54 protein-coding genes (1 of these 54 only partly in view) are annotated in these 55,268 nt (G+C 73.4%); 23 read left to right on the plus strand and 31 right to left on the minus strand.

Translation table 11 applies throughout. The features are described 5' to 3' along the window. Positions 1–198 carry the 3' portion of a YchJ family protein gene (locus ABT026_RS05955; protein ID WP_351112600.1) on the plus strand. The gene continues 189 nt to the left of window position 1, outside the view, so the window shows 198 of its 387 coding nt (coding positions 190–387); its start codon lies beyond the left edge, outside the window; the stop codon is at positions 196–198. A 42-nt stretch (positions 199–240) separates the two neighbouring features. On the opposite strand, the gene ABT026_RS05960 is transcribed toward ABT026_RS05955, so the two are convergent. The 4 genes from ABT026_RS05960 to ABT026_RS05975 all read right to left on the minus strand — a co-directional run bounded on the left by ABT026_RS05960 (position 241) and on the right by ABT026_RS05975 (position 3,664). Beyond that, complete coding sequence (locus ABT026_RS05960; RefSeq protein WP_351112602.1) at positions 241–801, minus strand: NUDIX hydrolase; 561 nt, start codon at positions 799–801, stop codon at positions 241–243. A gap of 45 nt (positions 802–846) precedes the next feature. Then, positions 847–1,422, minus strand: a complete 576-nt coding sequence (locus ABT026_RS05965) for an NADPH-dependent F420 reductase (RefSeq protein WP_351112604.1) — start codon at positions 1,420–1,422, stop codon at positions 847–849. A 216-nt stretch (positions 1,423–1,638) separates the two neighbouring features. Beyond that, positions 1,639–3,039, minus strand: coding sequence for a GntP family permease (locus tag ABT026_RS05970; protein ID WP_351112607.1), 1,401 nt, complete (start codon positions 3,037–3,039; stop codon positions 1,639–1,641). 100 nt (positions 3,040–3,139) lie between these two features. After that, entirely contained in the window at positions 3,140–3,664 is a 525-nt protein-coding gene (locus tag ABT026_RS05975) for a gluconokinase (RefSeq protein ID WP_351112609.1), read from the minus strand. A gap of 130 nt (positions 3,665–3,794) precedes the next feature. Between ABT026_RS05975 and ABT026_RS05980 the strand changes: the two genes are divergently transcribed. The 3 genes from ABT026_RS05980 to ABT026_RS05990 all read left to right on the plus strand — a co-directional run bounded on the left by ABT026_RS05980 (position 3,795) and on the right by ABT026_RS05990 (position 6,888). Further along, positions 3,795–4,496: a FadR/GntR family transcriptional regulator gene (locus tag ABT026_RS05980; protein ID WP_351112610.1), complete on the plus strand. Its 702-nt coding sequence runs from the start codon at positions 3,795–3,797 to the stop codon at positions 4,494–4,496. Between the two features lie 149 nt (positions 4,497–4,645). Next, positions 4,646–5,671, plus strand: coding sequence for a phosphotransferase family protein (locus ABT026_RS05985; RefSeq protein ID WP_351112613.1), 1,026 nt, complete (start codon positions 4,646–4,648; stop codon positions 5,669–5,671). 2 nt (positions 5,672–5,673) lie between these two features. Continuing rightward, positions 5,674–6,888, plus strand: coding sequence for an acyl-CoA dehydrogenase family protein (locus tag ABT026_RS05990; RefSeq protein ID WP_351112615.1), 1,215 nt, complete (start codon positions 5,674–5,676; stop codon positions 6,886–6,888). A 66-nt stretch (positions 6,889–6,954) separates the two neighbouring features. On the opposite strand, the gene ABT026_RS05995 is transcribed toward ABT026_RS05990, so the two are convergent. The 3 genes from ABT026_RS05995 to ABT026_RS06005 are packed head-to-tail and all read right to left on the minus strand — an operon-like array spanning position 6,955 to position 10,021. After that, on the minus strand, positions 6,955–7,548 hold the full coding sequence (locus ABT026_RS05995; RefSeq protein ID WP_351112617.1) for a TetR/AcrR family transcriptional regulator: 594 nt from the start codon (positions 7,546–7,548) through the stop codon (positions 6,955–6,957). 50 nt (positions 7,549–7,598) lie between these two features. Next, complete coding sequence (locus ABT026_RS06000; RefSeq protein ID WP_351112619.1) at positions 7,599–9,257, minus strand: AMP-binding protein; 1,659 nt, start codon at positions 9,255–9,257, stop codon at positions 7,599–7,601. Beyond that, on the minus strand, positions 9,254–10,021 hold the full coding sequence (locus ABT026_RS06005) for an SDR family oxidoreductase (RefSeq protein ID WP_351112621.1): 768 nt from the start codon (positions 10,019–10,021) through the stop codon (positions 9,254–9,256). The genes ABT026_RS06000 and ABT026_RS06005 overlap by 4 nt, the downstream gene beginning before the upstream one ends. A gap of 250 nt (positions 10,022–10,271) precedes the next feature. Here ABT026_RS06005 and ABT026_RS06010 point away from each other — a divergent pair, with 250 nt between their 5' ends. Both ABT026_RS06010 and ABT026_RS06015 read left to right on the plus strand, forming a co-directional pair. Beyond that, positions 10,272–11,546, plus strand: a complete 1,275-nt coding sequence (locus tag ABT026_RS06010) for an exo-beta-N-acetylmuramidase NamZ family protein (protein ID WP_351112623.1) — start codon at positions 10,272–10,274, stop codon at positions 11,544–11,546. Positions 11,547–11,792: 246 nt separating this feature from the next. After that, complete coding sequence (locus ABT026_RS06015; protein WP_351112625.1) at positions 11,793–12,398, plus strand: hypothetical protein; 606 nt, start codon at positions 11,793–11,795, stop codon at positions 12,396–12,398. A 124-nt stretch (positions 12,399–12,522) separates the two neighbouring features. On the opposite strand, the gene ABT026_RS06020 is transcribed toward ABT026_RS06015, so the two are convergent. Both ABT026_RS06020 and soxR read right to left on the minus strand, forming a co-directional pair. Further along, positions 12,523–13,104, minus strand: coding sequence for a TM2 domain-containing protein (locus ABT026_RS06020; protein WP_351112627.1), 582 nt, complete (start codon positions 13,102–13,104; stop codon positions 12,523–12,525). A 145-nt stretch (positions 13,105–13,249) separates the two neighbouring features. Then, a complete protein-coding gene (gene soxR, locus ABT026_RS06025; RefSeq protein ID WP_351112629.1) occupies positions 13,250–13,714 on the minus strand; it encodes a redox-sensitive transcriptional activator SoxR in 465 nt (154 codons plus the stop codon). Between the two features lie 133 nt (positions 13,715–13,847). On the opposite strand from soxR, the gene ABT026_RS06030 reads away from it, so the two are divergent. Beyond that, the gene (locus ABT026_RS06030) at positions 13,848–14,309 is read left to right on the plus strand and encodes a MaoC family dehydratase (RefSeq protein WP_351112631.1); all 462 of its coding nucleotides are present in this window, start codon (positions 13,848–13,850) and stop codon (positions 14,307–14,309) included. Positions 14,310–14,360: 51 nt separating this feature from the next. Here the strand turns inward: ABT026_RS06030 and ABT026_RS06035 are convergent, their stop codons facing one another. From ABT026_RS06035 to ABT026_RS06045, 3 genes are all read right to left on the minus strand, one after another. After that, positions 14,361–14,990, minus strand: a complete 630-nt coding sequence (locus tag ABT026_RS06035) for a TetR/AcrR family transcriptional regulator (RefSeq protein ID WP_351112633.1) — start codon at positions 14,988–14,990, stop codon at positions 14,361–14,363. A 165-nt stretch (positions 14,991–15,155) separates the two neighbouring features. Next, positions 15,156–15,443: a YiaA/YiaB family inner membrane protein gene (locus tag ABT026_RS06040; protein WP_351112635.1), complete on the minus strand. Its 288-nt coding sequence runs from the start codon at positions 15,441–15,443 to the stop codon at positions 15,156–15,158. An 83-nt stretch (positions 15,444–15,526) separates the two neighbouring features. Continuing rightward, positions 15,527–16,678, minus strand: coding sequence for an acyl-CoA dehydrogenase family protein (locus ABT026_RS06045; protein ID WP_351112637.1), 1,152 nt, complete (start codon positions 16,676–16,678; stop codon positions 15,527–15,529). Between the two features lie 90 nt (positions 16,679–16,768). Between ABT026_RS06045 and ABT026_RS06050 the strand changes: the two genes are divergently transcribed. Further along, a complete protein-coding gene (locus ABT026_RS06050; protein ID WP_351112639.1) occupies positions 16,769–17,410 on the plus strand; it encodes a TetR/AcrR family transcriptional regulator in 642 nt (213 codons plus the stop codon). Between the two features lie 70 nt (positions 17,411–17,480). Here ABT026_RS06050 and ABT026_RS06055 read toward each other — a convergent pair whose 3' ends face one another. From ABT026_RS06055 to ABT026_RS06065, 3 genes are all read right to left on the minus strand, one after another. After that, on the minus strand, positions 17,481–18,563 hold the full coding sequence (locus ABT026_RS06055; RefSeq protein WP_351112641.1) for a zinc-binding dehydrogenase: 1,083 nt from the start codon (positions 18,561–18,563) through the stop codon (positions 17,481–17,483). 104 nt (positions 18,564–18,667) lie between these two features. After that, positions 18,668–20,056 (minus strand): aldehyde dehydrogenase family protein, encoded by a 1,389-nt coding sequence (locus ABT026_RS06060; RefSeq protein ID WP_351112643.1) that lies wholly within the window; start codon positions 20,054–20,056, stop codon positions 18,668–18,670. Between the two features lie 305 nt (positions 20,057–20,361). Then, positions 20,362–20,628, minus strand: coding sequence for a hypothetical protein (locus ABT026_RS06065; protein ID WP_351112646.1), 267 nt, complete (start codon positions 20,626–20,628; stop codon positions 20,362–20,364). A gap of 363 nt (positions 20,629–20,991) precedes the next feature. Between ABT026_RS06065 and ABT026_RS06070 the strand changes: the two genes are divergently transcribed. Further along, a complete protein-coding gene (locus ABT026_RS06070; RefSeq protein ID WP_351112648.1) occupies positions 20,992–22,602 on the plus strand; it encodes a serine/threonine-protein kinase in 1,611 nt (536 codons plus the stop codon). 84 nt (positions 22,603–22,686) lie between these two features. Here ABT026_RS06070 and ABT026_RS06075 read toward each other — a convergent pair whose 3' ends face one another. Beyond that, positions 22,687–23,478: an SGNH/GDSL hydrolase family protein gene (locus ABT026_RS06075; RefSeq protein WP_351112650.1), complete on the minus strand. Its 792-nt coding sequence runs from the start codon at positions 23,476–23,478 to the stop codon at positions 22,687–22,689. Positions 23,479–23,736: 258 nt separating this feature from the next. Beyond that, positions 23,737–24,540, minus strand: a complete 804-nt coding sequence (locus ABT026_RS06080; RefSeq protein WP_351112652.1) for an SGNH/GDSL hydrolase family protein — start codon at positions 24,538–24,540, stop codon at positions 23,737–23,739. Positions 24,541–25,142: 602 nt separating this feature from the next. Between ABT026_RS06080 and ABT026_RS06085 the strand changes: the two genes are divergently transcribed. The 5 genes from ABT026_RS06085 to ABT026_RS06105 all read left to right on the plus strand — a co-directional run bounded on the left by ABT026_RS06085 (position 25,143) and on the right by ABT026_RS06105 (position 29,817). Beyond that, positions 25,143–25,967, plus strand: coding sequence for a glycosyltransferase family 2 protein (locus ABT026_RS06085; RefSeq protein ID WP_351112654.1), 825 nt, complete (start codon positions 25,143–25,145; stop codon positions 25,965–25,967). A gap of 65 nt (positions 25,968–26,032) precedes the next feature. Continuing rightward, on the plus strand, positions 26,033–27,013 hold the full coding sequence (locus ABT026_RS06090) for a glycosyltransferase family 2 protein (protein WP_351112779.1): 981 nt from the start codon (positions 26,033–26,035) through the stop codon (positions 27,011–27,013). Continuing rightward, positions 27,006–27,812, plus strand: coding sequence for a polysaccharide deacetylase family protein (locus ABT026_RS06095; protein WP_351112656.1), 807 nt, complete (start codon positions 27,006–27,008; stop codon positions 27,810–27,812). Before ABT026_RS06090 ends, ABT026_RS06095 begins: the two co-directional genes overlap by 8 nt. Before the next feature lie 130 nt (positions 27,813–27,942). Beyond that, a complete protein-coding gene (locus ABT026_RS06100) occupies positions 27,943–29,049 on the plus strand; it encodes a DUF5925 domain-containing protein (protein WP_351112658.1) in 1,107 nt (368 codons plus the stop codon). 15 nt (positions 29,050–29,064) lie between these two features. Continuing rightward, a complete protein-coding gene (locus ABT026_RS06105) occupies positions 29,065–29,817 on the plus strand; it encodes a DUF72 domain-containing protein (protein ID WP_351112660.1) in 753 nt (250 codons plus the stop codon). 13 nt (positions 29,818–29,830) lie between these two features. Here the strand turns inward: ABT026_RS06105 and ABT026_RS06110 are convergent, their stop codons facing one another. Beyond that, positions 29,831–30,220, minus strand: coding sequence for a GntR family transcriptional regulator (locus tag ABT026_RS06110; protein ID WP_351112662.1), 390 nt, complete (start codon positions 30,218–30,220; stop codon positions 29,831–29,833). A 76-nt stretch (positions 30,221–30,296) separates the two neighbouring features. On the opposite strand from ABT026_RS06110, the gene ABT026_RS06115 reads away from it, so the two are divergent. Together ABT026_RS06115 and ABT026_RS06120 are read left to right on the plus strand one after the other, a co-directional pair. Beyond that, positions 30,297–31,226 carry a GNAT family N-acetyltransferase gene (locus ABT026_RS06115; protein ID WP_351112665.1) on the plus strand — a complete coding sequence of 310 codons (930 nt, stop codon included), beginning with the start codon at positions 30,297–30,299 and terminating at the stop codon, positions 31,224–31,226. Beyond that, the gene (locus ABT026_RS06120) at positions 31,207–31,737 is read left to right on the plus strand and encodes a ribonuclease FAU-1 family protein (RefSeq protein ID WP_351112667.1); all 531 of its coding nucleotides are present in this window, start codon (positions 31,207–31,209) and stop codon (positions 31,735–31,737) included. The genes ABT026_RS06115 and ABT026_RS06120 overlap by 20 nt, the downstream gene beginning before the upstream one ends. Here ABT026_RS06120 and ABT026_RS06125 read toward each other — a convergent pair. From ABT026_RS06125 to ABT026_RS06135, 3 genes are all read right to left on the minus strand, one after another. Further along, a complete protein-coding gene (locus ABT026_RS06125; RefSeq protein WP_351112669.1) occupies positions 31,730–32,386 on the minus strand; it encodes a Tat pathway signal sequence domain protein in 657 nt (218 codons plus the stop codon). The genes ABT026_RS06120 and ABT026_RS06125 overlap by 8 nt on opposite strands. Before the next feature lie 155 nt (positions 32,387–32,541). After that, positions 32,542–33,192 carry a Tat pathway signal sequence domain protein gene (locus ABT026_RS06130; RefSeq protein WP_351112671.1) on the minus strand — a complete coding sequence of 217 codons (651 nt, stop codon included), beginning with the start codon at positions 33,190–33,192 and terminating at the stop codon, positions 32,542–32,544. Between the two features lie 399 nt (positions 33,193–33,591). Continuing rightward, a complete protein-coding gene (locus ABT026_RS06135) occupies positions 33,592–34,494 on the minus strand; it encodes a hypothetical protein (RefSeq protein WP_351112673.1) in 903 nt (300 codons plus the stop codon). 527 nt (positions 34,495–35,021) lie between these two features. Here ABT026_RS06135 and ABT026_RS06140 point away from each other — a divergent pair. Continuing rightward, complete coding sequence (locus ABT026_RS06140) at positions 35,022–35,642, plus strand: DUF6230 family protein (protein WP_351112676.1); 621 nt, start codon at positions 35,022–35,024, stop codon at positions 35,640–35,642. Between the two features lie 86 nt (positions 35,643–35,728). Then, positions 35,729–36,265, plus strand: coding sequence for a DUF6114 domain-containing protein (locus tag ABT026_RS06145; RefSeq protein ID WP_351112678.1), 537 nt, complete (start codon positions 35,729–35,731; stop codon positions 36,263–36,265). A 76-nt stretch (positions 36,266–36,341) separates the two neighbouring features. On the opposite strand, the gene ABT026_RS06150 is transcribed toward ABT026_RS06145, so the two are convergent. The 7 genes from ABT026_RS06150 to ABT026_RS06180 form a co-directional block, all read right to left on the minus strand. Next, positions 36,342–39,848, minus strand: coding sequence for a DNA polymerase III subunit alpha (locus tag ABT026_RS06150; RefSeq protein ID WP_351112680.1), 3,507 nt, complete (start codon positions 39,846–39,848; stop codon positions 36,342–36,344). A 199-nt stretch (positions 39,849–40,047) separates the two neighbouring features. Then, positions 40,048–40,953: a S1 family peptidase gene (locus ABT026_RS06155; RefSeq protein ID WP_351112682.1), complete on the minus strand. Its 906-nt coding sequence runs from the start codon at positions 40,951–40,953 to the stop codon at positions 40,048–40,050. A 457-nt stretch (positions 40,954–41,410) separates the two neighbouring features. Beyond that, complete coding sequence (locus ABT026_RS06160; protein WP_351112684.1) at positions 41,411–42,007, minus strand: GTP-binding protein; 597 nt, start codon at positions 42,005–42,007, stop codon at positions 41,411–41,413. Then, positions 41,991–42,317 carry a DUF742 domain-containing protein gene (locus tag ABT026_RS06165; RefSeq protein WP_351112686.1) on the minus strand — a complete coding sequence of 109 codons (327 nt, stop codon included), beginning with the start codon at positions 42,315–42,317 and terminating at the stop codon, positions 41,991–41,993. The genes ABT026_RS06160 and ABT026_RS06165 overlap by 17 nt, the downstream gene beginning before the upstream one ends. A gap of 11 nt (positions 42,318–42,328) precedes the next feature. Then, the gene (locus ABT026_RS06170) at positions 42,329–42,775 is read right to left on the minus strand and encodes a roadblock/LC7 domain-containing protein (protein WP_351112688.1); all 447 of its coding nucleotides are present in this window, start codon (positions 42,773–42,775) and stop codon (positions 42,329–42,331) included. Next, positions 42,772–45,339, minus strand: a complete 2,568-nt coding sequence (locus ABT026_RS06175; protein ID WP_351112690.1) for a sensor histidine kinase — start codon at positions 45,337–45,339, stop codon at positions 42,772–42,774. Before ABT026_RS06175 ends, ABT026_RS06170 begins: the two co-directional genes overlap by 4 nt. A gap of 222 nt (positions 45,340–45,561) precedes the next feature. Then, entirely contained in the window at positions 45,562–46,875 is a 1,314-nt protein-coding gene (locus tag ABT026_RS06180) for a DUF5685 family protein (RefSeq protein WP_351112692.1), read from the minus strand. Positions 46,876–47,209: 334 nt separating this feature from the next. On the opposite strand from ABT026_RS06180, the gene ABT026_RS06185 reads away from it, so the two are divergent. Next, a complete protein-coding gene (locus tag ABT026_RS06185) occupies positions 47,210–47,650 on the plus strand; it encodes a cell division protein SepF (RefSeq protein ID WP_351112694.1) in 441 nt (146 codons plus the stop codon). Between the two features lie 81 nt (positions 47,651–47,731). On the opposite strand, the gene ABT026_RS06190 is transcribed toward ABT026_RS06185, so the two are convergent. Then, positions 47,732–49,456 (minus strand): MFS transporter, encoded by a 1,725-nt coding sequence (locus ABT026_RS06190; protein ID WP_351112696.1) that lies wholly within the window; start codon positions 49,454–49,456, stop codon positions 47,732–47,734. Positions 49,457–49,676: 220 nt separating this feature from the next. Between ABT026_RS06190 and ABT026_RS06195 the strand changes: the two genes are divergently transcribed. Both ABT026_RS06195 and ABT026_RS06200 read left to right on the plus strand, forming a co-directional pair. Then, the gene (locus ABT026_RS06195) at positions 49,677–50,933 is read left to right on the plus strand and encodes a putative hexosyltransferase (RefSeq protein WP_351112698.1); all 1,257 of its coding nucleotides are present in this window, start codon (positions 49,677–49,679) and stop codon (positions 50,931–50,933) included. Between the two features lie 210 nt (positions 50,934–51,143). Continuing rightward, complete coding sequence (locus ABT026_RS06200; protein WP_351112700.1) at positions 51,144–52,166, plus strand: phosphatase PAP2 family protein; 1,023 nt, start codon at positions 51,144–51,146, stop codon at positions 52,164–52,166. 96 nt (positions 52,167–52,262) lie between these two features. Here the strand turns inward: ABT026_RS06200 and ABT026_RS06205 are convergent, their stop codons facing one another. Together ABT026_RS06205 and ABT026_RS06210 are read right to left on the minus strand one after the other, a co-directional pair. Continuing rightward, the gene (locus ABT026_RS06205) at positions 52,263–52,478 is read right to left on the minus strand and encodes an I78 family peptidase inhibitor (protein ID WP_351112702.1); all 216 of its coding nucleotides are present in this window, start codon (positions 52,476–52,478) and stop codon (positions 52,263–52,265) included. Between the two features lie 290 nt (positions 52,479–52,768). Next, the gene (locus tag ABT026_RS06210) at positions 52,769–53,371 is read right to left on the minus strand and encodes a LysM peptidoglycan-binding domain-containing protein (protein ID WP_351112781.1); all 603 of its coding nucleotides are present in this window, start codon (positions 53,369–53,371) and stop codon (positions 52,769–52,771) included. 363 nt (positions 53,372–53,734) lie between these two features. Here ABT026_RS06210 and ABT026_RS06215 point away from each other — a divergent pair, with 363 nt between their 5' ends. Then, entirely contained in the window at positions 53,735–54,556 is an 822-nt protein-coding gene (locus tag ABT026_RS06215) for a DUF8842 C-terminal domain-containing protein (RefSeq protein WP_351112704.1), read from the plus strand. Between the two features lie 166 nt (positions 54,557–54,722). Further along, complete coding sequence (locus tag ABT026_RS06220; protein ID WP_351112706.1) at positions 54,723–55,211, plus strand: hypothetical protein; 489 nt, start codon at positions 54,723–54,725, stop codon at positions 55,209–55,211. Positions 55,212–55,268 lie beyond the last annotated feature (57 nt).

The following is a 55,268-nucleotide window of genomic DNA, read 5'->3' on the forward strand; positions in this document are numbered from 1 at the left end:
CTCGACCTGGACCCCGGCACCCGCTGGACGGGGCTGGAGATCCTGGCCACCGAGGGCGGGACGGCCTTCCACTCCACCGGCACGGTCACCTTCCGCGCCTCCTACCGCGGCGGCGCGATGACCGAGCACAGCCGCTTCGAGCGGGAGCAGGGCGGCTCCGGGGCCTGGCTGTACGTGGACGGCGACGTCTCGGGCTGAAGGGGCCCGGGCGCTCACGCTCAGGCAACCGCTCATGCCGGTTCAGGCGCGCCCGCGGAGCTCCCGCAGCCGGTGGTAGGCGGCCAGGCCGTCGGGCACCCACTCCCAGGTGTCGATGCGGGCCGCCAGTTCCTCCTCCGTGAGGAAGGCGTGCCAGGCGACCTCCTCCGGCTGGGGCCGGACCGGCTGCTCGCAGCGGACCTGGTGGACGGCCGACCACCAGCTGTGGCCGGCGCCGTCGTCGTAGAGGAACTTGTCCAGGAACTCCGGCTGCGGCAGCCCGCTCACCCCCAACTCCTCCTCGGCCTCGCGCAGGGCCGCGACCTCGTAGGACTCTCCCGCGCCGACCACCCCGCCCACGAACATGTCGTACAGGGACGGGTAGACCAGCTTGGTGGCCGTCCTGCGGTGGACGAAGACGCGGCCCTCGGCGTCCCGCGCCTCGACGAAGACGCACCGGTGCCGCATCCCCCGCGCGTACACCTCCCCGCGCGGCCGCCGGCCGACGACCCGGTCGTGCTCGTCGACGACGTCGAGGATCTCCTCCGCCGAACGTGCGGCGTGTGCGGCCAGGAAGTCCGCGTCGGACTCGGAACCAGTCATGCCGACATCCAACCGCACCCGCCGCCGGGCGACCCGCTCCCGTGGTCAGTCCACGAGGCCGAACCCGCCGGTCCAGGCGATCTTCTCCCGCGCCGCGAGGGTGAGCTGGAGGAAGCCGAGCGCCTCCAGCTCGCGGGCGCGCTTCAGGGATCCGGCGTCGACGGCGCGCAGGCCGCCGGCGGTGACCACGCCGGCGAGCAGCGCCTTGGAGTCGGCGTCGTCGCCGGCGACGAGGACGGTGGTGGGGAGCTCGCCGACGGTTCCGGACGCCAGTGTGGCGGCGAAGGTCGTGTTGAAGGCCTTCAGCACCTTGGAGCGCGGCAGCGCGGCGGCGATTCCGGCCGTGGCGGAGCTGTCGGCGGGGACGACGAGGGAGTCGAAGGTCGAGAAGTCCAGCGGGTTGGTGATGTCCACGACGATCTTGCCGGCCAGTTGCTCGCCGCGGGCGTCGAGGACGGCGTCGACGGCGGGGTAGGGCACGGCGAGGACGACGATGTCGCCGGTGAGGGACTTGTCGGCGTCGGCCTTGCCGAGCAGCTCGACGGTGCTGCCGCCTCGGGTGGCGACGCCGGCGATCGCCTGGCCCATGGTGCCGGTGCCGATGATGCTGAGATGTGCCACGAGGCGCTCCTTGGGGGACGGGACCTGAGAGGTTGTCGCTCCCACTGTCGCCTCGGGCGCTGCCCCGGCCCGCTCATCACCCGGCCGTGACGCCCTCCGACCACCCGAACGCACCGCAACGCCCGGGCGGCTGCCGCCGCGCCGGGCGCACGTGACCCGCAGCCGTGACCGGGGTGCGGCGGGCCGGCCGCTCCACCCCGGTCACAGGCCGCGGGGCTAGACGAAGACCGACAGCAGCAGCACCGTGGCCCCGCCGACCACCGAGATCAGCGTCTCCATCACCGACCAGGTCTTGATCGTCTGGCCGACGGAGAGCCCGAAGTACTCCTTGACCAGCCAGAACCCGGCGTCGTTGACGTGGCTGAAGAAGACCGATCCGGCGCCGACGGCCAGGACCAGCAGCGCCGTCTCCGCCGGGGACATGCCCGCCGCGAGCGGGGCGACCAGGCCGGCCGCCGAGATGGTGGCGACCGTCGCCGAGCCGGTGGCCAGACGGATCACCACGGCGATCAGCCAGGCGAGCAGCAGCGCGGGGATCGACCAGTTCTCGGATATCTCGAGGATCATCTGCCCGACGCCCGAGTCGATCAGGGTCTGCTTGAAGCCGCCGCCCGCACCGACGATCAGCAGGATGCCGGCGATCGGGGCGAGGGACTTCTCGACGGTGGCGGAGAGGCGTTCCTTGGTGAAGCCGGCGGCCCGGCCCAGCGTGAACAGGCCCACCAGTACGGCGGCGAGCAGGGCGATCATCGGGGAGCCGACGACGTCGAAGACGCGCTGGACGGAGTTCTCCGGGTCGTCCACGACGATGTCGACCAGCGCCTTGGCCAGCATCAGCACGACCGGCAGCAGCATGGTGGCGAGGGTCGGGGCGAAGCCGGGGCGCTTGGCCGGGTCCTGGTTCTCGTCGACGACGGGGACCATCCGCTCCGGCGCGGGCACGTCCACCCAGCGGGCGGCGTAGCGGGAGAAGAGCGGACCGGCGACGATCACCGTGGGGATCGCCACGACCAGGCCCAGCGCCAGCGTGAGGCCGAGGTCGGCGTCCACCGCGTCGATGGCGGCCAGCGGGCCGGGGTGCGGCGGGATCAGGCCGTGCATCACGGAGAGGCCGGCCAGGGCGGGGATGCCGATCCGCATCAGGGAGAAGTTGCCGCGGCGGGCCACCATCAGCACCACCGGGATCAGCAGGACCACGCCGACCTCGAAGAACAGCGGCAGGCCGATCACCGAGGCGATCAGCACCATCGCCCACGGCATGGCCCGGCCGTTCGCCTTGGCCAGGATGGTGTCGACGATCCGGTCGGCGCCGCCGGAGTCGGCGAGCAGCTTGCCGAGGACGGCGCCCAGCGCGATCAGCACGCCGACGCCCGAGACGGTGGAGCCCAGCCCCGTGGTGAAGCTGGCGATGGTCTTGTCCAGCGGGGCGCCGGCGAAGGCGCCGAGGGCCAGCGAGCCGACGGTCAGCGCCAGGAAGGCGTGCAGCTTGAACTTGGTGATGAGCACGACGATGACGGCGATGCCCGCGAGCACGGCGATGCCCAGGTGGGCATGGCCGGCCGAGGTGATCGGCTCGACGGCGTCCGCCGCCAGAGTCTCGACGCTGAGTCTGGTCACGGTGGTTCCTTGCGAGGGGGGTTCGTGGGGGTGTGGGGGTGGGTGGGGCGGGGCGGGCCGTGGGGACCCGTGGGAGGAGGAAGGCGGGGGTGGGCGGCGGTCAGGCGGCGGCGCGCACGGCGGCCTCGGCCGCCCGGGCGATCTCCTCCGGCTGCGCCGCGAGGTCGACGACGACGCCGGCCTCGTCCGGCTGGAGCGGCTGGAGGGTGGCGAACTGGGAGTCCAGCAGCGAGCGGGGCATGAAGTGGCCCTTGCGGCCGGCCATCCGCCGCTCCACGAGGGCGCGGTCGCCGCTGAGGTGGACGAAGAACAGGCCGGGGCCCGCGGCCCGCAGACGGTCGCGGTAGGCCCGCTTGAGCGCCGAGCAGCTGACCACGCCGCCGGTGCCGCGGCGCTCGTGCGCCCAGGCGCCGATCAGGTCCAGCCAGGGGGCCCGGTCCTCGTCGTCCAGCGGCGTGCCGGCCGTCATCTTGGCGATGTTGGCGGGCGGGTGGAACTCGTCGCCCTCGGCGAAGGGGACGTCGAGGAGCTCGGCGAGGCGGCGGCCGATCGTGGTCTTGCCGGTGCCGGCGACCCCCATGACCACCACGACCGGTGGGACGGGCTGGGCGGTTTCAGGGGCCATGGTCTTCTCGCAGTCTTCGTCGACTCTCGTCTGCCGGGGGACACTGAAACTCATGTGATGTGATGAATTCAAGACCGCGAACCTAAAAAGTCTGACTTTTGAGGTGTGCGACATCCCATACCCTGATGCCATGACCGTCCAGGCCCGCGGGCTGCACGCACAGGTACTCGACCGCCTGGGGCCCGCGATCACCGCGGGGGAGCACCCGCCCGGCAGCGTGCTGCTCACCGACGAACTCGCCCAGCAGTACGGGGTCTCGCGCTCCGTGATGCGTGAGGCGGTGCGGGTCCTGGAGTCGATGCAGCTGGTCGCCTCCCGCCGCCGGGTCGGCGTGACGGTGCGGCCGGTGGAGGAGTGGAACGTCTACGACCCGCAGGTCATCCGCTGGCGGCTGGCCGGCGCCGACCGCGCCCGCCAACTCCGTTCGCTCACCGTCCTGCGCTCCGCCGTCGAGCCGGTGGCGGCCGGTCTGGCCGCGCGCCACGCCTCGCCGGAGCAGTGCGCGGAGCTGACGCGGTGCGCGCTCGGCATGGTGGCCACCTCGCGCGGGCACCGGCTGGCGGAGTACCTGGTCCACGACGTGGCCTTCCACCGTGTGATCCTGAGCGCCTCGGGCAACGAGATGTTCGCCCGCCTCGGTGACGTGGTGGCCGAGGTCCTCGGCGGACGCACCCGCCACGAGGTGATGTTCGAGGACCCGGACCCGGCCGCCGTGACGCTCCACGTCCGGGTGGCGGAGGCGGTCCGCGAGGGCGACGCGGCGGAGGCGGAGCGCCTGACCCGGGAGATCACCGTGGGCGCGCTGCGCGAGCTGGACATCCTGGCGCCCTGACCGCCCGCCGCGGGAGCCCTCCGGAGGTTCCGCCGCCGGTCACGCGGGGCAAGGTTGTTCCCGTCACGTTAGGTTCCGGCTATGGACTGCATACCGACCGGTCGGCATCATGATCTGGTGTCTTCGTCGTCGCCCGAAGGAGCTCGAGAATGAGCCGCCCCGACCATCCGCCAGGCCTCGATCCGGTCCGGCTGCGCGAACTGCTCGAGCGCGAGCGGCCCGGCCTGCTGCAGGGTGAGCTGTCCGCCCGCCTCATCGAGGGCGGCCGGTCGAACCTCACCTACCACGTCACCGACGGCGTCGGCCGCTGGGTGGTCCGCCGTCCGCCGCTGGGGCACGTGCTGGCCACCGCGCACGACATGCGCCGCGAGCACCGGGTGATCAGCGCCCTGCACCCGACGGCGGTGCCGGTGCCCGCCCCGGTCCTGTTCTGCGAGGACGAGGAGGTGCTGGGCGCGCCGTTCTACGTGATGGAGTTCGTGGCCGGCACGCCCTACCGCACCTCGGAGCAGCTCGCCCCGCTCGGCCCGGAGCGCACCCGTGACGCGGTGCTGGGGCTGGTCGACACCCTCGTGGAGCTGCACGCGCTGGACCCGGAGGCGATCGGGCTGGGCGACTTCGGCCGCCCCGAGGGCTTCCTGGAGCGCCAGCTGCGCCGCTGGGGCAAGCAGCTGGCCGCCTCCCGCAGCCGCGAGCTGCCGGGCATCGACGAACTGCACGCCGCGCTGGGCGCCCGGCTGCCGGACTCCCCCGCGCCCGCCGTAATACATGGCGACTACCGCCTGGACAACGTGCTGGTCGGCGAGGACGACCGGATCATGGCCGTCCTGGACTGGGAGATGTCCACCCTGGGCGACCCGCTGACCGACCTCGGCCTGCTGGTCATGTACAGCACGCCGCACGGGCTGCCCGGCTCCCCCGTCTCCACCACCGCCGAGGCCGCGGGCCACCCCGCCCCGGCCGAACTGGTCGAGCGGTACGCGGCGCTGTCCGGCCGCGACGTCTCGGGCGTCTCCTGGTACACCGCCTTCGCCTGGTTCAAGCTCGCGGTGATCCTCGAGGGCATCCACTACCGGTACACGCTCGGCCAGACCGTCGGCGGCGGCTTCGACCGCATCGGCGACCTGGTGCCCTACTTCATCGAGCACGGCCTCACCACTCTGCAGGAAGGCTGATCATGGACTTCGCGTTCGACGCGCGCACCGAGGAACTGCGCACCGAACTCCTCGCGTTCATGGAGGAGTTCGTCTACCCGGCGGAGGCGGTGGCCCGCGAGCAGCGCGCCGCGCTCGCCGACCCGTGGGAGCACGTGCCGGTGCTGCACGACCTGCAGGAGGAGGCACGCCGCCGCGGGCTGTGGAACCTGTTCCTGCCGGACGCCGAGTACGGCGCGGGACTGACCAACCTCCAGTACGCCCCGCTCGCCGAGATCACCGGCCGCTCCCCGCAGCTGGCTCCGGACGCCCTGAACTGCGCGGCGCCGGACACCGGCAACATGGAGCTGCTGAACCAGTTCGCCACCGACGAGCAGAAGAAGCAGTGGCTGGCGCCGCTGCTGGCCGGCGAGATCCGCTCGGCCTTCGCGATGACCGAGCCGGAGGTGGCCTCCTCGGACGCCACCAACATCACCACCCGGATCGAGCGGGTCGGCGACGAGTACGTGATCAACGGCCGCAAGTGGTACATCTCCGGGGCGATGAACCCGGCGTGCCAGATCTTCATCGTGATGGGCAAGACCGACCCGGACGGCGCGGACATCCGCCGTCAGCAGTCGATGGTGCTGGTCCCGCGCGACACCCCGGGTCTGCGGGTGGAGCGGGCGATGACCGTCTTCGGGTACGGCGACGAGTACCACGGCGGGCACGCCGAGGTGGTCTTCGAGGACGTCCGGGTGCCGGTGTCGAACCTGGTCGGCGAGGAGGGCGGCGGTTTCGCCATCGCCCAGGCGCGGCTCGGCCCGGGCCGCATCCACCACTGCATGCGGCTGATCGGCATGGCGGAGCGGGCGATCGAGCTGATGTGCCGCCGGGCGGTGTCGCGCAACGCCTTCGGCAAGCCGCTGGCGCAGCAGGGCGTGGTGCAGAACTGGATCGCCGACGCGCGGGTCGCGGTGGAGCAGCTGCGACTGCTCGTGCTGAAGACGGCCTGGATGATGGACACGGTGGGCAACAAGGGGGCGCACACCGAGATCCAGGCCATCAAGATCGCCACCCCGCGGACGGTGTGCGGCATCCTCGACCAGGCCATCCAGCTGTACGGCGCGGGCGGGGTCTCGCAGGACTTCCCGCTGGCGGAGCTGTACGCCGGGGCGCGGACGCTGCGGCTGGCCGACGGGCCGGACGAGGTCCACCAGCGGTCGCTGGCCCGCCGTGAGCTGAAGAAATACCTCTAGGCGAACGAAGGCGCGGGGTGGGGACGAGCCGGACTCGTCCCCACCCCGCGCCTTTCGCCGTCGGCGTCAGGGCCGCAGCGCGCGCAGCAGCAGGTCCGCCAGGTGGTCGGCCACCTCGCGGGGGCCCAGCGGGCCGTTGGGGCGGTACCACGTCGACAGGTGGTGGATGGAACCGAAGTGGTAGTCGACCACCAGGCTGGCCGGTGTGGCGCCGGAGAAGACGCCCGCCTCCTGACCCTCCTCGATGAGCCCCTTGAACTGCTCGTGGTAGCGCCGCCGCTCGGCCCGCACCTGCTTGTTCTTCTCGGGGCTGAGGTGGTGGATCGACTGGAAGAAGATCGACGCGTCGTCGAGGTTCTCGATGGTCGTCACCACCACGTCGGCGGCCGCCTCGCGCAGCCGGCGCTCCACCGGGGCGTCGAGCCGCGCGAAGTGGTCCAGCCGCTCCTGCTGGAGCCGCAGCACCCGGGCGTAGACCTCGTGGAGGAGGTCTTCCTTGGAGCCGAAGTAGTGGTACAGCGCGCCCTTGGTGACGCCGGCCGCCTCCACGATCTCCTGCACGGAGGTGCGGTCGTAGCCGCGCTCCGCGAAGAGGCGGGTGGCGGCGGCCAGCAGCCGCTGGGGAACGGGCGTGCCGTCTCCGTCCGTCGTCCTGGCCATCGTGCCGCCACCTGTCCTTCCGGTTCCTTCGTCGTACGTGCGTGCGGGAACTACTTCGTCGCGCGCAGTTCCCTGCGCAGGATCTTGCCAGTCGCCGTCTTCGGCAGGTCCGGCAGGATCTCGACCAGCCGCGGGTACTTGTACGCGGCCAGGCGCTCCTTGCAGTATGCGGCGAGGTCGTCGCCGGTGACCTCGGCCCCCGGGCGCAGCGAGATGTACGCCTTCACCGTCTCCCCGCGGTAGCCGTCGGGGACGCCGACCACGGCCGCCTCGCGGACCGCCGGGTGGGTGTAGAGCACGTCCTCGACCTCGCGCGGCCAGACCTTGAAGCCGGACGCGTTGATCATGTCCTTCTTGCGGTCGACGACGTAGAGCCAGCCCTGCTCGTCCATGAAGCCGATGTCGCCGGTGCGCAGCTCGCCGTCGGGGAAGGTCTCGGCGGTGGCCTCGGGGCGGCGCCAGTAGCCGGGCACGACCTGCGGGCCCTTGACGACGATCTCGCCCTGCTCGCCGAACGGGACCTCCTCGCCCTGGTCGTCCAGGATGCGCACCACGGTGTCGGCGCCGGGGACGCCGACGGCCAGGGTGCCGGAGACCGGGTCGACGGGGGCCCGCAGGCCGCCGACGACCGAGGCGCAGGGGGCGCTGCACTCGGTGAGCCCGTAGCCGTTCTGGATGTAGGGGCCGAAGGCGGCCTCGAAGGAGTCCACCAGCGCGGGCGGCAGCGGGGCGCCGCCGGAGGAGATCTGGGAGAAGGAGGTGAAGTGGTCCCGGCCGACGGACGGGTGGGCGGCCAGCGCCATGAAGGCGGTGGACGGGCCGACGGTGTAGGCGGGGCGGTGTTCGACGAAGGCGTCGAGCACCACGCCGGCCTCGAAGCGGTAGGCGAGCACCAGGCTGCCGGCGCTGTTCAGGGCGGCCAGGAACTGGCAGACCATGCCGGTGATGTGGAACAGCGGGGCGAGCGCGAAGTAGGTGGCGTGCTCGGGCAGCCCGAGGCCGGTGGCCTGCCGCTCGGCGTTGTACATCAGGTTGCCGTGGGTGTTGGTGGCGCCCTTGGGGGTGCCGCTGGTCCCCGAGGTGTAGCTGATCAGCGCGATGTCGTCGGGACCGACCTCGCGGCCCTCGGGCGCGGGGTGGCCGGCCCGGGCGGCCTCGGTGAGGTCCTCGGCGTCGGCGGCCACGGGCAGCCGCTCGAAGTCGAGCACGCGCTTGTCGTCGCGGCTCTGGAAGTCCAGCTCGCAGGCGGTGAGGGCGAACTCGACCGGGGTGCCGTTGGCGGCGTCGCGCAGGTAGGCCTCCCAGGCGCGGTCGGAACAGATCAGCGCCCTGACCCCGCCGTCGGTGAGGACGTGCTTGACCTCGCCGGTCTTGTACATGGGATTGACCGGCAGCACCGTCGCGCCGGCCTTCCAGGCGCCCAGGACGGCGAGCACGAAGGCCGGGGAGTTCTGCAACAGCACGGCGACCCGGTCGCCCTTGGCGACGCCGCGGGCGGCGAGCCGGCCGGCCACCGAGTCGGTGAGCGCGGCGACCTCGCGGTAGGTGAGGCGGCCGTCGAAGTAGGCGAGGAAGGTCCCGTCCGCGCGGTTGGCCAGGGCCCGCTCCAGGGCGTGCACGGCGCTGGCCGGCGGCGTGAGGGGGGCCTTCTGCACATCGGTCAGCAGGGCCAGCCAGGGCTTCGCCGCGTACCGGGATTCGGTGGTCATCGGATGCTCTCCCACTTCTGGTGCAGACGGTTCATGTGCGTCAGCCAGCGCTCCGGGTCGGCCGCCCTGGCCGCGTAGTACTCGGCGACCTCCGGGTGCGGGAGGATCAGGAAGCGGTCCTCGGCAATGCCCTTGAAGAGGGCGTCGGCCACGTCCTCGGGCTCGATCGCGGTGGGGGCGAGGACCAGGTCGCCCGCGCTGCCGGAGCCGGCCAGCATGTCGGTGCGCACGCCCTGCGGGCAGATCGCGTGCACCTTGATCCCGCGGTGGCGGTAGGTGAGCGCGAGCCATTCCGCGTGGGCGTAGGCGGCGTGCTTGGTGGCGCTGTAGGGGGCCGCGCCGATCATGGCGAGCAGTCCGGCCGCGGAGACGGTGGCCACGAAGCGGCCCTCGCCGCGCTCCAGCCACTCGGGCACCAGGGCACGGGCGGCGCGCACGTGCGCCATCACGTTGACGTCCCAGGCCCGCTCCCAGGCCTCGTCGTCGGGGGCGAGGCTGCCGTCGCTGCCGGCGATGCCGGCGTTGGCGCAGAAGACGTCGATCCCCCCGCCGAGGGCCTCGCGGGCGGGCTCCAGCACCGCCGAGGCGTCCCCGGGGACGGCGATCGCGCCGATCTCCCCCGCCACCGCCTCCGCCTTGTCCGCGTCCAGGTCGTTGACCACGACCCTGGCCCCCTCGGCGACGAAGCGCCTGGCCATCGCGGCACCGATGCCGCCTCCCGCCCCGGTGACGACGACACGGGCATCTCGCACGGCTTCCACCATCGGTCTCCTCCGACACGACGTGACACGGCACTGTCGCCGCTGCACTGGCGGCGTCAGACTAACCGGTCGGTATGTTGCGCGGAAGAGGTAGGCGCAGGGCCGTTCGGGGACATCGGGGGCGCGCGGGGGGTGGACCAGGACCCGCGTGGGCATGACACTCGGCACCGGCCGCCCCACAAGGGCGCCACCGCACCATCCGTCAGTGAGGAAGAGCCGGGCACCACCCCACGATCCACGGAGGTCACGCACCATGAGACTGTCCAGACGAGGTCTGCTCACCGCCGCCACGGCAGCCCTGTCCGCCACCGCGGCCGGCGCCGCGCAGGCGGCCGAGCCGTCCGGGCCGCCGGTCGGCGACACCCCGCCCTCGGGCGGACGGCCGCTGCGCACCGGGTTCGAGCGCCTCGTCGCGGACGGGTACGCGCCGCTCGACGGCCGGAAGGTCGGCATCGTCACCAACCCGACCGGCATCACCCGCGACGCCACGCACATCGTCGACGTGATGCACGCCGACGACCGGGTGGACCTGACGGCGGTCTTCGGGCCGGAGCACGGCTTCCGCGGCACCGCCCAGGCCGGCGGCTCCGAGGGCTTCTACAAGGATCCCGCCACCGGGCTCCCGGTGTACGACACCTACCTCAAGACCGGCCAGGCGCTGGCGGACATCTTCACCGCCTCCGGCGTGGACACCGTGGTCTTCGACATCCAGGACGCGGGCGCCCGCTTCTACACCTACATCTGGACGCTCTACGACTGCATGGAGGCCGCCGCCCTGGCCGGCAAGCGGTTCATGGTGCTGGACCGGCCCAACCCGGTCTCCGGCCGCTCGGCCGAAGGACCGGTGATGCACCCGCAGTTCGCCACCTTCGTCGGCCGCAAGCCGATCTCCCAGCAGCACGGCATGACGGTGGCGGAGCTGGCCCTGCTCTTCAACGGGGAGTTCCTGACCACCCCGGTGGAGCTGGAGACCGTCCGGATGACCGGGTGGCGGCGCGACGAGTTCTACGACGCCTCCGGGTTGCCGTGGGTGCCGCCGAGCCCCAACATGCCGACCCCGGACACCGCGCTGGTCTACCCGGGCACCTGCCTCTTCGAGGGCACCAACCTCTCGGAGGGCCGCGGCACCACCCGCCCCTTCGAACTGCTGGGCGCACCCGGCGTCGACGGGTCGTGGGCGGCGGCCGCCAACGAACTGGGCCTGCCCGGCGTGCGGTTCAGGGAGGCGTACTTCCAGCCGACCTTCAACAAGTACTCCGGCCAGACGGCCGGCGGCGTGCAGGTCCACGTCACCGACCGCGCGGCGTTCGAGCCGGTGCGCACCGGCATCGCGCTGCTGATCACCGCCAAGGAGACCTGGAGCGGATTCGCCTGGCGCGCGGACAACTGGATCGACAAGCTCACCGGCTCGACCGGGGTCCGCGACCGGATCGACGCGGGCGCGGGTCTCGACGAGGTGGTGGCCGGCTGGCAGGACGAACTGGCCGCCTTCCGCGCCACCCGGAAGCGGTATCTCCTGTACCGCTGACCAGGGTTGGGACCACGGGCGGGCCGCGTGCCGACGCGGCCCGCCCGTTCTGTTCGCTCTTGTCGCGCATAGTCCCGCCGTCAACAGGAACCCGCATGGTGTGCCGTCCGGCTTATGGCAGACCTCGGCCGAACCGATGGAGCCGGTTGGGCGGCCGGCACGTCCGATGGGCGAAGGCCTTGCGGCGACGCCGAGTTGGACGACGTGGGACAGCAGTCGAGGGCACGTGCGACGGAGGTACGGTCGATGGCGGGATTCCGGAGTCTGGCGAGACAAGTACGTGACCAGCGGTGCGACCTGGCGTTGCGGCGGTACTCGCTGCGCAAGTGTCTGGAGAGGTTCGCGCCCTACGGCCACCGGGCGACCTGGGACCACCTCTGCGTCACCTGGGGGTTCGGCCCGGAGGACCGGTCCCCCGATCCGCGCCGGCTGGTGGGCGCGGTGGCGGAGCTGGAGCAGGCCCGGGAGATCTGGCTGCGCTACGAGGTGGCCTTCGCGCAGCGGCGGCGCCAGGAGAAGCACGACGGGCTGCGCCGGCCGGGCTCGGTGGACGACTGGCACCGCAGGACCTGGGGCGGGTTCGGGATCGCCTGGTGCGACGATCCCCGCGTCCACCCCGCGGACCCGCTGCCGGAGGTGCTGCGCCGGCTGATCGGAGCGCTGGAGCGGGAGCCGGGGAGGAGCTGCCCGGTCTGCGGCGACGAGGATCTGGCCTGGCGCCACGGCATGAACCACGAACCGTCCAGCGGGCCGGTGTGCGTCGGGTGCGGGATCCTCGTCCCGCTGCCGGTGCTCACGCCGGAGGCCGTGGAGACGGCGCGGCGGGGACGACGGCAGCTGGCCGCCGTGTGACGACGGACCGGCGTCGGCCGTGTGACGACGGACCGGCCCCGGTGGCGGGCGGCGTGGAGGGCGCCCGCCACCGGGGCCGGTCCGTGGTCCCGCGCGGGCCGCGGGCGGCCGGCCGCCCGGACGGTCAGCCGCGCAGCGGACGGCCCTGCGCGTCGGTGTTGTCGCCGGCCAGCAGCAGGATGCCGTCGACCAGCGCCCAGACGCCGAGGCCGCCGCAGGTGAAGAGCTGCGCGATGGCGATGCCGACGTGGCCGGTGTAGAAACGGCCGACGCCGAAGCCGCCGAGGAAGAGCTGGAGCAGACCGGCGACCAGCTTCGACTTGTCCGAGTAGGGGCGCCCGTAGATGTCGTAGCCGTACGGCGCCTGGGGGTCGCCGGTCCAGGTGCCGGGCGGCACCTGGCCCTGGTAGCCGTACGGGCCGAAGCCGGGGTACTGCCCACCGGGCGGGGGCGGGTAGCCGGGACCAGGACCCTGAGCCCCGGGCGGGGGCGGGTAGCCCGGACCGGGACCCTGGGGGCCGGGCGGCGGCGGGTAGCTGTAGCCGGGCGCCTGCGCACCGGGCGGCGGCGGGTAGCCGTAGCCGGGCTCCGCACCGGGCGGCGGCGGGGGCGGGTAGCCGTAGCCGGGCCCCTGCGGACCGGGCGGGGGCTGTGGGCCCTTGGGTCCGCCCTGCGGGTACGGAGGCTGCTGGGGCTGGTCGGTCACGGGGTGGTGCTCCTGCGGGGAAGAGGGCCGCGGAAGGCCGCGGGCAAAGGCAGTCAGGCGATCATCATCGTGCAGGAACAAACCGGCCCGGTACAGAGGGATCGGGAAATGGGAACCAGGGCTCCGCGCGGGCGTGCGGGCCCGCTCACCGCTTCCCCGCCTCAGGGGCCAGCCGGGAGCCGGTCAGTCCGGCGCCGATGGTGTCGTCCGGGTTGGACAGGGCGCAGGTGCGCATCGACAGGCACCCGCAGCCGATGCAGTCGGTGAGGTGGTCCCGCAGCCGCTCCAGGCGGCTGATGCGGTCGTCCAGCTCGGCGCGCCACAGCTCGGAGAGGCGGGCCCAGTCCTCGGGGGTGGGCGTGCGGCCGTCGGGGAGCTCGGCCAGGGCGTCGCGGATGGCGGTCAGCGGCATCCCCACCCGCTGGGAGGCCCGCACGAAGGCGACGCGGCGCAGGGTGTCGCGGGTGTAGCGGCGCTGGTTCCCGGCGGTGCGGCGGCTGGTGATCAGCCCCTTGGACTCGTAGAAGTGCAGCGCCGAGACCGCCACGCCGCTGCGCGCCGCGAGCTGACCGACGGTGAGTTCCTGGACCTTGGCGGGGATCTGGGGCACGCGCCGACCCTACCCAGCGCGCGCGGGACGCCACCGTCCGGCATTGACAGGAGCGCGGACCGGAACCATGCTAAGCAGTCGCTTAGCATCAGCGCTCAGTTCACCGCAGACGCGAGAGGCCAGGGACAGCGACATGGCAGAGCCGAGGATCTTCACCTCCCCCGACGAGCTGAAGGCCGCCGTGGGCGAACAGCTCGGGCACACCGACTGGGTCGAGATCGACCAGAAGCGGATCGACCTGTTCGCGGAGGCCACCGGCGACCACCAGTGGATCCACGTCGACCCGGAGAAGGCCGCCCGGGGTCCCTTCGGCACCACGATCGCGCACGGCTACCTGACCCTGTCGCTGCTGCCCCTCTTCGGCCCGCAGCTGATCGCGGTCGAGGGCGTGAAGATGGGCGTGAACTACGGCACCAACAAGGTCCGCTTCCCCTCCCCCGTCCCGGTGGGCTCCCGGCTGCGCGCCACGGCGACGATCACGAACGTCGAGGACGTGCCCGGCGGCGTGCAGCTCTCGCTGGCCTTCACCGTCGAGCGCGAGGGCGGCGACAAGCCGGTCTGCGTCGCCGAGTCGGTGTCGCGCTACTACCTCTAGCCCGTCGGCCCCACGCGGCGGCTCGGCGCCGGGCCGGCCCCGCGCGGCGGCTCAGCGCTTGGCGCCCACCATGTTGAGCACGAGGTCGGCGTAGAGCCCGCCGACCTCGTCGGGCGTCCAGCGGCCGTCCACCCGGAACCAGCGGGCCACGTCGATGCACAGCGACATGATCGCCAGCGTGGCGCCCTGGACGTCCGGCACCTCGAACTCGCCGGCCGCGACGCCTTCCTGGATGATCCGCCGCACCTGCGCGTCCACCTGCTTGCGCAGCGCCACGATCTCGTCGCGCGAGTCCTCGCCGAGCGCCTCGAGCTCGTACTGCACCACCCGCGCGGTGGTGTGCTGGGCGGCGTGCCAGCGCACGAAGGAGCCGACCGCCTCGGCGAGCCGCTCGGCCGCCGTACCCTCACCGTCCGCGGCGGTGCGCAGGATGGTGAGGGCCTTCTCGTGACCGATCCGGCTGATCCGGGCGAGCAGCTCTTCCTTGGTCTTGTAGTGGATGTAGAGCGCGGCCGGGCTCATGCCCGCGCGGCCCGCGATGTCACGGGTCGTCGTGGCGTGGTAGCCCCGCTCGGCGAACGCGTCGACCGCGGCCACCAGCAGGCGCCGGGCGGCCTCGGGTGTGACCTCGGCCCAGGGCTGCTCGCCGCCGCCGGGCGTCGTCTCCTCCGCCGTACTCATCGCTCGCCTCGCCTCTCTCGCTCCCCGTCCCGCTCACCCTGGACGAAGACCCTCCGGACCGCACGCCGTACGTGCGGGGCACCACCATACCGCCGGACTCTGAGCGGGCGCTTAGACGAGGGGCCTACGTCCGGCCGCGGGGCCGCCGGAGCCCGCGGAGGGGCGTCAGAGCTTCTGGAAGGGGTCGTGCTCGGCGAGGAGCTTCTCCAGGCGCGCCTGGTCCACCCGGCTGACGATGGCGCCCGCCTCCTGGCGGTCGCGGATCACCTTGGCCAGCGTGAAGGCCGAGGTGACCAGGTAGAGGACGGCCACCGCGAAGAAGCCTCGCACCCAGGCGCTGGCCTCCATCTTCACGATGCCGATGCTGGTCGCGCTCAGCGCGACGACGAACGATGCCACCGCCTGGCCGTAGAAGGCCACGGTGCTCTGCTGCTTGACGGGCGTCTCGGTCATGGAAGAAGCATCGGGCGGACGCGCCCTCCGGCACATCCGCCCGCGTACTCAGTCGCCGGTGGTCCGGCGTACTCAGCCGGTCGTCAGAAGGCCGAGACCCCCGTCAGGTCGCGGCCGATCAGCAGCTTCTGGATCTGGCTGGTGCCCTCGTAGAGGGTCATCACCCGGGCGTCGCGCAGCAGCTTGCCGGCCGGGTACTCGTCGATGAAGCCGTACCCGCCGAAGACCTGGAGCGCGTTGTTGGCGCAGCGCACCGCCGCCTCGGAGGCGAACAGCTTGGCCTTGGACGCCTCGACGGTGAACGGCAGGCCGCGGTCGATCAGGTCGGCCACCCGCCACACCAGCAGCCGGGCGGCGTCCACGTCGAGCGCGATGTCGGCGAGCAGCTCCTGCACCAGCTGGTGGTGGGCGATGGTCTTCCCGAACTGCTCGCGCTGGCCCGCGTACTCCAGCGCGCAGTCCAGCGCGGCCTGGGCGATGCCGACGCAGCCTGCGGCGACCGACATCCGGCCCTTGGCCAGGGTGGACATCGCGACGGTGAAGCCCTTGCCCTCCGGGCCGAGCAGCGCGGAGGCGGGCACCCGCACGTCCTCCAGCACCAGTTCGGCGGTGGCCTGGCCGCGCAGGCCGAGCTTGCCGTGGATGGTGTTGCGGGTCAGGCCGGGGGTGTCGGTGGGCACCAGGAAGGCGGACACGCCCTTGTGGCCCGGCGCGTCGGTGGAGCGCGCGAAGACGATCGCGACGTCCGCCCAGGTGCCGTTGGTGATGAACATCTTGGTGCCGTTGATGACGTAGTCGTCGCCGTCGCGCATCGCGCGGGTGGTGAGGTTGCCGGCGTCGGAGCCGGTGCCCGGCTCGGTGAGGCCGAAGCAGCCCAGCGCCTCGCCCGCGGTCAGCCGCGGCAGCCACTCCCGCTTCTGCTCCTCGGTGCCCCAGCTCTGGATGGTCTTGGTGACCAGGCCGAGCGAGACCGAGACGATGCCGCGCACCGAGGAGTCGCCGCGGCCCAGCTCCTCGGTGACCAGGCAGTAGGCCAGGTGGTCGCCCCCGGAGCCGCCGTACTCCTCGTCGATGGTCAGGCCCAGGAAGCCGACCTCGCCCAGCTTCCTCACGATCGAGCGGTCCACCTGCTCGGCACGGTCCCAGGCGACCACGTGCGGGGCGATCTCCCGTGCCACGAAGTCCCGGGCGAGCTCCTGTACCGCCGCCTGCTCCTCGCTGAGCCCCAGATTCACGGTGCGCCACCCCACGGTCGAGTCGGTGTTCCTGTCCCGCGTTAAATTAGCACTGCTAGTTTAAGCGGTCGAGACTCTACGATGTGCGTCATGCCACGCCCCCGCACGCCGCTGCTGTCCACCGGCCGGATCGTCGAGACGGCCCTGGCCCTGGTCGACGCCGAGGGCCTGGCCGCCCTCTCCACGCGGCGGCTCGCGGCGGAGCTGGGGGTGAGCGGGCCCTCGCTGTACAACCACTTCCGCAGCCGGGACCAGATCCTGGAGGCGGCGGCGGACGCGGTGAGCGCGCAGGTCGACCTGTCGATGTTCGAGAACGGCACGCCGTGGCGACAGGCGCTGCGGGAGTGGGCGGCCTCCTACCGGGCCGCGCTGCGCCGGCACCCCAACATCGTGCCGGTGCTGGCGCGGGGGCCGGGGCGCCGTCCGGCGGCGCTGCGGCTGGCGGACGCGGTGTACGGGGCGATGGTCGAGGCGGGCTGGCCGCCGGCCCACGCCACCTCCGTCGGCGCGCTGATGCGGTACTTCATCATGGGCTCCGCGCTGGGCTCGTTCGCGGGCGGCTTCGTCGGGGACGAGACGGCCTACGACCCGGCGGACTATCCGCACCTCGGCCAGGCGCACCTGCTGGCCGGGCGGCAGGAGGAGATCGACGAACGCGCCTTCGACACGGGGCTGCGGGCCCTGCTGGACGGGCTGGAGCGGCAGTACGAGGAACTGCGCGACACGCGATGAGGGCGCCCCCCGTGGGAGGGCGGACCCGGGCCCCCGGTGACGGCGGGCCCGGGCGCGGTGGAGCGGTGGGCTAGAAAACGACCAGGGCGCGGCCGCCCTTGCCCGCGGTCATGTTGTCGAAGGCGGAGGGAATGTCAGCCAGGCCGATGCGGTCGGTGACCAGCATGCCGAGGTCCAGCCGCCCCGCGCGGACGTGCTCCGCCAGCACCGGAAGGTCCCGCGCCGGGTCGGAGTTGCCGTACACGCAGCCGGCCAGCGTGCGGCCCCAGTGGAAGATCTCCAGGGCGTTGAAGGTGACCTGCTGGTCCTTCCCGCCGATGCCGACCACCGTCGTGCGGCCGCCGCGGCGCGTGGACTCCCAGGCCGTGCGGATGGTGACCGCACGCCCCACGCACTCCACCGCCACGTCGACGCCCTGCTTGCCGGTGAGGGCGCGGATCTCCCGCGCCGTCTGCTCCGAGGCGACGACGTAGTCCGTCGCGCCGGCCGCCCGCGCCAGTTCCTCCTTGGCCGGGGAGACGTCCACCGCGATCACCTTGGACGCCCCGGCGATGCGCGCCGCCTGGACCGTGGCGAGGCCGACGCCGCCCACGCCGTAGACGGCGACCGTCTCGCCCTCCCGCACCCGCGCCGCGTGGTGCACGGCGCCGTAGCCGGTGAGGACGGCGCAGCCCAGCAGCGCCGCGTCGGTCAGCGGGATGCCCTCCGGCAGCGGCAGCACCGTGTTGGCGGCGACCACCGCCTCCTCGGCGAAGGCGGCCACGTTCAGCCCCGGGTACAGCTCCAGGCCGTCCGAGGCCCGGCGGGCGTAGGGGGCGGAGGCGCCGTCCAGCGAGCGGGCGCACAGCCAGACCTCGCCCAGGGCGCAGGACGGGCAGCTGCCGCAGGACGGCGACCAGTTGAGCACCACCTGGTCGCCCACCGCCACGTGGGTGACGCCCTCCCCCACCTCCGTCACGGTGCCGGCGCCCTCGTGTCCGAGGACGGCGGGCAGCGGCACCCGCATGGTGCCGTTGGCGATGGAGAGGTCGGAGTGGCACACCCCGGCCGCGGCGAGCCGGATCCGGACCCGGCCGGGGCCGGTCTCCGGCAGCTCGATCTCGGTGACTTCCAGCGGGGCGCCGATCGCGGGCGCCACGGCGGCGAGAACCATGGGAGGAACGCTCCTAGACGTGAGGGACTCGGACGTGGGGACGCAGACCTGCGGAGAGGCAGAGCTGCGGGTAGCAGAGCCGCGGGGAGGCACAGGTGCGGGACTCAGAACTGGAGGGACTTCGTCTGGAGGAACTCCGCGAGCCCGTGCGCGCCGAGCTCCCGCCCCACGCCGGAGTGCTTGTAGCCGCCGAAGGGGGCGAGCGGGTTGAAGCGCCCGCCGTTGATGTCGACCTGCCCGGTGTCCAGACGGCGCGCGAAGGCGGCGGCCTCGGCCTCGTCGGCGGCCCAGACCGCGCCGGCCAGCCCGTAGACGGTGCCGTTGGCGATGCGCACGGCGTCGTCCTCGTCCCGGTACTTCAGGACGGACAGCACCGGGCCGAAGATCTCCTCCTGGGCGATCGTCATCTCGGGAGTGACGTCGGCGAAGACGGTGGGGGCGACGCGGAAGCCCTTGTCCGCGGGCGCCTCGGGGCCGCCGGCCACCAGGCGGGCGCCCTCGGCGACGCCCTTCTCGATGTAGCCGCGCACCCGCGCCTGCTGCTTGGCGTTGACCAGCGGCCCGATGCGGTCGCCGTACTTGGCGGCGGCCTGGGCGGCGAGCTCCACGGCCTCCTCGTAGCGGTCCTCGTGGACCAGCATCCGGGTCCAGGCGCTGCAGGTCTGGCCGGAGTTGGCCATCACGTTGGCGACGCCGACGGCGACCGCCCTGCCGAGGTCGGCGCTCGGCAGGATCACGTTGGCGGACTTGCCGCCGAGCTCGAGGGCGACCTTCTTCAGCCCGGCCCCGGCGGTCGCGGCGATGGAGCGGCCGACGGCGGTGGAGCCGGTGAAGGAGACCATGTCCACGCCGTCGTGCTCGGCGAGCGCCTGCCCGGCGACCGGGCCGAGGCCGGTGACCAGGTTGAAGACGCCGGCCGGCACCCCGGCCTCGTGGACCGCCTCGGCGAACAGCTGGGCGGTCAGCGGGGTGTCCTCGGCCGGCTTGAGGACGACCGTGCAGCCGGCGGCCAGCGCGGGGGCGACCTTGGCGACGACCTGGTGCAGCGGGTAGTTCCAGGGGGTGATCGCGGCGACCACGCCGATCGGCTCCTGGTACACGGTGGAGTTGCCGACCTTCTCCTCGAACGGGAAGGAGGCGGCCAGCTCGGCGTAGGAGCCGCAGACCGCGATCGGCGAGGCGGCGTGCACCTTCTGCGAGAACGGCAGCGGGGAGCCCAGCTCGGCGGTGACCGTCTCGGCGATCTCGTCCTTGCGGGCCGCGAGCACGTCCCGCAGGGCGGCCAGCCGGGCGGCGCGCTCGGCGGGCGGGGTGGCCGCCCAGCCCGGCAGCGCGGCGCGGGCGGCCCGTACCGCGGCGTCCACGTCCTCGGCCGATCCGGCGGGCACCTGGGCGATGACCTGCTCGTCGGCGGGGTTCAGGACGGCGATGGTGTCCGGCCCGACGGCCGCCCTCCACGCTCCGTCGATGTACATGCCGTCGTGTGCCTTCATCAGTGCGTCCTCCGGGCGGGATGGGGTTCCCCGGGCCGACGGCGGTTCCCCCGCCCGGTCGAGGCCGGAGCGGGAGGGAGGAGCCGGGAGCCGGGGGCGTCGTCCGCCGCTCAAGTTAGCGAGCGCTTGCTTTGACGGCCAGAGCGTGCGGGGCCGGTCTGGGAGGAGAGACAAGGTTCACACGGCGATCGGCGGCGTCCGCACAGCGTCCGGACGCAGCACGAGGCCGGCCCTCCGCTGCGAGCCGTGGGGACGGCGGGAGTGTCTGCGCGCAGCGGAGAACCGGCGGTGTGGAGCGGTGGCGGTCAGCGACCCCCGAAGAGCGAGCGGGTGAGCCGGCGCAGCGGCGCGAAGAGCGACACGCGCTGGACGCGGTGCACCCTGCTCCGCTCACGCGGCACGTCACGTGCCGTGAGCTCACGCATCAGCGTGGTGGCCTCCAACGTCTCGCGCTGCGGTACGGCGGGACCCGACAGCACCGAGAGATGGCGGTCGAGGCGCGAACTGGTCGCACTGCTTCCGCAGGTGATCGCAGGGACACGCGCCCTGCTACGCATCGTTATCTGATCCATGACACTCCCCACCCGTACGAGTCCACCCGGCCCGGGCAGGGCAACCTTATCGTCCTTGGTGGGGGATGGCGCATCTCGATCACAGAATTCACCTTTTCCGCAAGACGGTTGACAACTCCTCACCCGATGCATGAAGTTTCAGGGCGAGTTGGACAACCGGCACAGCAGCCGTCCGGTCCTCGGCACCAGGATCGCAGGTCACCGCGGGTGACGCCCGTCGCGCATCGCCGACGCCGTCGGCGGGCAGAACACCGGGGAGGTTACGCCCCGGCAGACCCCGTACCCCGGGAAAGCGTTCCGAAAAGCGTTCCCGTGGTGAACCGGCGCACCGGTCCTCACCGGTCCTGGAGAAAGAGGTGACCCTTGACTGAGGAACCGGACGCGGACCGCCTCGTCTCCGGCCGCTACCGCCTGCTGTCCACCCTCGGCAGCGGCGGCATGGGCACGGTGTGGCGGGCCCAGGACGAGGTCCTGCGCCGCGAGGTCGCCGTCAAGGAGGTCCGCGCCCCGGCCGGACTGCCGGACGACGAGGTGAGCCGTCTGTACGCCCGCCTGGAGCGCGAGGCCTGGGCCGCGGCCCGCGTCTCGCACCGCTCGGTGGTCACCGTGTACGACGTGGTCACCGACGGCGGGCGCCCCTGGATCGTGATGGAGCTGGTCCGCGGCCTGTCCCTGTCCGACGTGCTGGAGGCCGAGGGGGCCCTGACGCCGGCCCGGGCGGCGGCGATCGGCGCGGACGTGCTGGCCGCGCTGCGCGCCGCGCACGAGGTGGGGGTGCTCCACCGGGACGTGAAACCGGCCAACGTGCTCATCGGCAACGACGGCCGGGTGGTCCTCACCGACTTCGGCATCGCCACGCTGGCCGGCGACACGGCGCTGACCCGGACCGGCGAGGTGATCGGCTCGCCCGAGTACCTCGCCCCGGAGCGCGCCCTCGGGCGTCCCTCGGGACCCGAGGCCGACCTGTGGTCGCTGGGCGTGCTGCTCTACGCGGCGGTGGAGGGCAGCTCCCCCTTCCGTCAGGACACCCCGCTGACCACGCTGCGCGCGGTGGTGGACGAGCCGCCGGCCCCGCCGCGCTGGGCGGGCCCGCTCGCCGTGGTGATCGACGGTCTGCTGCGCAAGGACCCGGCGGAGCGGACCTCGGCGGACGAGGCCGAACGGCAGCTGCGCCTGGTGGCCGCCGGCGGGACCCCCGAGCCGTCGGCCGCCGCGGCCGTCGCCACCGGCCCGACCGTTCCCCTGCCGCCCGGCGGCGGCCCGGGGTACGGGACGTCCGCGCAGCGGGCGGCCGCCCCGCCTCCTCCTCCCCCGCGGCGCTTCGACGACGAACGGCGTCCGGACGAGCGGGACGGCGGTGACCGGGCGAGGACCGCGCTGGTGATCGGCGTCCTGGTCCTGGCCCTGCTGGTGGCCGGACTGGCCTGGCGGCTGGCGAACCCGGACGACAAGGAGGAGGGCAAGGACTCCACCGCCACCTCCGACACCGGCACCCCCGACGACCGTCCCACCCGCGAGCGGAGCAGGACGCCGAGCCCGTCCGCCACCGGGACCTCCGCGAGCCCCAGCCCGTCGAAGTCGCCGGAGCCGGCCCAGACGGTGGAGGTCTCCGTCACCGGCTCGCACACCGACCGCACCGGCCCCTGCCCGGCGCCGGAGACCGAACGGCCTTCCCTCACCGCCTCGTTCACCCTGGGACGCCCGCCCGCGGAGGTCCGCTACCGCTGGGTGAGCGACCTGGCCGACGGCGTGGTCGACGAGAGCTGGCGGACGCTCTCCTTCGCCAAGGGCACGACGACCCACGAGGTGTCCGTCCCCCTGTCGCTGGACGGGGTGGAAGGGGCCGTGGAGGGCTCCGTCCACGTCGAGGTCGACCGGCCGGTGGAGGCCGCGTCCGAGCCCGTGTCCGTCGCGCTCGTGTGCGAGGCGCCGGAGGAGCCGGAACCCGACCCGTCCACCGAGGGCGAGGACTGAACCCGGCCCCGACAGCACGACGTCCCCCGTTGCCTGGTCAGGGCACGGGGGACGCGGCGTTCCGGCGCGAGGGCCGGGCGTGGGTCAGTCGTTGGCGTTCAGCACCGGCAGGTAGCCGCCCGACTGGCCGGCCGCCTTCGGGTGGTAGGACTCGCCGATGGAGATGTTGACGCTGTGCAGCCACGAGCTGCCGGAGCAGATCTCGTGCCCGGTGAACGGAGGCCGGACGTCGCCGAAGCGGAACCCGTAGGCCGCCGCGCGCTGCGAGGTGACCGAGTTCAGCAGGTCGGCCGCCGCGTTGATCGCGGAGCGCTTGGTGTCGGAGAGACCGGCGCAGACCGCCTCCACGTCGTAGAACTTGGGGTAGCCGATCACCACGACGCGGGCGTTGGGCGCGCGGTTCTTGATGTCGGCGTACAGGGCGTTGAGGTTCCCCGGCAGCGTGGAGCTGATGTAGCTGCGCGCGGTGTTGATCCGGTTGAGGCACGTCGTGTCGGTGCTGAGGACACAGGTCTGCATGACGTCCGCGAAGCCCGCGTCGTTGCCGCCCGCGGTCACCGAGACCAGCTGGGTGTTGGCGCTGAGCGGAGCCATCTGGGTGCTGCGGACGGAGCTCGTGGTCGCCCCCGAGCAGGCCATGAAGGAGAAGGAGGACGGCGCGTTCGCGTTGGCCCACAGCTGCGGGTAGGCGAGCGAACTGCGCTTGCAGTCCCCGCTGGAGGAGATGTAGCTGCCGGCGCCCACTCCCGAGGAGTAGGAGTCGCCGAGCGCGACGTAGAAGCTCGCGGCGGCCTGCGCCTGGGTCGCGCCGGTGAAGGCGAGGGTCAGCGCGAGCAGGAACGAGCTCACGAGGGACGACGTACGGACACGTCTCATGGTGGGGGCCTCCATGGTCGGCGGGTTTGACGGAGGAACTGTGACAGCTACGCGCGTTGACTGGAAGTGCTCATGCCAAAAAATCCATGCAGCGGAGCCGCTTTTTTTCGCGTCTCGAAGCGATGGGTCCCGGCCACGGTGAGCAATTCGAGCCAATCCCCCGCGAAGCGACGAGCGGCGCGCCCGCGGCGGGACGAGAACGGCACGCCCCCCGCACCCTCGTCGGGTGCGGGGGGCGCCGCGCGCGGGGAGGGCAGGTCAGTCGTTGGCGTTCAGAACGGGGAGGTAGCCGCCCGACTGGCCGGCGGCCTTGGGGTGGTAGGACTCGCCGATGTTCGTCCAGTTCACGCTGTGCAGCCACGAACTGCCGGAGCAGAGCTCGTGCCCGGCGAAGGTGGTGCGGACGTCGCCGAACGCGAAGCCGTAGGCCGCCGCGCGCTGCGACATGACCGAGTTCAGCAGGTCCGACGCGGCGTTGATCGCGGTCCGCTTGGTGTCGGAGAGCCCGACGCAGATGGCCTGCACGTTGTAGAACTTCGGGTAGCCCAGCACGACGACGCGGGCGTTGGGCGCGCGGTTCCTGATGTCCGTGTACAGGGCGTTGAGGTTCCCCGGCAGCGTCGAGGAGATGTACGACCGGGCCGTGTTGATCCGGTTGAGGCACGTCGAGTCGCTGCTGATCACACAGGTCGTCATGACGTCCGCGAAGCCGGCGTCGTTCCCGCCCGCCGTCACCGAGACCAGCGCGGTGGAGGCGTTGAGCGGACCCATCTGACCGCTGCGGATCGAGCTCGTGGTGGCGCCGCCGCAGGCCACGAAGGCGAACGACGAGGGCGAGTTGGCGTTGGCCCACAACTGCGGGTACGCGTTCGTGCTGCGCTTGCAGCTGCCGCTCTCGGCGGTGTAGCTGCCGGCCCCGACGCCGGAGGAGTACGAGTCGCCGAGGGCGACGTACGCGCCGGCCGCCTGGGCGGAGGCCTGTGCCGCGGCCGCCCCGGTGAAGGCTAGCCCTACGGACAGAAGGAACGAGCTCACGACGGCGGACGTACGGAAACGTCTCATGGTGGAGCCTCCCTGTTCTGCAGTTGTTTCTGCACCAACTGTGGTACCAGCTACACGCGTTGACAGGAAGTGTTCATGTCAACAAATCAATGGAGCGGCACGCCTCCCGGCCATGATGGCCTACGCAATACCTGATGAACCTGCAATTAACGCGTGTCACACGCGAATTCGGGCATCTTGACGGCATACCGCCATTGCGCCAGATTGGCCCCGACCGCCATCTCTTGGGCCGGTAAGCGGATGGAACGCCTCAACCCGGCAAAACGTCCGATCACCTTTCAGGTATTGCGATTACCGACCAATTGCCAATATCGTCATACATCTCTTACGCACCGGTCCGTCGTCCCGCGGTTCAGGGGAGGGCTCGGAACCAGTCGGACCGGGGCGGACGCGCGGTAGGGGGGTGCTCGATGACGCGACCGGTCGTCGGGTCGTGCCGCGCGCCCGGGTTCCGGCCCACGGATCCCGGACAGTTCCACCGGCTCACCCGGCGCGCGCGGAGATCCCTTCCTGCGTGCCGTGGGTGAGAACCCCCCTTTCGCACCGGACTCACAGCGGCCGCCCGGGGGTGGGCGGTCCGCCGGACGAGAGGGACCACAGACATGAGCGCAGTGCTGCCCCCGGTCACGCCGGGGCCCGACCTCTGCCCGGCCGCCGAGCGGTACCGGCCCATCACCACCCACCTGGCCATCGCTCCACCGGTCAGCGTGGTGATCCCCGCCATGAACGAGGCGGAGAACCTTCCGTACGTCTTCAAGACACTGCCGGACTGGATCCACGAGGTGGTCCTGGTCGACGGCGACTCCACCGACGACACCGTGGCGGTGGCCCGCGAACTGCGGCCGGACGTCAAGGTGGTGCGGCAGACAGGCAAGGGCAAGGGGGACGCCCTGATCGCCGGCTTCGCGGCCTGCACCGGCGACATCGTCGTCATGGTCGACGCCGACGGTTCGGCCGACGGCAACGAGATCGTCAGCTACGTCTCGGCCCTGGTCTCCGGGGCCGACTTCGCCAAGGGGTCGCGGTTCGCCAACGGCGGCGGCACCGACGACATGACCTTCGTCCGCAAGCTGGGCAACCGCCTGCTGTGCGCCGCCGTCAACCGGAAGTTCGGCGCCCGCTACACCGACCTCTGCTACGGCTACAACGCCTTCTGGCGTCACTGCCTGGACAGGATCGACCTGGACTGCACCGGGTTCGAGGTGGAGACGCTGATGAACATCCGCGTCGTCACGGCCGGGCTCAAGGTGCAGGAGATCCCCAGTCACGAGTACCTGCGCATCCACGGCGTCAGCAACCTGCGGGCGGTCCGCGACGGCCTGCGGGTGCTGCGGGTGATCCTCGCCGAGCGCTCCAACCGGCGGGCGCTGCGCGGCCGTCCGCGCAGGTCGCCGTGGACGGCCGTGACCTCCGGCGAGGTGTCGTGACCGGGCCCGCCGCGCACGACCGGAGCGGACTGCCGGCCGGCCCGGCCGTGCCGGAGATCTCGGTGGTGGTCTGCGTCTACACCGAGGACCGCTGGACGGACATCCTCGCGGCGGTGGCCTCGGTGCGGGCGCAGTCCCGGCCCGCACTGGAGACCCTGTTGGTCGTGGACCACAACCCCCGCCTGCGGGACCGGCTGGAGCGGCAGTACGGGGGCGCGCCCTCGGTGCGGGTGCTCGCCAACGCCGGCCCGCGCGGCCTGTCGGCCGGACGCAACACCGGGATCGCCCACGCCCGGGGCGAGGTCGTCGCCTTCCTCGACGACGACGCGGTGGCCGAGCGGGAGTGGCTGCGGCACTTCGCGGAGGCGTACGACGATCCGCGGGTGATGGCGGTGGGCGGGCGCACCGAGCCCGTCTGGGCGTCCGGCCGCCGGCCCGCCTGGTTCCCCGAGGAGTTCGACTGGGTGGTGGGCTGCACCTACCGCGGCCTGCCGCCCGGGCGGGCGCGGGTGCGCAACGTGCTGGGCGGCAACGCCTCGTTCCGGCGCACCGCCTTCGAGGCCGCGGGCGGCTTCGCCACCGGCATCGGACGGGACGGCGACCGGCGGCCGCTGGGCTGCGAGGAGACCGAGCTGTGCATCCGCCTCGGCCGTGCGCTGCCGGGGGCGGTGCTGATGGTCGACGACCGCGCCGTGATCCACCACCGGGTGCCCCCGGCCAGGGAGCGGTTCGGGTACTTCCGCACCCGGACCTACGCCGAGGGGCTGTCCAAGGCGCTGGTCGCCCGGAGCGTGGGGGCGGACAAGGGGCTGGAGTCGGAGCGCCGGTACGTCGCCCGGGTGCTGCCCGCGGGGGTGCTCCGCGGCCTCGGGGACGCGGTGCGCGGCCGGCCCGGCGGGGCGGGGCGGGCCGGCGCGATCGTGGCCGGCGCCCTGGTCACCGCGGCCGGCTACCTGGTCGGCACGGTGAGGACCCGGCGGGACGGCGGGAACGTGGTGGTCCCGCCCTCCCCCACGGCGGCGGGGAGGGCGCCCGGCCATGCCTGAGCCCGAGGTGCGCGCGGACCGCGCCGTCCCGGTGCTGATGTACCACGCGGTCGCCCAGGACCCGGTCCCGGCGACGCGAGGGCTGTCGGTCACCCCGGCGGCGTTCGCGGGTCAGCTGGAGATGATCGCGGCGGAGGGTTTCACCCCGGTGGACACCGCCGCCCTGGCCGCGGCCTGGCGCCTGGGCGCACCGCTCCCGCGCCGGCCGGTGCTGATCACCTTCGACGACGGCTACGAGGGCGTGCACCGTCACGCGCTGCCGGAGCTGGCCCGGCACGGCTTCCCGGCCACCGTCTTCGTCACCACCGGCTGGCTGCGCGGGGCGTACGACACCGGCGGCGCCCCCGACGCCATGCTGGACTGGGCCCAGGTCCGCGAACTCGCCGCCCACGGGGTGGAGATCGGGGGGCACAGCCACACCCATCCCCCGCTCGACCTGGTCGGCGAGGGGGCGCTGCGCCGTGAGCTGGGGCTGTGCCGGGAGATCGTCGCGGCCGAACTGGGCGTCCCGCCCGCCTCGTTCGCCCACCCCTTCGGGCACTCCACCCGCCGGGTCCGGCAGGCGGTGCGGGACGCCGGCTTCGCCCAGGCCCTCGCCGTGGGCAACGGTCTGGCCCGGCGCCGGCAGGGCCCCTACGCCCTGCGCCGGGTGACGGTGCGGCGGCGGACCGGGGCCGCGGAGTTCCTCCGGCTGCTGCACGGGCGCGAGCTGGCCCGGAACTTCGCCGTGGACCGCTGTCTCACCCGGGGATACGCGGCGGTGCGCGCGGCACGGCGGCTCGTGCCGCGCGCGGGCTGACGGGGAGGTGCGCGGGGCGCCCGGAGTGCGTCCCGCGCACCTCCGCGAGGGGGGGGCGAGCTGTGGCGATGCGGGCCGGCAATACAGGAATTGCCGTGCGCTCGCAGCCGATCCCACGGATCATGAGCCCATGGCCGAAGACCCTCACGCCCTTGTGCCCATCCGGCTCGCCCTGGACGACGGCGACTCACCGATCGACGTCATCGACGCCCTGTTCCTTCAGCGTTTCACCACCGGCGAGCAGCCGTACTCCCGGACGGTGAGCCTCGACCGGGTCCGCCCCGGGGCCCAGCTGGTGCCCGACGAGGCCCGCGTCGTGCGGCAGGCCAGCAGTGACAAGCAGCGCTCCACCCTGGCCGAGGGCGACGGCTGGACCCTGCGGGTCTCCACCGCGCAGTGGGGCACCGGCACCCACGTCTCGGTGACGGCGGTCAGCGAGGAGCTGGCGCACTCGGTGATCCACCGCTGCACCGACGGCGTGGAGATGGAGCCGGAACCGGTCCCCGAGGAGGTGACCATGGGGTTCTGGCACCTCTCCCCGCGCCGCGGGCCGCTGCGCATCACCCGGCAGATCTCCGCCGCCACCTGGGACGAGGTCCGCGTCAACTACACGGCGCCGGTGGCCGGGGCGATGGACTCGCTGATGAAGACCACCCCGGAGGACATCGCCGGCCGTCTCCTGCTGCTGCACGGCCCGCCCGGCACCGGCAAGACCACGGCGCTGCGCACCCTGGCCCGCTCCTGGCGGGACTGGTGCCAGGTGGACTGCGTGCTCGACCCGGAGCTGCTGTTCTCCGACGCCGGCTACCTGATGAACATCGCCATCGGCGACGACGACGAGGACGAGGACGGCGAGGGCCGCTGGCGGCTGCTCCTGCTGGAGGACTGCGACGAGCTGGTCCGCGGCGAGGCCAAGCACGTGGCGGGCCAGGCGCTGTCCCGGCTGCTGAACCTGACGGACGGTCTGCTCGGCCAGGGCCGCAAGGTGCTGGTCGGCATCACCACCAACGAGGACCTGGAGCGCCTGCACCCGGCCGTGGTGCGGCCCGGCCGCTGCCTGGCGCGGATCGAGGTCGGCCCGCTGACCCGGCGCGAGTCGGTGGAGTGGCTCGGCGCCGAGGAGGGCATCGGCCGCGACGGGGCCACCCTGGCCGAGCTGTACGCGCTGCGGCGCGGCACCTCGCCGACGGCGCTGCCGGAGCCGCGGGCCGGGGAGGACGCGGGGCTCTACCTGTAGTGCTTTGATGGCGGTATGACCGTCTTCGTCGGCACCTCCGGGTGGCAGTACAAGGACTGGCGCGGCGTGCTCTACCCGGAGGGCACGCCGATGCGCCGGTGGCTGGAGGAGTACGCCGCCCGGTTCGCCACGGTGGAGAGCAACAACGCCTTCTACCGGCTGCCGTCTCGTGAGACCTTCGCCGGCTGGCGGGAGCGGACGCCGGCGGACTTCACGGTCGCGGTGAAGGCGAGCCGGTTCCTCACCCACGTGAAACGGCTCAAGGACCCCGCGGAGCCGGTGGAACGCCTGCTGTCCCACGCCGGCGGCCTCGGCGACCGGCTCGGCCCGGTGCTCCTTCAGCTCCCGCCGACCCTGCGCGCCGACGCCGCCCTGCTCGAGGACTGCCTGGCCTGCTTCCCGGCCGGGGTGCGGGTGGCGGTGGAGCCGCGGCACGACTCGTGGTGGACGGACCGGGTGCGGTCGGTGCTCGAGGACCACGGCGCCGCCCTGTGCTGGGCGGACCGCGGCTCCCGTCCGGTGACCCCGCTGTGGCGGACCGCGGACTGGGGCTACCTGCGGCTCCACGAGGGCCGCGCCCGCCCGTGGCCACGGTACGGCGCCCGCGCCCTGCGCACCTGGGCCGAGCGCGTCGCCGCCACCTGGCCCGCGGGCGACCTGTACGCCTACTTCAACAACGACCCCGGCGGAGCCGCCGTCCACGACGCCGCCCGCTTCGCCCGCGCCGCGCGCTCGGAGGGCCTGGAGGTGACGCGGACGCCGCGCTGAATCCTCCGGCCCGCTATACGGCGGGCCCCTCGTACACCGCCCGGACCGCGTCCGCGGCGGCGTGGTTCGCGGCGTCGGCGTCCAGGCCCAGCCGGCGCGCCGTCCGGGCGAACTCCCGGGCCGCGGCGGCCACCGCTCGCTCGGCGGCGGCTCCGGCGGCGGCCACGAAGGTGCCGTTGCGGCCGCGGGTCTCGATCACCCCGTCCGCCTCCAGCGCCCGGTAGGCCTTGGCCACGGTGTTGGCGGCCAGCCCGAGCGTCTCGGCCAGGCCGCGCACGGTCGGCAGCCGGTGTCCCACCGGGAGGGCGCCGGACCGCGCCTGTTCGGAGATCTGCGCCCGCACCTGCTCGTAGGGCGGCAGGCTGCCGGCTCGGTCGTCGATGCGGATCCTCAGGCTGCTCACACCCGGATTCTGCACCACCGGGCCACGGCCGGAAAATGAAGGGCGGCCCCCGGGCCCCTCGCGTAGCGTCCCCGCCATGACCGTATCGGTACGCGCCCTCCGGCCGGGGAACCGCAGCGACGCCGAGGCGTTCGCCCGGGTCCGGATGCTGGCCCTCCCCTATGTCTTCTTCACCGCCGACTCCGTCCAGCACGTGCTGACCCGCCTCCCTCCCGACGCCCGGTACACCGCGCTGCTCGCGGAGGAGGACGGCGAGGCGATCGGCACCGCACAGGTCAGCCTGGCGCACGACAGCCCGGAGCCGGGGCAGGCGCTGCTCAACGTCTACGTGCGCCCGGATCGCACCGGCCGCGGCGCGGGCACCGCCCTGCTGCAGGCCGGCGAGGAACGGATCGCCGCCCTGGGCGCGCGCGAGGTCTTCTCCTGGGTCCTGGACGAGCCCGCCGACCGTCTCTTCGCGGAGCGTCGCGGCTACCGCCCCGGCAGCACCGCCCAGTTCCTGCTCCTGGACCTGGCCAAGGCGGAACTGCCCCCGGTGCCCACCTCGCCCCCGGGCGTCGAGCTGCGCACCGCCGACGACTTCGCCGACGACCCGCGGCCGCTCTTCGCGCTGGACGCCGAGTGCACCGCCGACGAGCCCGGCGACGTGGACCATCTGCTCGACGACTACGAGAACTGGCTCGACGAGACCTGGCGGCACCCGCTGCTGCGTCACGACCTGACCACCGTCGCCGTCGTGGACGGCCGCCCGGTGGCGTTCACCGCGGCCCGCACGGACGGCGGCACCCGCTACGGCACCGGAATGACCGGCACGGCCCGCGCCCATCGCGGCCGGGGCCTGGCGAAGCTGGTGAAGGCCCACTCGCTGCACCGGGCCCGCGCCGCCGGCTTCACCGAGGCCCACACCGGCAACGACGCCGGAAACGAACCCATGCTCGCCGTCAACCGGTGGCTGGGCTACCAGGTCTGCGCCCAGGAGGTCCAGCATGTCCGCGAGCTCGGCTGAGGGGGGCGGCGGCCCGGAGCAGGTCGAGGTGGTGCTGCGCAAGGCGGGCCGCCTGAAGATCAGTTACCCCGCGGACCTGCTCTCCGACGACGGCACGCGGATCGCCGTCCGCGCCGAATGGGCCGGCGAGGGCGCCCGCGACTTCGGCTTCGTGCGGTTCGAGCCGCACGACGTGTTCACCGAGTGGTACTGGCGGGACCGGTGGTACTCGGTGAAGGAGGTCCGCGACCCCTCCGGCGTCCTCAAGGGCTGGTACTGCGACGTCACCCGCCCCGCGGAGGTGTCCGGCGGCCAGGTGGTCGTGGAGGACCTCGACCTGGACCTGTGGGTGTCCGGCGACGGGGCGAGGGTGCTGCGGCTGGACGAGGACGAGTTCGCCGCGAGCGGTCTGCGCGAACGCGACCCGCACGCCGCCGCACAGGCCGAGGCCGCCCTCGACGAGCTGGAACGGCTGGCCCGCGAGGGCGGCCTGGAGGGGCTGCTCGGCCGGCGCGGCCCGTCCGTCAGTTGACGACCACCGGACCGTCGGGCCCCGACACCGGGGCGTACTTGGCGGTGAAGTGAATGGTGGACGGACAGGTGGTCGACCCGCTCCCCTTGGCGAAGACCTGGTCGGTGAAGCTGAGGGAGTGATCGGCGTTGTTCGCCGTACCGTCCAGCCGGGGAGCGCTGTACGCGCACGTGACGTTGCCGAAGACGCTCTTCAGCACGGCGGTCGCGGTGATCGGTCCGTTCACCGTGACCGCCCCGCCGGAGGTGACCGAGGCGGTCAGCGGCGACGAGACCGTGATCGAACTGACGCCGGTCGTGCCGAGGATGGTGGACGTGCACGAGGCCGGGGCGAAGGTCTGCCGCACGTTGTTCTCGGTGGCCGTGCCCGGGGCCGCCGGATTGCCGGCGACGTCGGCGGCGAAGCCGGCGGTGGCGCAGGTGACCCCGGTGGTGCCGCCCGCCGTGGTGGTGAGCTTGGCCGTGGTGCCGGAGGCCAGTGGCGCGGACAGCGAGGTGACGGGAACGCTGCTGCCGTTGGCGTGCGTCAGGACCGCGAGGGTGGTGGGGGCCGCGGCGGCCGTCGCGGAGACGCCCCAGAGCGAGGCGGCGCCGACGAGGGCGGTCGTGACGGTGACGGTGGCGAACACGGTGGTACGACGACTGCGCATGGCGGATTCCTTCCGGTAGGGGACGCCGCTCGTGGCGTGCGCCGTGGTGCCGTCACGAGCCGACGCTGTCCGACAGGCCGAGGCCGCCCCCGCGAGCCGTGCTGCTCGCTCGCGGGGGCGGCCCGGGGACCTCACAGGTCCGGTGGACGCGCTGGTCAGTTGACCGACACCGCTCCGCCCGGTCCGGTCACCGGGGCGTACTTGGCGGTGAAGTAGCTGCTGGACGGGCAGGTGGTCGACCCGCTCGTCTTGGTCAGCAGCTGGTTGCTGAAGTTGATCGAGTCGTCCGCGTTGTTCGTGGTACCGCTGATGGACGCGGCGGAGTACACGCAGTTGACGTTTCCGAAGACGCTCTTCAGCACCGCGGTGGCGGTGATCGGGCCGTTCACCGTGAGCACCCCGGCGGAGGTGACCGAGGCGGTCAGCAGCGGCGAGATGGTGATGGAGCTGACGCCGGTGGTGCCGAGGATGTTCGACGTGCACGTGGCGGCGTTGAAGGTCTGCTTCACGCTGTTCTCGGTGGCCGTGCCCGGCGCCGTCGGGTTGGTCGCGACGGTGGCCTCGATGGCGGAGCCACTGCAGGTGACGCCGGTGCTGCCGCTCGCCGTGGTGGTGAGCTTGGCCGTGGTGCCGGCGGCCAGGGACGCGGTCAGCTTGGCTCCGACCGGGACGTTGGCGCCGGTGGCGTCGTACGTCAGGACCGAGGTGGCTGTCGGCGCGGCGGTCGCGGTCGCGGAGACGCCCCAGAGCGAGGCGGCGCCGGCGAGGGCGGCGGTGGCGAGTAAGGCGGTACGACGATTGCGCATGACGGATTCCTTCCATGGGGGATGGATCTCGGGGGGTGCGCACGGCGGTGACGCGGGTGCCGCCCCGTCACCGCCGTCTGCTCACACGCGGTGTGGGACCGGGCCCGCGGTGAGAGTTCGGGTGGCGCCGTTCGCTGCGAGTCTTCCTGCATGCCCATGACAGGCCGGGAGGTCGACCGCAGTCGTTCCCTAGGTTTTGTAACCGTGGCGCTACGGACGGTCAAGGGGTCCGCCGGATATTTGTTACCCGGGGTAATCCCAGTTCATGCCCGGAGCGCCGACGCGTCGCCCGGTGATCTCCGGGCACGCGGCCGCACACGGGGCGGGCGATTCGGGCAGGGCGGAGCGCCCGTCGGGGCGAGGCGTGCGGTCCCGCCCCGACGGGTCGCCGTGCGGTCGTCAGCCGCGGGCGTCGTTCAGTGCCGCGGTGAGCGAGGCCAGGCTGTCGTCGATGGCGATCGTGGTGTCGACGCCGGTGAAGGTGACCGCGTTCTCCCCCGCCCCGGCGGGCAGGTCGAAGAGCGAGTTCACGATCCAGTTGCTCTCCCCCAGCCCCAGCAGACCGCAGCGGCTGGCGCCGGGGATGGCCGCCGAGGAGTCGGTGAGGGTGCCGTTGCTGACCTTGAGCACCGCCGTCGAGTGCCCGTTGGGGTCGGCCTCGAAGGAGAGCTCCGGGGCGCCGGGCGAGGAGGCCCGCAGCACGATGGGCTTGGCGTCCGACCCCACGTAGCAATGGGAGCCGAGCAGCGGGTGGATCACCTTCAGCTTGATCGGCATCTCGAACAGCGGGTGGTCGCTGCCGACGGCCAGCGGCACGAAGTTCTTGATCGGGCCGGCCGGCTCGACCTTGATGTCGGCGCTGGTGACGCCGGGCCAGAAGTTGGCCAGGCCCGGCAGCGGCGCCTCGGTGACCGGGGCGTCCAGGAGCGGCCCGCCCACCGGGGCTGCGGTGTCGTAGACGTTGGCGGCGCTGCCCGAGATGTCGACCGTCGGGGCGGCCGACGACCAGCGGATGCCCCAGTTGAGCTTCATCGGGGCGCCGATCGGCACGCTGTACTCGCCGATCCGGAAGGTGCCCCCGTCGACCTCGGAGTGCACGCAGCCGACCTGGAGGTTGCCCGGCTCCGCGAGCAGCGACGAGGTGAGCGGGCAGGTGTCCATGTTCTGGTAGGGGGCGGCCAGCTGGGTCCCGGCGGCCGGGGCGGGCGTCGTCTGCAGTCCCACCAGGGCGGCGCAGCCGGCGATCACGGTGGCTGCCCTGCCGAGCAGGCGGCGGGGTCTGCGGTCTCTCACGTTGTCCATGTGCGCGTCTCTCCTCGCATCGGGCCCGTTCGGGCGGAGTCGTGCGGCACGGCGGCGCGGCGGGTCCCCCTTGCCCGGCGCCACGGGCAAGGGGGACGTCCAACCGCAGGGAAACCCAACGGTGTTCTACCGAGCGCTGGTTGGGCGGTCAAGGCGCGGGGGACAATTTTGTTACCCGAGGTAAGTCCAGTTCGGACGGCGGGCGTTGGCGTCAGGCGGCCTCCCGCGGGCCCTCCCGGCGACGGGTCCGCAGGTGGGAGCGCCACCCGGAAGGAGAAGCCCCCGACGCCTCCCCGGCACCACGTGGCCACATCCGCACCAATCAGCTCACAAGGTCAACACTCTTTGTCCGCAAGCCAATTGACCACGTTCCTCACTCGCCGGTAACTTCCAGGCATCCCCCCGAAGCCTCCGCCGCGCCGCCACCGACAGAACCAGGGAAACCCGGCGCGGACCACGGGAGGTGACGTCCGCGCCAGGACCTGCCCCGGTTCCACCGACATCGCCGTCACAGAGGAGAGCCGTTCATGTCAGAGTCCGCAATGCCCCTCAAGGGCCGAGTCCGCCTGCGCCGCTGGGCCGCGCTCGGCGTCCCCGGGGTGCTCGCCACCGCCGCGCTGGTCGTCGCGACCGCCCAGGGCATCCTGGCCGCCCAGTTCACGATCTCGGGCATGCCCTTCACCATCAACGCCGACAAGCTCCAGGCCACCGGCATGTCCCAGTACGGCGGTCTGGACAACATGCACCCGGACAGCCCGCTCCACGGCGACACGGGCGGCCAGGTGGCGGTGTTCGTCACCACCATGAAGAACGCCGAGATCACCAACCTGTGTCAGGCGGTCGCGATCGGCGGCACCCACCTGACCATCACCGCCGGGAACAAGGGCACCCCGGCCAAGGCCACCAACCTGGCCACCGACTCGGACACCCTGACCGGCCGGACGGGCACCTTCACCGGCCTGGAGATGGGCCGTGACGCCGCCACCCTGGACAAGGGCCCCTCACAGGGCCCGCTGGGCACCTTCGGCATGCAGGCCGACAAGATCGTCGTGGAGGACGTCTACCAGCACAACTGGGCGACCACCGCCGGTGCCATGACCCTGCCCAACCTGAAGATCGAGTTCAGAGAGGCCGGCTGCGGCAACTGACGCAGTCGCCGAGACCCGGCCGGCGGACACGTTCCGCCGGCCGGGCCCGTGTCCGATCGGAAACGCCCGCGAAGGAGCCGCCGGCCGTGGCCAGCGACAGCACATCCGACAGCCCGCACACCGCGCCGTACACCGCGCCGCACCCCGCCCCCGCGGCCGCCGAGCCGTCCGCGGCCGCGCCACCTGACGCCGACGCCGCCGCCGCTCCGGCGCCCCGGCGGCGGTCCCGGTTCGCCGTCTGGCGCGGCAACCGCCCGTTCATGGGCGGTCTGCTGCTCACCCTGGCCGGCGTGGAGATCATGCTGACCATGAAGGTCCTGGAGTCCTCGCTCCAGGTGATCCTCAAGGCGGGGGCCCTGGGCATCGCCGGTTACCTGCTGCCGGGCGTGATGACGCTGTGCGGGGTGCTGATCCTCTTCAATCCCGCGCAGCGGATCTTCTACTCGATCATCGGCCTGCTCGCCACGCTCGGGTCGTGGGTCACCTCGAACCTCGGCGGGTTCGTCGTCGGCCTGATCCTCGGGCTGCTCGGCTCGACCCTGGCCTTCGGCTGGATGCCCGACCAGGAGCCGCGCCGCAAGCTGCTGCGCCGCCGCGGCCGCGCGGCCACCCCCGCGGGCTGACCCGCGCCCACGGCGGCCCGCTCCCACGGCGGCCCGCTCCCGCGCGTGCCGCGGGTGTCTCCGCCCTCGGGCCGTCTCACCCGGCGCTGCCCGGGCTGCTGTGCCACAGCTTCCGCCCCGTGGGCGGGCCGCCGTTCCCCGCCGGACGGAGGTCCGCCCACGGGTGCATCTCGTAGCCGGTGGGCATCCGGATGGTCCGGCCACCCTCCGCGCCGCCCTCCGCGCCGCCCTCCTCCCGGCCTCCGCCGCCCTTCTCGCGCAGCGCGCTCTGCTCGGCCAGCGTCTGCGACAGCCGGGCCGCCACCCGCTCGAGCCCGCCCTCGGCGCGCAGTTCGGACAGCTCGGCCAGGTTCCAGGCGGCCGTGCCCACCACGCTGAAACTGCGCACCCCACGGCGCTGCACGGTCCCGCGCACCAGCAGCAGCCAGGAGTGGAAGACGGTGTGCGCGCAGGCGTCGTGGGAGTCGTCGAAGAAGGCCAGGTCGACCAGACCGGTGCCGTCGTCGAGGGTGGTGAAGATGACCCGGCGGCCCGATCTGATGGGCGGGGTCTGGGTGGCCACCTTGGACCCGGCCACCAGCACCGTCTCGCCGTGCCGGGCGGTGCGCAGCCGCTTCGCGGAGGTGACGCCCAGCTCGGCCAGGAACTCCGCGTGGTCGTCCATCAGGTTGCGCGAGGCGTCCATGGACAGCACGCCCAGCTCGGCACTGAGCCGCTCCCCGTCGGTGAGCTCCGGCAGTCCCGCCGACGCGGTGCGCCCGCCGCCGCCCAACGGCAGCTGTTCGGCCCCGGCCGCGCGGGCGGCGCCCCGGTGCAGCTCGCTGATGTGCAGCCTCAGATCGCGCCGGTTGGCGCCGAACGCGTCCAGCGCGCCCACCTGCGCCAGCCGGTCGGCCACCGGGCGGCTGGGGCGGGCCCGCTGCCAGAAGTCCAGCAGGGAGGAGTACGGCTGCCCCTCGGCGATCCGCTCCGCCTCCGCCTCGCTGATGCCGTGCACGTCCCCGAGGGCCAGCCGCAGCCCCCAGACATCGGAATCGTCCCGCTTTCCGCCAGACACCAGTTCGATACGGTGGGTGACACCGGACCGGTTGACGTCCAGCGGGAGCACCGGCACGCCCCGTCGGCGCGCGTCCGCCAGCAGCAGCCGCTTGGGGTACATCCCGGGGTCGTGGGTGAGCAGCCCGGCGTAGAAGGCCGCCGGGTGGTGCGCCTTCAGCCAGGCCGACTGGTAGGTCGGCACCGCGAAGGCCACCGCGTGCGCCTTGCAGAAGCCATACGAGCCGAAGGCCTCGATGATCTCCCAGGCGCGCGCCACCGTCCCCGCGTCGTACCCCCGGGCCGTGGCGTGCTGGGCGAACCAGGTCCGGATCCGCCCCTGGGAGTCCGGGTCGGACAGCCCGCGCCGCACCCGGTCGGCCTCGCCCCGGCCGCAGCCGGTCATGACGGCCACGATGTCGATCAGCTGCTCGTGGAAGACCACCACGCCGTAGGTGCCGCGCAGCGCCGGCTCCAGGTCCGGATGCGGGTAGCGGGCGGGGCTGCGCCCGTGCCGGCGCTCGATGAACGGCCGCACCATGTCGGCGGCGACCGGTCCGGGCCGGAACAGCGAGATGTCCACCACCAGGTCGTGGAAGGTCTCCGGCTGGAGCCGTCCGACCAGGTCGCGCTGGCCGGGCGACTCGATCTGGAAGCACCCCAGCGTCTCGGTCGACTTGATCAGCCGGTAGGTCTCCGGGTCGCCCTCCGGGACCGCGTCCAGGTCGATCCGCTCGCCGGACGCCCGCTCCACCTCGGTCACCGCGTGCGCCATCGCGGACTGCATCCGCACCCCGAGCACGTCCAGCTTGAGCAGCCCCAGGTCCTCGACGTCGTCCTTGTCGAACTGGGCCATCGGGAAGCCCTCGCCGCTGGTGGGCACCACCGGGGTGCGCCCGAGCAGCGTGGCGTCGGACAGCAGCACGCCGCACGGGTGCATGGCGACGCCGCGGGGCAGCGCGTCCAGTGCCTCCACGAGGTCCCACATCCTGTCGTAGCGCCCGCCCGCCCCCTCCGGCCCCTTCGCCAGCTGCTTCAGCTCGGGCAGCTCCTCCAGGGCGGCGCGGGCGTCGCGGGCGCGGATGTGCGGGAAGGACTTGGCGATCCGGTCGATCTCCGCCGGGTCCATGGCGAGCGCCGCCCCGACGTCGCGGACGGCGTGCCGCACCCGGTAGGTCTCGGGCATGGCGACGGTGGCCACCCGCTCGCCGCCGAAGCGGTCGAAGATCTTCCGGTAGACCTCGAGCCGGCGGGCGGACTCCACGTCGATGTCGATGTCCGGCAGCACCGCCCGGCGCTTGGACAGGAAGCGTTCCATCAGCAGCCCGTGCTCGACCGGGTCGGCGGAGGCGATGCCCAGCAGGTGGTTGACCAGGGAGCCGGCGCCGGAGCCCCGCGCGGCGACCCGGATGCCCATCTCCCGGACGTCGTCGACCACCTGGGCGACGGTGAGGAAGTAGGTGGCGAAGCCGTGGTGGGCGATGATGTCCAGCTCGTGGTGCATCCGCTCCCAGTACGCGCGCCGCCGGTCGTAGCCGCGCAGCACCATCCCGGCCGCCGCCCGGGAGGCCAGCACCCGCTGGGCGGTGCGCCGCTCGGCGCCGACCAGGTGCGGCTCGGGGAAGTGGACGCTGCCGATGCCCAGGTGCTCCTCGGGGTCGACCCGGCATTCCTCGGCGGTGGTCCGGGTGTGCTCCAGCAGCCGCCCGGCGGCGCGCGGGCCCAGCCCGGCGGCCTCGGCGACCCGCTCGGCGGCCTCCCGCATGGCGTCGGCGTCCTTGAGCCACGCCTCGCCCGAGTCCAGCCCCCGGGCCGGGTCGACGGGGACCAGACGGCGGGCGGAGTCCAGCACGTCGGCGACCGGACCCATGCCGGGGTCGGCGTAGCGGACGGCGTTGGTCAGCACCGGGCGCACGCCCTGCTCGGCGGCGAGCGCGAGGGTACGGGCGGCCAGCCGCAGCGAGCCGTGGCCGGTGCCCTGACGGCCGTGCCAGACGGTCTCCAGCCGCAGCGCGTCCCCGTACCGCTCGCGCCAGGCGGCGAGCAGGGGGGCGGCCAGGTCGGGGCGTCCTGCGGACAGGGCGCGGCCCACGTCGGAGTCGGGCCCCAGCAGCACGGTCACCCCCTCGGCGTACAGCGCCTCGGCGGGCAGCAGCGGGGCGCCGCCGCCCGCGTGGGCGGCGGTGATCAGGGCGCACACGCCGGCCCAGCCGCGGGCCCCGTCCCGGGCCAGGAAGGTCGCCCGGGGGGCCGACTCGTCGACGAAGGCGCCGCCGCGCACCGGCGTCCGGCGCCGCTCCGGCGACCGGCCCGACCGCCGCGCCCCGGCCGGGGGCGCCACCGCGAGGTCCACGCCGAACAGCGGGCGGACGCCCTCCTTGGCGCAGGCCTTGGCGAACCGGACGGCCCCGGCCACGGTGTCCCGGTCGGTGAGGGCGAGCTCCTCGAGGCCCCGCTCACCGGCTCGCTCGGCCAGTCGCTCGGGGTGCGAGGCGCCGTGGCGTACGGAGAAGCCGGAGGCGGTGTGCAGGTGCGGGAAACCCGGCATGCGCACCTCCCGGCCTACCTGTCGAACCGCCTATCGAACAAACGTTCACCTACGTCTCCACCATAGACCACTTTCGAAACTCCGGGCGACCCGGGAAACACCCGCCACCCGCACCCCACCCCGCCCCGAACAGCGAGAACCCCCCGCACGCCGGGCGTGCGGGGGGTTCCCCAGGAGGATGATGCGGAGGTGCGGGAGATCAGAAGACCTTGACCCCGTACGCGTTCAGGGCCTCGACGACCGGCTGGAAGAAGGTCGTGCCGCCGGAGGAGCAGTTGCCGCTGCCGCCGGAGGTCAGGCCGTAGGCGATGCCGCTGGTGGAGTACAGCGGGCCGCCGGAGTCGCCGGGCTCGGCGCAGACCGTGGTCTGGATGAGGCCGGAGACGATGTCGCCGCCGCCGTAGTTCACGGTCGCGTTCAGTCCGGTGACCTTGCCGCTGTGGATGCCGGTGGTGGAGCCGCGTCGCGTGACGCTGGTGCCGACGCTCGGCGTGGCGGCGCTCTTGATGTCCACGCTGCCCACGGCACCCGACTTGGCCACCGAGGAGTTGGTGTACCGGACGATGCCGTAGTCGTTGCCCGGGAAGCTCGAGCCCGACGTGCTGCCGAGCACCGTGGTGCGGCCCGAGTTCGAGTACCAGGAACCCGCGCCGTCGGTGCAGTGGCCGGCGGTCAGGAAGTAGTAGTTGCCCGCGCTGTCCTGGACGTTGAAGCCCAGGGAGCAGCGCCAGCTGCTCGCGTAGATGGCGTCGCCGCCGGAGATGTACTTCTCGAACTTCCCGGAGGTGCGCTTGACGGTCAGCGCGCCGGACTTGTCGCCCGCCTCCTTCTTGATCTTGTTGATCTCGGCCTGGGACACCGTGCTGTCGACGGTGACGACCACCCGGTTCGTCTTGGCGTCGACCGCCCAGGCGGTACCCGGGACGTCTGCCTCCATGACCGCGTCACTCGCCGCGGTGAGCTGACCGGAGCTGAAGGTGGTCACCTCGTCGGCGCTGGCGGCGGGCACCGCGATCGCGGCGGCGGCCACCAGGCCGGTGGCCACGGCGAGCAGACGGGTTCGTCTCGTGACGCCGTTGCTGGGGGTGGTGCGCTTGATCCTCACTGGTCGTTCCTCCACTTGGGAAGTCGGGGGCCCGCTTGTGGGGGCGCGGGCCCGTGAGGCGCAGCCGGGGGCAGGGGCGACCGGGATTGCCGGACACGCCGTGCTCCTGACAAGCGCTGCAGGGAGTATTCGGCCGTGCGACCGAGCGGCGCAAGGGTGCCTTTCGGCCGCCCGACGAGGACGGCGTCGCCAAGCGCATTCCCCGCCCGGACCGGCCACAGACGCACAGCTCAGCTAAACCGCGCGTATGCAGCAACGGGCGCTCACCTGTTCCCCCTCCGCACGTGAGGTCCCATTCGCCCCTGGCCGGAACACGACCGTCCGCTTGCTTTCGGCCGTGTTCTCCCCGGCACATCGGCACACGGACTTCACACCTCGGGCCCTCGACGGGCCGGCCGCCGCCCCGGCGATTCCGGGACGACGGCCGCCCGCCTCCTCGCACCGTCCGTCCCGTGCGTCACACCAGTGCGGCCGAGCGCTCCCGCCCCGCGGTGCGCTCGCGGATGACCCGGTCCATCAGCATCACCAGGACGTCCCGCACCGACCGCCGGTCGCGGGCGTCGCAGTCGACCACCGGCACGTCGTCGCCCAGCCCCAAGGCCTCGCGCACCTCGTCCAGTTCGAACCGGCGGGCCCCCGGGAAGTGGTTGACCGCGAGCACGAACGGGGCGCGCTGGGCCTCGAAGTAGTCCAGCGCCGGGAAGCAGTCCTCGATCCTGCGGGTGTCGACCAGCACCACGGTGCCCAGCGCGCCCTCCACCAGGTCGTCCCAGAGGAAGGAGAACCGGTCCTGCCCGGGCGTCCCGAACAGGTAGAGGGAGATCGCCGGGTTCAGCGTGATCCGGCCGAAGTCGAGCGCCACGGTGGTGGTGGTCTTGGACTCCACCCCGTCCAGCGAGTCGACGCCCACGGACACCTGGGTGATCGCGGCCTCGGTGTCCAGCGGCTCGATCTCGGAGATGGCGCCGATGAACGTGGTCTTGCCGACCCCGAGTCCACCGCTCACCACGATCTTGACGGCCAGCGGCACCATCTTGTCAGAGCGCCCGGACATGGTCCCTGATCCTTTCCAGCGTGTGGAGCGAGAGCTCCACGGGTTGGCGGCAGGCGAGGTGCCCGACGGCGACCAGGTCGGAGATCAGCACCTTGGCGACCCCCAGCGGGACAGCCACCCGATGCGCCACCTCGGCCACCGTCGTCGGGCTCGCGCACACCGCGGCGACCCGCTTCCGTTCGAACGTCAGCGACTCGTCCGGCGGGCGGACGGCGACCACCAGGGTCTCCAGCCGCAGGTCGCTCTGCGTGGGCTCCACCCGTCCACCGGTGATGATGAACGGTCTGACGAAGCTGTTGTCCTCTTCCATGGGCGTGCCGTTCACCGGGGCAGCGACTGACGGAGGTCGGCGATCAGGGCCGGCGTGAGCAGGTCACCCGCCCGTTCCGCGAGCACCGCCATCTCGTAGCCGACCAGGCCGAGTTCACCGCTGCTGTCGGCGAGCACCCCGAGACAGCTGCCGTCCCGGATCGCCGAGACCAGCAGGAAGCCCCGCCCCATCTCGATCATGATGAGCTTCACCCCGTCGAAGCCGTACCGCCGCGAGGCACTGCGGGCCAGGCTGGACAGCCCCGACACGATGGCCGACAGATGGTCGGCCTCGGTCCGCCCCAGTCCGTCGGAGACCGCGATCAGCAGGCCGTCCGAGGAGACCGCGACCGCGTCCCGCACCCCGTCGGTGTTGCGGACGAAGGCCGCCAGCAGCCAGTTGAAGGTCTGCGAGTCCTGGGCCGCCGGGGCGGTGTTCTGGGTGGGAAAAGTGGTCACTTCGCCTCGCCCCCGTCAGCCGCGGCATCCTTCGCCGGCCACGCGTCGGCACCCGTGCCGCGATCCATGTCCCTCTCCTTCTCCTTCTGCACGCTGATCCCGCCCCGCAGGTGGGCGCTGCGCAGGGAGGAGAGCATCCCGGAGACCTGCTCCGGGGTGCGCTCCCGCTCCGGCGCGGGGGGCAGCGGCCGGGCGCCGGCCCGGTCGGTCTCGTCGACCGCGGCGCCGATGGCGCTGCGCCTGGGGCGCTTGACCAGGCCGTTGCGGGTGCGGGCGGCGTCCGCGCCGCGGGCCGGTTCGGCCCGCCGTTCCCCGGGGCCCGGGGCCGGGGGCGCGGCGATCTGCGGGCGCGCGTGACGGGCTGGCTGCCCGGCCGCCGCCTGGGGCGCCGGACGACCGTCCACGCGACCGTCCCTGGGTCGGCCGTCCATGGGCCGGCTGTCCATGGGGCGCCCCTCCATGGGCCGACCGTCCGCGGGCCGGCCGTCCGCGGTGACCGGTACCAGGTGGGCGCTCCCGGCCGGAGCGGGGGCGGTCGCGGCGGTACGCGGCGCGGGCAGCACGGCCTTCTGGTCCAGCCGGCCGTCCACCACCACGTCGTCGTCCGGCGTGCCCGCCGGGTTCTTCGGCTCGGCGAGCAGGGCGGCGGGCAGCAGCACCCGGGCGACCACGCCGGCCGTCGGAGCCTCCCCCACCCGCACCTCGATCCCGCACTTGCGGGCCAGCGCGCCGACCACGAAGTGGCCCAGGAAGCGGCCCGGGTCGGCCATGAAGCTGGCCCGCCCGGAGAGCCGCACGTTGGCCTCGGCCAGCGCCTGGGCGTCCATGCCGAGTCCGTGGTCGACGATGGCGATCAGGTAGCCCGCGCTGGTGCGCCGGCCCTCGATCTCGACCTGGGACTCCGGGGGCGAGAAGTTCAGCGCGTTCTCGACCAGTTCGGCCAGCAGGTGGGCGATCTCGGCCACCACCGAGCCGGACACCCCGGCCGGTTCGATGCGCCGCAGCACCACCCGGCGGTACTCCTCGACCTCGGAGAGCGCCGCGCGCAGCACGTCGGTGACCGGCAGCGGGGTGGACCAGGGGCGCGGGCTGGACTCGCCGGCCAGCACCAGCAGGCTCTCCGCGTTGCGCCGCATCCGGGTGGCCAGGTGGTCGAGCTCGAAGAGGTTGGCCAGCGTCGCCGGGTCGGCGTCCTCGTGCTCCAGTTTGTTGATGAAGCTCAGCTGGCGGCGGACCAGGTTCTGGTTGCGCCGGCCCAGGCTGACCAGCGACTCGGTCGCGTTGCGGCGCAGCACGGCCTGCTCGGTGGCGAGGTCGAAGGCGGCCCGCTGGACCCGGTCGAAGGCCTCGGCCATCTCCAGCACCTCGACGCCGGCCTTCGGCGGGACGCGCAGCGGCTCGGGCGGCTCGGGCGCCTCGCGCAGGTTGCTGTTCTGGATCGCGGCGACCGCCAGCGGCAGTCGCTTCCCGGCCACCTCACGGGCCTGCTGGGCGAGATCGGCGAGCGGGCCGGAGACGGTGCGGACGCAGTCGAGCGCGAGCGCGCCGAGCGCCGCGACGGTCACCAGGGCCAGCAGGCCGAAGAGCACCAGGTCCTCGCCGGCGTCGCTCTCCAGTTCGGAAGCCCGGCTCTCCACGTCGTGGCCGAGCGAGATCTGCACCTCGCGCAGGCCGTCGATGGTGGAGGTGGTGCTGCTCCACCAGGCGGTGGGCGGGATCTCGGCGGCGTCGAGCACGCCGCCGCCGCGGACCGCACGGCGCTCGTACCACTCGCTGCGCCGGGCGTCGGGCGTGCTCAGCGCGGCGTCCAGGCGGCGCTCCTGCGCGGCGGAGGCCACCGAGGGGAAGGCGGCCAGCGAGGCGAGGCGGCCGGCCCTGATCTCCAGGAAGCGGCCGTGGTCGTCGCCGTGGAACCGCCCGGCGGTCACCGCGCCGAGCAGCAGCGCCCGCTCCTGGCCCGCGAGTTCCTTGGCGTCGCCCAGGAACCGCAGCGCGCGGCCGGCGTCGTAGAGGGTGTGGTCACGGACCTCGTCGAGACCGAGGTCGAGCCGGTCGAGGGCCGCGATGGTGGAGGTGAAGTAGGCGAACGCCTCCGGTACCTGGACGCTCCGCCGGTCGGCCTTCGCACGGATGCCGTCCAGCGCGCCGAGCCGCCCGAGGACCTCCCGGACCGCGCCCGCGCGCCGCTCGTCCGTGTGCCCCCGCAGCGCCTGGTCGAGCACGGCGAGGGCCGTGTCGGTGGCCTTGCGCTGTGCGGGCAGCCGGTCCCGGAACTCCCGCACGCCGCCCAGGTGCCCGGCCGTGAGGCTGCGTTCCTTCTGCAGCTCGTGGACCAGCCCCTGCAGGGTGATCTCCAGGCGGGCGTTGTCCGCCGTGGCGGAGGCGTTGCGGAAGGTCGCGATCTGCTCGGCCGCGGCGGTGCCGAGGAGGGCCAGCAGGACGGCGAGAGCCAGGATCAGGACCCGGAGAAGCCTGGTGCGAAGGGAGCGGGGGGCCTTCCGGCCCGTCCCGCCGCGGGCGGCGCGCAGACGCGCGGCGGCCGATGTCGGTGTGACTGCGTCCACTGAGGTGCCTTAAGTGGGAGGCGAGTTGATCGGAGGAGAAGAAAAAGTTCTGCCTCCGACCCAACGACACCGGTGGCCCTGGGTTACCGGACCGGCGGGGTTTTTATCCCATCGTGGACGCCTCCGTACCGAATACGCAGGTGACCGTGAGGGCCCTCCGCCCGCTCAGGTCAGCACGGGCATGACGCAGCGTCATCCCGGCGCCTGCCGCGCCGATGTCGCTCAGCAGTTGCAGTCGCAGTTGCAGCCGTCGCACCCGCCGCCGTCGCCGCCGCTGTCTCCCCCGCAGCAGTTGCAGCAGTTGCAGCACTCGCAGCAGTTGCCGTCGCACTGGCCGCAGCAGCCCTCGCGGCGGCGGCCCGACCACGGGCCCTCGAACTCGTCGGCGCAGCACACCCGGCAGGTGCAGAGCAGCCCGACGGCGGCCGCGCAGCCCGCCCAGAACCCGCGGCCCGGCCGGTGCGGCGGCTGTCCGCCGGCCGGGGTGCCGGGTCCGTAGGGGCCCTGCGGCCCGGGCGGCGTGTACGGGCCGTAGGGCCCCTGCGGGGACTGCGGACCGAACGGGCCCTGCGGGGACTGCGGGCCGTAAGGGCCTTGCGGCGCCTGCGGGCCGGGGCCGTAGGGGCCCTGGGGCGGGCCGTACCCCTGGGCCGTGTGGGCGGTCCCGGGGTGCGTGCAGGAGGGGGTGCCGAAGGCCCGGTCGACCGAACGCTCCAGCTCGTGGGCGAGCAGCCGGTGGACGAGGCGGCCGTCGGTGAACTCGGCGTCGCCCAGGGCGAGCCGCACACCGCGCACCGCGTCGTCGGCCAGGCGGCGGGCGTCCTCGCGCGAGGCCCCGGTGGCGGTGAGCGGGTTCCAGGCGCCCGAAGCGGCGTCGGCCGCCTGGTCCTCGACCGCGTCGAGGAGGTGGGCCAGGCGCCCGAAGAGCCGGCCGGCCTCGGCCAGCGGCGCCGCGTTGGCGGAGCGTCCGGCCAGCACGGCGGTGTGCGCGAAGGCCGCGGCGGTCGCCGTCTCGGTGGGCTCGGTGACGGTCAGGATCGGGGTGCCGGGTCCGGCCAGGCGTTCCAGTCCGGCCTGCCGGTCCACGGCGTCCAGCAGGACGGCGGTGTCGAAGCCGACGGTGGTGGCGGTGCGGGAGCCCGCGGCCGTCCAGTTGGCGGCGACCCGGCGGGCGGCGAGGGCCACCGGACGACGGGCCAGCAGCCCGTCGCCGTCGGCCATGTGGTCACGGACCTTGGCCGAGGCGAGCACCAGCGAGACGGCGGCGGCCAGCCTGGCCCCCTCGCCCCTGGCCACCGAGGCGGTGCGCATCCCGCGCAGCGGGCAGGGCCCGGCGGTGCGGCGCGCGCTGCCGGCCCGCTCCGCCTGAGCCTCCGTCAGCACGGATATCAGCAGGCCGTCGTAGTTGGTGACCACGCGGGCGAACTGGCCGTGCTCCCCGCGCAGGGCCAGGCACAGCCCGCACAGGTGCGCCGTCCACTCCGCAGTGAGACGCTCTCCGAGCCGGTGCCGGCAGGGCCTGACCATTCCGAACATCGTGACTCCCCCTCAGATGCCCGCGGCCCCCGTGGCGCGGGTCTCTCCGCGCCCCCTGTATCTGGGGGCGACTTCCGAGATCGTAATGGGGTAGGTGGTTCACCCGGAGGCACCACATCTCACTCGTTCGCCGCGAAGAATATTATTTCACTCCCAATCACCAATCGTGTAGGGCAAGTCCCTTGGGATACACGGAGTCTGTACGTATCCACCGCGCACCGGTACCGTCACAAACCCCCTGCGCGGTGTCCGTCCACTTGGCACGTTGTCCGACTCATGGACGACGATAGGGATGCGGATAGCGAGAGAGAGACCGCAGCGAGAGGAGGCGTCCATGGGATCGGTGCGCAAGGCGAGTGCCTGGCTTGGCCTCGTCGACGACAACGATGACGAGCGCTACTACGAAGACGACGACTACGCCGAGGGCCCGGAGTCCGAGGACGCCTGGGTCACCGACCCGCGGGTCAAGGTCGCGGCCGAGCCGGCCGAGGACAGAGGCCGCAGGATCGGCACCGTCACCCCCGACAGCTTCCGGGACGCCCGGGCCATCGGCGAGCTCTTCCGTGACGGCGTCCCCGTGGTCATGAACCTCACGGCCATGGACGCCGCCGACGCCAAGCGCGTGGTGGACTTCGCGGCGGGCCTGATCTTCGGGCTGCGCGGATCCATCGAGCGGGTCGCCAACCGGGTCTTCCTGCTCACTCCGGCCCACACCGAGATCGTCAGCGGTGAGGCCGCTCCGGGCGCCCGGGACGCCTTCTTCAACCAGAGCTGAGACGGGGCCGCTCACCGGGACCGTCACCGGTGAGCTCCCCGTCCGGCACCGCTCCCCCGCGGCAGGCCCGCCTCGCGGCCCTCAGGCCGAGACGCGCGGCAGCCGCGACGACGCCTTCTTCTGCTCCCGGGGCCCCGGCACCGCGGCGGCCTCCGACTGCTGTCCGCCCTTCCTCGCGCCGTCCGCCGTTCCGGCGTCCCCGGCCGCAGGCGCGTCCGCGTTCTCCGCGGCCCGCACGCCGTCCGCGGGCAGCTCCTCGCGCATCTCCCGCGGCAGGCGCAGCGCCGCCAGCGCGCCCATCAGCAGCAGTCCCGCGCTGACCAGCAGGGTCACGTGCATCCCGTGCACGAACGCCTCCCGGGCGGCGGTCCACAGGGTCTGTCCCGCGACGCCTCCCAGACCGCCCGCGACCTGGTAGGCCTCCCCGATGGAGTGCCCGGCCGCCGCGGACGCCTGCCCCGGCACTCCCGGCACCGAGGAGACCCCGGGCCCGTAGGACGCGTTCATCACGCTGCCCAGCAGGGCGATGCCGAGACCGGCGCCGAGCTGGTAGGACGTCTCGCCGATGGCGGCGGCGCCCCCTGCCTCGCGCTCGGGAGCCTCGCTGAGCATCGACTCGTAGGCGCCGAAGAGCGTGGTCTCCAGGCCGAGTCCGAGCAGCACGAAACCGCATAGCAGCAGCGCCGGGTTGTCCCGCGTGCCCATCGGCAGGAGGGTCAGCACCGCGGCCGCGGTGAGCACGAAGCCGGCCGCCACCATGACCCGCGGCCCGAGCGTGCGCAGCAGCCGCGCCCCGGCGAGACCGGCCGCCATCGCGGCAAGGGTCAGCGGCAGCATCCGCAGACCCGTCTGCAGCGGCGACAGGCCCAGCACCAGCTGGAGGTACTGCGCCGCGATGAGTTCCAGGCCCACCAGCGCCAGCATGGCCAGCACGATGCAGCCGAGGGAGGTGCCGAAGGCCGGCCGCGCGAACAGGCGCATGTCGATCAGCGGGTGCTCCCGCCTCCGCTGGCGCCGCACGAACAGCACCAGGAGCAGGACGCCCGCGACCAACGGGCCCCAGGTCAGCGGCGACTGGGGCGCGATGCCGCCGCCCAGCCGCTTGACGCCGTAGACCGCGGCGAAGAGGCCGAGCGCCGCGGTGAGCGCGCCCGTCACGTCCCAGGACCCCTCGCGGCGACCGCGGGACTCCGGCAGCAGCATCCGTCCGACCGGCAACGCGACCAGCATCAACGGGATGTTGATCAGGAAGACCGAGCCCCACCAGAAGCGCTCGAGCAGGAAGCCGCCCAGCAGCGGTCCGACCGCCGCGCCGACGGCCGCGACCGCGCTCCAGATGCCGATGGCCAGCGCGCGCTCCCGCCGGTCGGGGAAGACCTGGCGGAGCACCGACAGCGTGGCGGGCATGATCATCGCGCCGCCGACGCCCAGCAACGCCCGCGCCGCGATGAGCACCTGGGCGCTGTCCGCGCAGGCGGCGACGCCCGAGGCGACGCCGAAGAGGGCGTAGCCCAGCAGCAGGACCCGCCTACGCCCGACCCGGTCGCCCAGGGTGCCGAAGAGGATCAACAGCGAGGCGCAGACGAGGGGATAGACGTCGACGGTCCACAACAACTGGGTGGCGGACGGCCGGAGGTCCTCGGTGACCGCGGGCACCGCGACGTGCAGCACGGTGGCGTCCACGGCGACGAGCAGCAGACTGACGCAGAGGACGACGAGGACGATCCAGCGGTTGGCGCCGGCCCCGGCCGCCCGGCGGGCGCGGTGCCTTGTGGCCTTCGCGCCGGACACGGTCGTCCCGGACATGTGCGTACCTCCCAGAATTGCTCGCGTCCGGCGGCCCCCGAGGCCGCTCGACCGGCCCGCTCGACGAAGACGAGTGATTCGCCAGCGTACGCGAGTTCGCGCCGGTGGCACGTGGTGGACCTCTCACCCCTGGGCAGGCTGTCTGTGGTGTGCGCCACTGCCCGGACCCGGTGGGGGGAACGGCCGGACGGGGTGCCGCGCGCCGCCGATAATCGTGCCCGTGACCGATCTCGACACCCCCGCCGCGCGGCCGGCGGCCGGGCGGCCCCATGGCGTCGGGGCGGCCGCGGCGCTGCGCCGGGCGGCGCCCGCCCTCGCCGGATACGCCGCCGTCCGTCTGCTGGGTCTGGTGGGGCTGGCGGTCTGGGCCGCCGCGCGGGGCGTCGATCCCCTGGTGCGGCTCACCGCGCGCTGGGACGCGCTCTGGTACGCGCGGATCGCGGAGTCGGGCTACGGGTACACGGTCCGGCTGCCCGACGGCGACGTGCACGCCGATCTGGCCTTCTTCCCGCTGCTGCCGTGGCTGGAGCGGGGCGTCGCGGCGGTGAGCCCGCTGTCGTACGGCGAGGCCGGGTTACTGGTGAGCCTGGTCGCCTCGCTCGCGGCCGCCTGGGGGATCTTCGCCGTCACCGACCTGGTGCTGGGCCGGCGGGCCGGGGTGTGTGCGGCGGTGCTCTGGGGCGCCCTGCCGGTCGGGATCGTGCAGACGATGGCCTACAGCGAGTCGCTGTTCACCGCGCTGGCCGCCTGGTCGCTGTACGCGGTGCTGACCGGGCGCTGGACGCTCGCGGGGTCCCTGGCGCTCGCGGCGGGGCTGACCCGGCCGGTCGGCCTGGCGGTGGCCGCCGCGGTGTGGGCCGGAGCCGTTGCCTCCTTCGTGCGGGACCGGAGCGCGGCCGCCGCGGACGGCGCACCGGCCGGGGCGCGCGACCTTCACGCCGTGCGCGCCGGGCTCGACCTTCCACCCGGGGGCGCGAACCTCTGGACGCGCGCCCTCGGGATGCTGCTGGCTCCCCTGGGGGCCGCCGGCTACGTCCTCTGGGTCGGCCGGCGCACCGGAGAGGGCCTCTTCGGCTACCTGGACGTCCAGGCGGGCTGGCGCAACGGCTTCGACGGGGGTGCCGCCTTCGCCCGATTCGTGGCGGGCCTGTTCGACTCCCTGCCCGGCGCCCTCGCCGGGCTCGCGCTGATCGCGGGAGTGGGGCTGGTGGGGTGGCTCCTGCTGACGGGGGTGCGCGCCGGGCTGCCGCTGCCGCTGCTGGTGTACGGATCCCTGGTGACGCTGCTGGCCTTCGGCGCGTCCAGCTACTTCGGCTCCAAGCCCCGTCTCCTGGTCCCCGCCTTCCCGCTGCTGCTCCCGGTCGCCGGAGCCGCCGCCCGGGCCCGTCCGGCCCTGGCGGCCGGGCTCCTGGGACTCGCGGCGGCGGCCTCCGCGGTCTACGGAGGGCTCTGGCTGACCGGCTCGGGGCCGCCGTGAATTCCGCCACGCCTCGGCACCGGGAAAGCAATTGCGAACCCCACCACTTTCCCCGGAATGAACACTCAATTCCCCTTGCGGTGAGCGGGAATCGTCGTGGTGGTGAATTCCCGGACAAGTGACCGCGTGAGAGCAAGCCCACATCACATGGTCATCACAAACACCTTGATCCGTTCGGGTCGCGCCCTCACTCGCTGTAACGTCGATTGGGTGCGTACCGAACGAAGCCTCACCCGTCTGGACCGGGTGTTCGCGCGTCTGGACCGGGAGCCCGAGCGGCCGGTCCAGCTCGGCATGCCCCGGATGAGCCGTCACCGGTACGCACTCGTCGTCGCCTGCCTGGCCGGGTACGCCGCCATCGTCTGGGCCGTGATCGCCACCTCGTGGCTGGTCCGCCTGGACTGGCAGGTCATGTTCTTCCGGCCCTACCAGCAGTGGCCCGAGATCCACGCCTGGCTCGACTACTACGTCGTCCTGGGCCAGCGCGGACCCACCGCGGTGATGGTGGCGGCCTGGCTGGGCTGGCGCTCCTGGCGCCAGCACACCCTGCGTCCGCTGATCACCCTCGCCATCTCGCTGCTGCTCCTGAACGTCACGGTCGGCGCCGCCAAGATCGGCATGGGCCGGCTGGGACCGCACTACGCCACGACCATAGGCTCCAACGAGATGTGGCTCGGCGGGGACATCTTCCCCAGCGGCCACACCGCGAACGCGGTGGTGACCTGGGGCATCCTCGCCTACCTGGCCTCCAGCCCGAGGGCCCGGCGCTGGCTGTCCGCGCTCTCCGCGGTGATGTCCCTGGGCGTCGGCCTGACCACCGTCTACCTCGGCACCCACTGGCTGAGCGACGTCCTCCTGGGCTGGGTGGCCGGCCTGCTGATCCTGCTGGCACTGCCTCTCTTCGAGCCCCTGGGCGCCCGCGCCGAGCGGTGGATCCTGAGCCTGCGGGACGCGGTGTGGACGCGGCTGGCCCGCCGCTTCGGCAAGGACCGGACCTCCTCCGTCCCGGTGACCGGCCCCTCCGGCGGCCTGACCACGCCGGTGCGCCGCACGGCCCTCACGGCCTCCGACGCGGGCCACGCGCACCGGGGCGCCTTCCTGCTGTCCTCCGGGCCGCACGGGGCGCGTCCCGAGCGGGGCCCGTCGACCGTGCCGGGAGGCGGCCGCCGCCCCTCGGCGCACACCGACGCCATGGGCCGCGCCAAGCCGTCCTCGGCCCGCCCGGTCGCCTGACCGGCCCCGCCCGCGCCTGCCCGCCCTTCCCGCGCCCGCACGGCGCCCCGGACGCCCAGGGCCCGCTCCACCGGCAGCGGGCCCCTGGGCGTCCCGTCAGCCCTTCCAGCAGCGGACCACCCGCCCCCCGTCGACCTCGAAGTTCAGCCGGCCCACGCGGTACTCCAGAGTGATGATCGCGCCCGGCGGCAGCGTGCGGACCGTCTGCCAGCCGCGCTCACGCGCCCGGCGTTCGGCCTCCTCGGCGTCCGTCCCGACGTAGGCGTCGGTGGAGTCCTGGGGCTCTTCGTCCGGAGTGGGATTCGATGCCATGACCGCCACGCTAGGCGGTGCCCGTCCCCCGGGAAAGCCCGGCGCGAAGATCGCCGGCAAAGCTCCCCTGTCACACTTCTGTCACGGATCACCCCTAGGCCACCGGCCCTGTCGCGTCACCCGTTCGAGCGATCCGCACGGGTATCGGGAACTGCGCCGATATCCTTTTCCGCACCTTTCGCAACGCCGCGGTCCGGGGCTCCCGGAATGGACGCGGACGACCGCCGGAATTCGCTCCGACGGCATTGCCGCGCCCGCCCGCGCGCGGGCGGAAATGGCCGGAAATCGGCTCAGGCATCTTCCAACGGCGGGCCGAACAGCTCGCCGGCCGCCGTGCGGGCGGCGCCCGCCGGAAGCCTCAGGAAGGTCCCCGCGATCAGGCGGGCGGGGTCCTCGCCGAGCAGTGAGCGGTTGAGCTTGTACAGGGTCCGCCAGCCCCCGGCGACCCGGTACTTCCTGGCCACCGACGCCAGCGTCTCGCCGCGCTTCACCACGTGCATCCGCCCCTCGAGCCCGTACCGCGCCGAGCAGACCGGCCAGGCGCCCCAGCCCTGCGAGGCGAGCACCTTCTCGGCGACCAGGATCTGCTGCCGCTTGGTGGCCAGGTCCGCCCGGGCGGCGTAGGCGCCGCCGCCGAAGGCCACCCAGGTGGAGTGCTTGAACTGCAGGCCGCCGTAGAAGCCGTTGCCCGTGTTGACGTGCCAGCGGCCGCTGCTCTCGCAGTCGGCCACGCACTCCCAGGGCCAGCGGTCGGGCGGACACGGCCGGGGGGCCCGGGCCGGCGGACCGGGCGCGGCCTCGGGGCCGGGGGACGGCGTGCAGGAGGCCAGGGAGGCCGCAAGGGCCAGGAGAGCCGCGGAGGCGGCCGTCCGGACGGTCCGCGACCGCCTCATGATCGACACACGGGGCACCGGCCAAGGCTAGGACGCACCCCACGGCCCGACCGTCCGCGCCGCGCCCGTTCCCACCGCGTCCACCCCTTCGGCCCACCTTCGCCCCCCCTTCGCCCCGCCTTCGGCGCATCTCGCCCGGCCTTCGGCACCCGTCATCCGACGCACCGCCCGGCTTCCGCCGGTGCCCGTCCGCTCACGGCGCGCGCCGCCCACGGGCCGCCCGGGCGCCGCGTCCGGTCCCGGATTCGGATTCCCGTTCGCCGTCGGCCGTTACCCCCGCCCCGCGCGGTCCGTTGTTCCCAGAGCGAGCCGGGATGTCCGGCCCGCTTCCGTCCACCCATGTCCTTCCCGAGGGAGCCACCCGTGCCGCGCATGCTCGATGTCAGCGACGACGTACGCGCCGAGATCGGTGACGAAGAGGCCGACCGGCTGCTTGCCGGAGACAACGCCCCCGGCAGTTACGACTGCACCTCCTGCCGCACCCCCGGCGACACCGGCCAGGAGCACACCAGCACCGTCCTGTTCGTCGGCGACGAGACCGCCGTGCTCGCCTTCGCGCACGCCGGCTGCCTGCCCTCCCAGGTGGTGCGGGTGACCGACGAGCAGCTTCAGGGCGCCGTCCGTCAGGCCGGGGGCGTGCCCGAGCAGGCGCCGGCCCCGTCGGCGGCCCCCGCGCCGGCGGTCGACGCCCGGGCCGCGCAGGCCGCGCCCGAGCAGGCCGTGCTGGGCGTGACCAGCGGGCTGGTACTGATCAACGGCGAACTGCACGCCGCGATCGTGGTCGAGCCCACCTCGGCCATCGCCCGCCCGGGCAACACCGGCCCGGGCGACGAGTTCCTGCCGCTGCTGACCGAGCAGGGCTTCCAGCCGGTGGCGGACCTCAACCAGGTCCCGCCGGTGCTGCACGGGTGGTCGGTGCTGCTCGCCATGGGGCAGCTGCACGCGGTGCTCCAGCCGGGCGTGGGCGGCGGCGCCCCGGTCGCCTGGTGGCAGGCGCACCGCCCGCTCCAGGCCACCGACGGCTGGCGCACGGCGGCCAACAAGAACCAGCAGGTGCTGATGTTCGCCGCCCCGGTCGGTTCGATCGGCCGTCAGCCGCGTGAGGACCTGCTGCGCGGCGCCCTGGACCGTGCGGCGTCCAACGGCGTCCTGGTGGGTGCCGCGCTCCCCCTGGCGGGCATCTGAGGCCTGGGGCGGCGGCCTCGTGCACCCGGGCGCGGCCCGCCCGGCGTGCGCGGAGCGCACGGGGCCCGGTCGCGCACGCGCTTGAGTGGAGCTTCACTCCCCCGGGTGACCTGCGAATTCCCCGTGTTGCCCGCATCCGTTGGGCTGCGGGGTCGTTTGTCGTTACGTGCACGCTTACGAGGTATCCCGACGTCAGCCCTTCCCGTCCATCCCCTCCGCCCGCCCGGCGCATGCCGCGTACAGCCCGTCGTCGACGCCGATCTACGACGCCCTGTACGCGGAGTACGTGAAGTCCTTCCGTACCCTGCCGGGCGACCGCAGCGGCGAGGAGCGCCTCGCCTTCGGCGGCCCGTGGCGGTACGGACACGGCAGCGGCGGCGGCTTCACGGGCGGTTATGCCTCCAGTGCCTACGCGGCGCGGCACGGCGCGGAGCCGCCGGCTCCCTCCCCCTGGCAGCGGGTCGGCAGGCTGGCTCCCGGCGGGGCGCGGCCCGACGCCGAGCAGGCGTCCCGCGCGCAGGAGGCGTCCGGGGCCTCCCAGGACGCCACGGGCTCCCCCGAGGTCTCCTGGCAGCCGGGGCCGCCCGGCGGGCCGTCGGGGCGGCACAAGGCCCCTCAGGCGGCCCTGCCCCCGGCCCCCCGCGCGGCCGAGTGAGCGCCCGGCGGGTCACCGCGGACGACCCGAAGGGCGGCTCCCCCTGAGGGGAGCCGC

It is taken from the genome of Streptomyces sp. NPDC002734 (assembly GCF_040295685.1).
Taxonomy (GTDB): Bacteria; Actinomycetota; Actinomycetes; order Streptomycetales; family Streptomycetaceae; genus Streptomyces.

Excerpts from the sequence above, each read along its gene's own strand:
- ABT026_RS05960 (WP_351112602.1), bottom strand. The coding sequence starts at position 801 with ATGACTGGTTCCGAGTCCGACGCGGACTTCCTGGCCGCACACGCCGCA.
- ABT026_RS05975 (WP_351112609.1), bottom strand. The coding sequence starts at position 3,664 with ATGGCCCCTGAAACCGCCCAGCCCGTCCCACCGGTCGTGGTGGTCATG.
- ABT026_RS05980 (WP_351112610.1), top strand. The coding sequence starts at position 3,795 with ATGACCGTCCAGGCCCGCGGGCTGCACGCACAGGTACTCGACCGCCTG.
- ABT026_RS05985 (WP_351112613.1), top strand. The coding sequence starts at position 4,646 with ATGAGCCGCCCCGACCATCCGCCAGGCCTCGATCCGGTCCGGCTGCGC.
- ABT026_RS05990 (WP_351112615.1), top strand. The coding sequence starts at position 5,674 with ATGGACTTCGCGTTCGACGCGCGCACCGAGGAACTGCGCACCGAACTC.
- ABT026_RS05995 (WP_351112617.1), bottom strand. The coding sequence starts at position 7,548 with ATGGCCAGGACGACGGACGGAGACGGCACGCCCGTTCCCCAGCGGCTG.
- ABT026_RS06000 (WP_351112619.1), bottom strand. The coding sequence starts at position 9,257 with ATGACCACCGAATCCCGGTACGCGGCGAAGCCCTGGCTGGCCCTGCTG.
- ABT026_RS06005 (WP_351112621.1), bottom strand. The coding sequence starts at position 10,021 with ATGGTGGAAGCCGTGCGAGATGCCCGTGTCGTCGTCACCGGGGCGGGA.
- ABT026_RS06010 (WP_351112623.1), top strand. The coding sequence starts at position 10,272 with ATGAGACTGTCCAGACGAGGTCTGCTCACCGCCGCCACGGCAGCCCTG.
- ABT026_RS06015 (WP_351112625.1), top strand. The coding sequence starts at position 11,793 with ATGGCGGGATTCCGGAGTCTGGCGAGACAAGTACGTGACCAGCGGTGC.
- ABT026_RS06030 (WP_351112631.1), top strand. The coding sequence starts at position 13,848 with ATGGCAGAGCCGAGGATCTTCACCTCCCCCGACGAGCTGAAGGCCGCC.
- ABT026_RS06035 (WP_351112633.1), bottom strand. The coding sequence starts at position 14,990 with ATGAGTACGGCGGAGGAGACGACGCCCGGCGGCGGCGAGCAGCCCTGG.
- ABT026_RS06040 (WP_351112635.1), bottom strand. The coding sequence starts at position 15,443 with ATGACCGAGACGCCCGTCAAGCAGCAGAGCACCGTGGCCTTCTACGGC.
- ABT026_RS06050 (WP_351112639.1), top strand. The coding sequence starts at position 16,769 with ATGCCACGCCCCCGCACGCCGCTGCTGTCCACCGGCCGGATCGTCGAG.
- ABT026_RS06055 (WP_351112641.1), bottom strand. The coding sequence starts at position 18,563 with ATGGTTCTCGCCGCCGTGGCGCCCGCGATCGGCGCCCCGCTGGAAGTC.
- ABT026_RS06060 (WP_351112643.1), bottom strand. The coding sequence starts at position 20,056 with ATGAAGGCACACGACGGCATGTACATCGACGGAGCGTGGAGGGCGGCC.
- ABT026_RS06065 (WP_351112646.1), bottom strand. The coding sequence starts at position 20,628 with ATGGATCAGATAACGATGCGTAGCAGGGCGCGTGTCCCTGCGATCACC.
- ABT026_RS06075 (WP_351112650.1), bottom strand. The coding sequence starts at position 23,478 with ATGAGACGTGTCCGTACGTCGTCCCTCGTGAGCTCGTTCCTGCTCGCG.
- ABT026_RS06080 (WP_351112652.1), bottom strand. The coding sequence starts at position 24,540 with ATGAGACGTTTCCGTACGTCCGCCGTCGTGAGCTCGTTCCTTCTGTCC.
- ABT026_RS06085 (WP_351112654.1), top strand. The coding sequence starts at position 25,143 with ATGAGCGCAGTGCTGCCCCCGGTCACGCCGGGGCCCGACCTCTGCCCG.
- ABT026_RS06095 (WP_351112656.1), top strand. The coding sequence starts at position 27,006 with ATGCCTGAGCCCGAGGTGCGCGCGGACCGCGCCGTCCCGGTGCTGATG.
- ABT026_RS06100 (WP_351112658.1), top strand. The coding sequence starts at position 27,943 with ATGGCCGAAGACCCTCACGCCCTTGTGCCCATCCGGCTCGCCCTGGAC.
- ABT026_RS06105 (WP_351112660.1), top strand. The coding sequence starts at position 29,065 with ATGACCGTCTTCGTCGGCACCTCCGGGTGGCAGTACAAGGACTGGCGC.
- ABT026_RS06115 (WP_351112665.1), top strand. The coding sequence starts at position 30,297 with ATGACCGTATCGGTACGCGCCCTCCGGCCGGGGAACCGCAGCGACGCC.
- ABT026_RS06120 (WP_351112667.1), top strand. The coding sequence starts at position 31,207 with ATGTCCGCGAGCTCGGCTGAGGGGGGCGGCGGCCCGGAGCAGGTCGAG.
- ABT026_RS06125 (WP_351112669.1), bottom strand. The coding sequence starts at position 32,386 with ATGCGCAGTCGTCGTACCACCGTGTTCGCCACCGTCACCGTCACGACC.
- ABT026_RS06130 (WP_351112671.1), bottom strand. The coding sequence starts at position 33,192 with ATGCGCAATCGTCGTACCGCCTTACTCGCCACCGCCGCCCTCGCCGGC.
- ABT026_RS06135 (WP_351112673.1), bottom strand. The coding sequence starts at position 34,494 with ATGGACAACGTGAGAGACCGCAGACCCCGCCGCCTGCTCGGCAGGGCA.
- ABT026_RS06140 (WP_351112676.1), top strand. The coding sequence starts at position 35,022 with ATGTCAGAGTCCGCAATGCCCCTCAAGGGCCGAGTCCGCCTGCGCCGC.
- ABT026_RS06150 (WP_351112680.1), bottom strand. The coding sequence starts at position 39,848 with ATGCCGGGTTTCCCGCACCTGCACACCGCCTCCGGCTTCTCCGTACGC.
- ABT026_RS06160 (WP_351112684.1), bottom strand. The coding sequence starts at position 42,007 with ATGTCCGGGCGCTCTGACAAGATGGTGCCGCTGGCCGTCAAGATCGTG.
- ABT026_RS06165 (WP_351112686.1), bottom strand. The coding sequence starts at position 42,317 with ATGGAAGAGGACAACAGCTTCGTCAGACCGTTCATCATCACCGGTGGA.
- ABT026_RS06180 (WP_351112692.1), bottom strand. The coding sequence starts at position 46,875 with ATGTTCGGAATGGTCAGGCCCTGCCGGCACCGGCTCGGAGAGCGTCTC.
- ABT026_RS06185 (WP_351112694.1), top strand. The coding sequence starts at position 47,210 with ATGGGATCGGTGCGCAAGGCGAGTGCCTGGCTTGGCCTCGTCGACGAC.
- ABT026_RS06190 (WP_351112696.1), bottom strand. The coding sequence starts at position 49,456 with ATGTCCGGGACGACCGTGTCCGGCGCGAAGGCCACAAGGCACCGCGCC.
- ABT026_RS06205 (WP_351112702.1), bottom strand. The coding sequence starts at position 52,478 with ATGGCATCGAATCCCACTCCGGACGAAGAGCCCCAGGACTCCACCGAC.
- ABT026_RS06210 (WP_351112781.1), bottom strand. The coding sequence starts at position 53,371 with ATGAGGCGGTCGCGGACCGTCCGGACGGCCGCCTCCGCGGCTCTCCTG.